Annotated in this window: 52 protein-coding genes (2 of these 52 cut by a window edge); 18 read left to right on the top strand and 34 right to left on the bottom strand. The window is 68.0% G+C overall.

The genetic code is table 11. The annotated features are described in order from the left end of the window. The 14 genes from IT359_04920 to mnmG all read right to left on the bottom strand — a co-directional run. Nucleotides 1-548: the 5' portion of a metallophosphoesterase family protein gene (locus IT359_04920; GenBank protein ID MCC6928320.1), read on the bottom strand. Its footprint begins 352 nt before the window's first position; only the first 548 of its 900 coding nucleotides appear in the window; its start codon is at nucleotides 546-548; its stop codon lies beyond the left edge, outside the window. 5 nt (nucleotides 549-553) lie between these two features. After that, complete coding sequence (locus IT359_04915; protein ID MCC6928319.1) at nucleotides 554-1474, bottom strand: ABC transporter permease; 921 nt, start codon at nucleotides 1472-1474, stop codon at nucleotides 554-556. Next, nucleotides 1471-2541 (bottom strand): ABC transporter permease, encoded by a 1071-nt coding sequence (locus IT359_04910; GenBank protein ID MCC6928318.1) that lies wholly within the window; start codon nucleotides 2539-2541, stop codon nucleotides 1471-1473. Before IT359_04910 ends, IT359_04915 begins: the two co-directional genes overlap by 4 nt. Before the next feature lies 1 nt (nucleotide 2542). Continuing rightward, on the bottom strand, nucleotides 2543-2887 hold the full coding sequence (locus tag IT359_04905) for a hypothetical protein (protein MCC6928317.1): 345 nt from the start codon (nucleotides 2885-2887) through the stop codon (nucleotides 2543-2545). A 129-nt stretch (nucleotides 2888-3016) separates the two neighbouring features. After that, on the bottom strand, nucleotides 3017-4282 hold the full coding sequence (locus tag IT359_04900) for a hypothetical protein (protein MCC6928316.1): 1266 nt from the start codon (nucleotides 4280-4282) through the stop codon (nucleotides 3017-3019). Nucleotides 4283-4325: 43 nt separating this feature from the next. Beyond that, a complete protein-coding gene (locus IT359_04895; GenBank protein MCC6928315.1) occupies nucleotides 4326-5777 on the bottom strand; it encodes an ATP-binding cassette domain-containing protein in 1452 nt (483 codons plus the stop codon). Next, complete coding sequence (locus IT359_04890) at nucleotides 5774-6556, bottom strand: Nif3-like dinuclear metal center hexameric protein (GenBank protein MCC6928314.1); 783 nt, start codon at nucleotides 6554-6556, stop codon at nucleotides 5774-5776. The genes IT359_04895 and IT359_04890 overlap by 4 nt, the downstream gene beginning before the upstream one ends. Continuing rightward, nucleotides 6553-7533, bottom strand: a complete 981-nt coding sequence (locus IT359_04885; GenBank protein MCC6928313.1) for a BMP family protein — start codon at nucleotides 7531-7533, stop codon at nucleotides 6553-6555. Before IT359_04885 ends, IT359_04890 begins: the two co-directional genes overlap by 4 nt. Nucleotides 7534-7667: 134 nt before the next feature. Then, on the bottom strand, nucleotides 7668-8111 hold the full coding sequence (locus IT359_04880) for a polymer-forming cytoskeletal protein (protein MCC6928312.1): 444 nt from the start codon (nucleotides 8109-8111) through the stop codon (nucleotides 7668-7670). A gap of 27 nt (nucleotides 8112-8138) precedes the next feature. Then, nucleotides 8139-9092, bottom strand: a complete 954-nt coding sequence (locus tag IT359_04875) for a ParB/RepB/Spo0J family partition protein (protein ID MCC6928311.1) — start codon at nucleotides 9090-9092, stop codon at nucleotides 8139-8141. Between the two features lie 71 nt (nucleotides 9093-9163). Then, a complete protein-coding gene (locus IT359_04870; protein ID MCC6928310.1) occupies nucleotides 9164-9958 on the bottom strand; it encodes a ParA family protein in 795 nt (264 codons plus the stop codon). 558 nt (nucleotides 9959-10516) lie between these two features. Beyond that, nucleotides 10517-11212 carry an SIMPL domain-containing protein gene (locus tag IT359_04865; protein MCC6928309.1) on the bottom strand — a complete coding sequence of 232 codons (696 nt, stop codon included), beginning with the start codon at nucleotides 11210-11212 and terminating at the stop codon, nucleotides 10517-10519. Between the two features lie 289 nt (nucleotides 11213-11501). Then, nucleotides 11502-13535: a glycosyltransferase family 39 protein gene (locus IT359_04860; protein ID MCC6928308.1), complete on the bottom strand. Its 2034-nt coding sequence runs from the start codon at nucleotides 13533-13535 to the stop codon at nucleotides 11502-11504. A 144-nt stretch (nucleotides 13536-13679) separates the two neighbouring features. Continuing rightward, on the bottom strand, nucleotides 13680-15614 hold the full coding sequence (gene mnmG, locus IT359_04855) for a tRNA uridine-5-carboxymethylaminomethyl(34) synthesis enzyme MnmG (GenBank protein ID MCC6928307.1): 1935 nt from the start codon (nucleotides 15612-15614) through the stop codon (nucleotides 13680-13682). 203 nt (nucleotides 15615-15817) lie between these two features. On the opposite strand from mnmG, the gene IT359_04850 reads away from it, so the two are divergent. Then, nucleotides 15818-16111, top strand: a complete 294-nt coding sequence (locus IT359_04850; protein MCC6928306.1) for a hypothetical protein — start codon at nucleotides 15818-15820, stop codon at nucleotides 16109-16111. Between the two features lie 104 nt (nucleotides 16112-16215). Here the strand turns inward: IT359_04850 and IT359_04845 are convergent, their stop codons facing one another. Together IT359_04845 and IT359_04840 are read right to left on the bottom strand one after the other, a co-directional pair. After that, entirely contained in the window at nucleotides 16216-16488 is a 273-nt protein-coding gene (locus tag IT359_04845) for a hypothetical protein (GenBank protein MCC6928305.1), read from the bottom strand. A 54-nt stretch (nucleotides 16489-16542) separates the two neighbouring features. Continuing rightward, the gene (locus tag IT359_04840) at nucleotides 16543-17598 is read right to left on the bottom strand and encodes a hydrolase (protein MCC6928304.1); all 1056 of its coding nucleotides are present in this window, start codon (nucleotides 17596-17598) and stop codon (nucleotides 16543-16545) included. A 183-nt stretch (nucleotides 17599-17781) separates the two neighbouring features. On the opposite strand from IT359_04840, the gene IT359_04835 reads away from it, so the two are divergent. The 3 genes from IT359_04835 to IT359_04825 are packed head-to-tail and all read left to right on the top strand — an operon-like array spanning nucleotide 17782 to nucleotide 21154. Then, nucleotides 17782-18129 carry a hypothetical protein gene (locus tag IT359_04835; GenBank protein MCC6928303.1) on the top strand — a complete coding sequence of 116 codons (348 nt, stop codon included), beginning with the start codon at nucleotides 17782-17784 and terminating at the stop codon, nucleotides 18127-18129. Between the two features lie 4 nt (nucleotides 18130-18133). Beyond that, a complete protein-coding gene (locus tag IT359_04830; GenBank protein ID MCC6928302.1) occupies nucleotides 18134-20083 on the top strand; it encodes an ABC-F family ATP-binding cassette domain-containing protein in 1950 nt (649 codons plus the stop codon). A gap of 57 nt (nucleotides 20084-20140) precedes the next feature. Continuing rightward, entirely contained in the window at nucleotides 20141-21154 is a 1014-nt protein-coding gene (locus tag IT359_04825; GenBank protein MCC6928301.1) for a TerC family protein, read from the top strand. Between the two features lie 5 nt (nucleotides 21155-21159). On the opposite strand, the gene IT359_04820 is transcribed toward IT359_04825, so the two are convergent. Both IT359_04820 and IT359_04815 read right to left on the bottom strand, forming a co-directional pair. After that, nucleotides 21160-22524: an amidohydrolase gene (locus tag IT359_04820; protein ID MCC6928300.1), complete on the bottom strand. Its 1365-nt coding sequence runs from the start codon at nucleotides 22522-22524 to the stop codon at nucleotides 21160-21162. A 277-nt stretch (nucleotides 22525-22801) separates the two neighbouring features. Further along, entirely contained in the window at nucleotides 22802-24709 is a 1908-nt protein-coding gene (locus IT359_04815) for an ATP-binding cassette domain-containing protein (protein ID MCC6928299.1), read from the bottom strand. A 331-nt stretch (nucleotides 24710-25040) separates the two neighbouring features. On the opposite strand from IT359_04815, the gene IT359_04810 reads away from it, so the two are divergent. Next, the gene (locus tag IT359_04810; protein ID MCC6928298.1) at nucleotides 25041-26237 is read left to right on the top strand and encodes an aminotransferase class I/II-fold pyridoxal phosphate-dependent enzyme; all 1197 of its coding nucleotides are present in this window, start codon (nucleotides 25041-25043) and stop codon (nucleotides 26235-26237) included. Here the strand turns inward: IT359_04810 and murB are convergent. After that, nucleotides 26234-27211 (bottom strand): UDP-N-acetylmuramate dehydrogenase, encoded by a 978-nt coding sequence (murB, locus tag IT359_04805; protein MCC6928297.1) that lies wholly within the window; start codon nucleotides 27209-27211, stop codon nucleotides 26234-26236. The genes IT359_04810 and murB overlap by 4 nt on opposite strands. 43 nt (nucleotides 27212-27254) lie before the next feature. Between murB and IT359_04800 the strand changes: the two genes are divergently transcribed. Continuing rightward, entirely contained in the window at nucleotides 27255-28646 is a 1392-nt protein-coding gene (locus IT359_04800) for an insulinase family protein (GenBank protein ID MCC6928296.1), read from the top strand. A 113-nt stretch (nucleotides 28647-28759) separates the two neighbouring features. After that, nucleotides 28760-30088, top strand: coding sequence for an insulinase family protein (locus tag IT359_04795; protein MCC6928295.1), 1329 nt, complete (start codon nucleotides 28760-28762; stop codon nucleotides 30086-30088). An 80-nt stretch (nucleotides 30089-30168) separates the two neighbouring features. Here IT359_04795 and IT359_04790 read toward each other — a convergent pair whose 3' ends face one another. After that, the gene (locus IT359_04790) at nucleotides 30169-30723 is read right to left on the bottom strand and encodes a polyisoprenoid-binding protein (protein MCC6928294.1); all 555 of its coding nucleotides are present in this window, start codon (nucleotides 30721-30723) and stop codon (nucleotides 30169-30171) included. A 175-nt stretch (nucleotides 30724-30898) separates the two neighbouring features. Between IT359_04790 and IT359_04785 the strand changes: the two genes are divergently transcribed. After that, nucleotides 30899-31237 (top strand): helix-turn-helix transcriptional regulator, encoded by a 339-nt coding sequence (locus tag IT359_04785; GenBank protein ID MCC6928293.1) that lies wholly within the window; start codon nucleotides 30899-30901, stop codon nucleotides 31235-31237. A gap of 113 nt (nucleotides 31238-31350) precedes the next feature. On the opposite strand, the gene IT359_04780 is transcribed toward IT359_04785, so the two are convergent. From IT359_04780 to IT359_04770, 3 genes are all read right to left on the bottom strand, one after another. After that, on the bottom strand, nucleotides 31351-32721 hold the full coding sequence (locus IT359_04780) for a serine hydrolase (GenBank protein ID MCC6928292.1): 1371 nt from the start codon (nucleotides 32719-32721) through the stop codon (nucleotides 31351-31353). A 355-nt stretch (nucleotides 32722-33076) separates the two neighbouring features. Continuing rightward, the gene (locus IT359_04775) at nucleotides 33077-34480 is read right to left on the bottom strand and encodes an MATE family efflux transporter (protein ID MCC6928291.1); all 1404 of its coding nucleotides are present in this window, start codon (nucleotides 34478-34480) and stop codon (nucleotides 33077-33079) included. A gap of 7 nt (nucleotides 34481-34487) precedes the next feature. Then, a complete protein-coding gene (locus tag IT359_04770; GenBank protein MCC6928290.1) occupies nucleotides 34488-35186 on the bottom strand; it encodes a DUF2239 family protein in 699 nt (232 codons plus the stop codon). Between the two features lie 337 nt (nucleotides 35187-35523). Between IT359_04770 and IT359_04765 the strand changes: the two genes are divergently transcribed. Genes IT359_04765 through sseA form a run of 3 tightly spaced genes read left to right on the top strand, consistent with a single transcriptional unit; the run spans nucleotide 35524 to nucleotide 38732 of the window. Beyond that, on the top strand, nucleotides 35524-36330 hold the full coding sequence (locus IT359_04765) for a Cof-type HAD-IIB family hydrolase (GenBank protein ID MCC6928289.1): 807 nt from the start codon (nucleotides 35524-35526) through the stop codon (nucleotides 36328-36330). Nucleotides 36331-36332: 2 nt separating this feature from the next. Beyond that, nucleotides 36333-37823: a hypothetical protein gene (locus tag IT359_04760; protein MCC6928288.1), complete on the top strand. Its 1491-nt coding sequence runs from the start codon at nucleotides 36333-36335 to the stop codon at nucleotides 37821-37823. Between the two features lie 45 nt (nucleotides 37824-37868). Next, entirely contained in the window at nucleotides 37869-38732 is an 864-nt protein-coding gene (gene sseA, locus IT359_04755) for a 3-mercaptopyruvate sulfurtransferase (GenBank protein ID MCC6928287.1), read from the top strand. 85 nt (nucleotides 38733-38817) lie between these two features. On the opposite strand, the gene IT359_04750 is transcribed toward sseA, so the two are convergent. From IT359_04750 to IT359_04710, 9 genes are read right to left on the bottom strand one after another with little or no spacing between them, the layout of a single operon-like run. Beyond that, nucleotides 38818-39462, bottom strand: coding sequence for a bifunctional phosphoribosyl-AMP cyclohydrolase/phosphoribosyl-ATP diphosphatase HisIE (locus IT359_04750; protein ID MCC6928286.1), 645 nt, complete (start codon nucleotides 39460-39462; stop codon nucleotides 38818-38820). Next, entirely contained in the window at nucleotides 39455-40261 is an 807-nt protein-coding gene (hisN, locus tag IT359_04745; protein MCC6928285.1) for a histidinol-phosphatase, read from the bottom strand. The genes IT359_04750 and hisN overlap by 8 nt, the downstream gene beginning before the upstream one ends. Then, nucleotides 40258-41067: an imidazole glycerol phosphate synthase subunit HisF gene (gene hisF / locus IT359_04740; protein ID MCC6928284.1), complete on the bottom strand. Its 810-nt coding sequence runs from the start codon at nucleotides 41065-41067 to the stop codon at nucleotides 40258-40260. The genes hisN and hisF overlap by 4 nt, the downstream gene beginning before the upstream one ends. Continuing rightward, entirely contained in the window at nucleotides 41067-41678 is a 612-nt protein-coding gene (locus IT359_04735; GenBank protein MCC6928283.1) for an imidazoleglycerol-phosphate dehydratase, read from the bottom strand. The genes hisF and IT359_04735 overlap by 1 nt, the downstream gene beginning before the upstream one ends. A 25-nt stretch (nucleotides 41679-41703) precedes the next feature. Further along, entirely contained in the window at nucleotides 41704-42417 is a 714-nt protein-coding gene (locus IT359_04730; GenBank protein MCC6928282.1) for a 1-(5-phosphoribosyl)-5-[(5-phosphoribosylamino)methylideneamino] imidazole-4-carboxamide isomerase, read from the bottom strand. After that, nucleotides 42414-43028, bottom strand: a complete 615-nt coding sequence (gene hisH / locus IT359_04725) for an imidazole glycerol phosphate synthase subunit HisH (protein MCC6928281.1) — start codon at nucleotides 43026-43028, stop codon at nucleotides 42414-42416. Before hisH ends, IT359_04730 begins: the two co-directional genes overlap by 4 nt. Next, nucleotides 43021-44112, bottom strand: coding sequence for a histidinol-phosphate aminotransferase family protein (locus tag IT359_04720; GenBank protein ID MCC6928280.1), 1092 nt, complete (start codon nucleotides 44110-44112; stop codon nucleotides 43021-43023). The genes hisH and IT359_04720 overlap by 8 nt, the downstream gene beginning before the upstream one ends. Continuing rightward, nucleotides 44109-45440, bottom strand: a complete 1332-nt coding sequence (gene hisD, locus IT359_04715; protein ID MCC6928279.1) for a histidinol dehydrogenase — start codon at nucleotides 45438-45440, stop codon at nucleotides 44109-44111. Before hisD ends, IT359_04720 begins: the two co-directional genes overlap by 4 nt. Continuing rightward, nucleotides 45437-46303, bottom strand: a complete 867-nt coding sequence (locus IT359_04710) for an ATP phosphoribosyltransferase (GenBank protein ID MCC6928278.1) — start codon at nucleotides 46301-46303, stop codon at nucleotides 45437-45439. The genes hisD and IT359_04710 overlap by 4 nt, the downstream gene beginning before the upstream one ends. Nucleotides 46304-46646: 343 nt before the next feature. Here IT359_04710 and IT359_04705 point away from each other — a divergent pair, with 343 nt between their 5' ends. From IT359_04705 to IT359_04695, 3 genes are all read left to right on the top strand, one after another. Beyond that, entirely contained in the window at nucleotides 46647-47162 is a 516-nt protein-coding gene (locus IT359_04705) for a hypothetical protein (protein ID MCC6928277.1), read from the top strand. Between the two features lie 75 nt (nucleotides 47163-47237). Further along, a complete protein-coding gene (locus IT359_04700) occupies nucleotides 47238-48980 on the top strand; it encodes a hypothetical protein (protein ID MCC6928276.1) in 1743 nt (580 codons plus the stop codon). Nucleotides 48981-49110: 130 nt separating this feature from the next. Further along, nucleotides 49111-49722 carry a bifunctional (p)ppGpp synthetase/guanosine-3',5'-bis(diphosphate) 3'-pyrophosphohydrolase gene (locus tag IT359_04695; GenBank protein MCC6928275.1) on the top strand — a complete coding sequence of 204 codons (612 nt, stop codon included), beginning with the start codon at nucleotides 49111-49113 and terminating at the stop codon, nucleotides 49720-49722. Nucleotides 49723-49758: 36 nt separating this feature from the next. On the opposite strand, the gene ispG is transcribed toward IT359_04695, so the two are convergent. After that, nucleotides 49759-51015, bottom strand: coding sequence for a flavodoxin-dependent (E)-4-hydroxy-3-methylbut-2-enyl-diphosphate synthase (gene ispG / locus IT359_04690; protein ID MCC6928274.1), 1257 nt, complete (start codon nucleotides 51013-51015; stop codon nucleotides 49759-49761). Nucleotides 51016-51095: 80 nt separating this feature from the next. Between ispG and IT359_04685 the strand changes: the two genes are divergently transcribed. The 3 genes from IT359_04685 to IT359_04675 all read left to right on the top strand — a co-directional run bounded on the left by IT359_04685 (nucleotide 51096) and on the right by IT359_04675 (nucleotide 54858). After that, nucleotides 51096-51629, top strand: a complete 534-nt coding sequence (locus IT359_04685; GenBank protein MCC6928273.1) for a hypothetical protein — start codon at nucleotides 51096-51098, stop codon at nucleotides 51627-51629. Between the two features lie 316 nt (nucleotides 51630-51945). Continuing rightward, nucleotides 51946-52155, top strand: coding sequence for a cold-shock protein (locus IT359_04680; GenBank protein MCC6928272.1), 210 nt, complete (start codon nucleotides 51946-51948; stop codon nucleotides 52153-52155). Nucleotides 52156-52320: 165 nt separating this feature from the next. After that, entirely contained in the window at nucleotides 52321-54858 is a 2538-nt protein-coding gene (locus IT359_04675; GenBank protein MCC6928271.1) for a zinc-dependent metalloprotease, read from the top strand. 108 nt (nucleotides 54859-54966) lie between these two features. Here the strand turns inward: IT359_04675 and IT359_04670 are convergent, their stop codons facing one another. Continuing rightward, a complete protein-coding gene (locus tag IT359_04670; protein MCC6928270.1) occupies nucleotides 54967-55533 on the bottom strand; it encodes a fasciclin domain-containing protein in 567 nt (188 codons plus the stop codon). Between the two features lie 511 nt (nucleotides 55534-56044). Between IT359_04670 and IT359_04665 the strand changes: the two genes are divergently transcribed. Then, nucleotides 56045-57121: the 5' portion of a hypothetical protein gene (locus tag IT359_04665; protein ID MCC6928269.1), read on the top strand. 135 nt of this gene lie beyond the right edge of the window; 1077 of the gene's 1212 nt are visible here — the first part of the coding sequence; its start codon is at nucleotides 56045-56047; its stop codon lies off the right edge, out of view.

Genomic DNA, 57121 nt, shown 5'->3' with positions numbered 1-57121 from the left:
GCGTCGGTGACATCCCCCTCCCAGAAGTCGTGGATCCCCACCAGGTGCAACGCACCGTCGTCGTGGCGCAGCTCGGCGCGCGCGTCACGCAGGACGCGAATGCCGAGCGAGTCGAGCCAGCGCTCCGTCTCATCGGCGCCGCCATAGTGGTCATGGTTGCCGATCACCGCCACGATGCCGTCGCGTGCGCGCAGCCCCGTGAGGACCGGTGACAGCTCGGCATGCATGCGCAGGTACGATCGACGCCACCACGAGCGCAGGAATCCCTCGGACGTGCCGTAGTCGCCAAGCAGTGCCACGAGGTCGGGCGACTGTGAGTTGGCGAATGCGACCGCACGCGCGGCGCGCGCCCGCGGCTGCTGCGGACCGTGGTGGAAGTCGCTGAGTATGGCGATGCGATACCCGTCGAACGATGGCGCGAGAGCGTCGATGGTGAACTCCCTGAATACCAGGCGCAGGTCGCCCGGCGCCACGACGATCGCATGATAGGCAACGCCCGCCACGACGAGCGCGGCGACGACCGAGAGGACGGCAACCAACGCGAACATCGCTGTCAGAATACGCGCAGCTCGCGCCGTCCCAGCGCCGCGGGTGCCCGAGCGCGCGATGTCCCGGCCGCGAGCACCACCAGCGTGAGGACGTACGGGAACGCGAGGAAGAGCTGGTACGGCAGCTGGCTCCCGGTCGACTGGAAGAGAAACTGCAGCGCCGTCGCCGCCCCGAAGAGGAGTGCGGCGAGTGCCACGCCAACCGGGCGCCAGCGACCGAGCGCGACGATCGCAATGGCGATGAAGCCGCGACCGGCCGACATCCCCTCGGTGAACGTCCCGACCTGCGCCAGCACCAGCGATGCGCCGGCCAGTCCGCCTAACGCGCCGGCGGCCAGCACCGCCAGCCCCTGTACGCGGGCCGGTCGAATGCCGGCGGCCTCCGCTGCGTCGGAGTGCTCGCCCACGGCGCGCACCGCCAGTCCAGCGTGCGTGCGATACAGGAACCACCAGACGCCCGCCACCAATGCGTACAGCGCGTACGTGACGGGCGCCTGCTGAAAGAGCGCCTCGCCTACCACGGGGATACGGGAGAGACCGGGAATCGCCAGGGGGCGCATGGTGGGGATGGTCAACGCGGCGCCTGTGGTCCCGAAGACGGCGCGATACAGCGTCCCCGTGAGTCCCAGGGCGCCTAACGTGAGCGCGGTGCCGGTGATGATCTGGTCCGTGCGCAGCCACGCCACGAAGGCAGCGAAGACGAGTGAGACGAGCATGCCGGCGGCGACTCCTCCCGCAACGCCGGCGCTGACACTCCCCGTGCTGGCGCCCAACACGGCACCAAAGCAGCCGGCGATGATGACCCCCTCCAGCCCCACGTTGATCACGCCGGCGCGCTCGGAGATCGCCTCGCCCAGGGCGGCGAGCGCGAGGGGCGTTGCGGTGCGCACGGTCGCCTCGAGGAACGGCGCGAGCGAGTCGCTCATGCGCCTACCTCGGCGGGACGCGTGGCGCGACGCGCGAGCGCGGCGCGTGCCCCAACGATGGCCAGGATGATGAGCGCCTCCACGACGCTGACCAGGACGAGCGGCACCCCGGCCTCGCGCTGCATGGCCGCCGCACCCGCTTCGAGCGCACCAAGGAAGGCGCCGCTTGCCACGACGAGCCCCGGATGCAGCCCGGCGAGCAGGGCCACGGCAATCGCGGTGTAGCCGTATCCCGGCGAAATGTTCTCGTAGAGGGCGTACGTGACCCCGGTCAGCTCCACGCCCCCCGCGAGCCCGGCCAATGCACCGCTCACCAGGAAGGCGCGAAAGCGAACGGACGGAACGTCGACACGCCCGGCGCTGGCGGCCGCGTGCGCGTTGGCCCCAACGACACGAAGCCGGAACCCAGCCGCGGTGTTGGATATGACGTACCAGCTCGCGAGCGCCGCGACGATGGCCAGCGCGAAGCCCACGTGGAGGCGCGTGCCGGGGATGAGCATCGGGAGCTGCGCCCACGCCGGTAAGGACGACGACTGCGGGTAGATGCGCGTCGGCTCCTGCAACGGGCCACGGACGAGATAGCCCACGGTGTTGAGCGCGACGAAGTTCATCATGATCGTGCTGATGACCTCGAGCACGCCGAATCGGCGCCTGAGCCACGCCGGGATGGCCGCCCACGCGGCCCCCGCCACGGCAGCCGCTGCCAGCGCGACGGGCAGCGTGGCAGCGCCGAAAACATGGCTGGTTCCCAGCGCCACCGTGGTTGCTGCGGCGGCTCCTGCCAGTAGCTGCCCCTCGGCGCCGATGTTCAGGATGCCACCGTGGAAGGCGATGGCAACGGCCAGCCCTGTGAGGATGAGTGGAGTGGCGCGCACCAGTGATGCCGAGAAGATCGCGTACGAACTCCCGGCCGCACCGCGTACGAGGGCGGACAACGCCGCCCGTACGTCAAAGCCGCCAGCCGCAATGGCGATGGCAAGCAACGCCACGATGGCGGCGGCGAGCCCGGCGGCAAGGACGATGGTGCCGGCCATTGCCGGCAGGCGCCGCGGGGTCGCGACGGCCATGCTACGGGCGGCGCCGGAAGATGCGGTACTCGACGACGCCGGTGTCACACACCGTGCGTGCCTCGGAGTATGGAATGGCAAAGTACGTGTAGGCACGAACCGTCGCCGCGCCGCCGTTGCATCTGGCGGTACTGTCGACGCGCATCACGCGCAGCGCCTGCACGAGGCCGAGGCGCTCGAGGGGATGGTCCCACAGCGAGAGCGCGGTCACCTTGGCCTGCTGCGCAAAATCGCGCGAGCCGGCAGGGACCAGGTCCAGGCCGTCGCCAATGACCCAGCGTGGCACCGCAGCGCCAAGGGTGAGGACCAGCACCTTCCAGCCGATGCTCACCCCGACGAGGATCATCCATGGCCTGATGCGGCGCGCTCCCCGTTTGCTGGGGTGCGCGACCGATGGTAGTGAATGAGGCGTCGGCACGGACATGGCGCTGGAAATTACTCGTATGACATGTAGACGAGCCAAGGGGACGTCTCACTACACGCCACGCCCGCCCGCCTTCCTCGCCTGCCGCTCGAGAGGGCGCAACCTTGCCATCGCCACGATGCCAAGAATCGGTCCGAGGGCGAGTGGCAGGAACGCACGCTCCCACCCCCACGACTGCGCCCACATGGGGACGAGCCGGATGGTGACCATGGTCAGGAGGAATCCTGTCGCGGTCTGTACTGTCACGGCCGTCCCCACGTAGCGCGCCGGAGAGAACTCGGTGACGGCGGCAGAGAACTGCGCCGAGTCGGCGACAACGGCAGCGCCCCACACGATCGAGATGAGGATCGGGATCAACATGGGCGCGCCGAGCGAAGGGCCGATCACAACCGCGCACGTCGCGCTGATCGCCATGGCGACGATCGTGATGGTGCTTCTGTCCACCGCGTCGGCGAGACGTCCCGCGATGACAGACCCGATGGCGCCGGCACTGATGGACGCAAAGGCAATGACCGGGGGCGCCCACGAGCCGAGGGCGTAGAGCACTGCCGCCGCCTGCCAGAAGGGTCCGATCGCGCTCCACATGGCATAGAGCTCCCACATGTGACCGAGGTAGCCCAACGTCGCCAGGCGAGCGCCTCGGCTCCGGAAAACCTCACCAATGGCGCGAGGATCGAAAGGCGCGGAGGGAGACTGGAACGGTCCTTCGCGAACGAAGAAGAGAAACAGCAATGCGCCGCCAACGGCACAGGCAGACGCCAATACTACCAAGCTACGCCAAGCGCTTGCGGGCACGGCGACCGCCAGCAGGTGCGGCATCGCCGAGCCAAGGGTCGTCCCGCCTACGAGGGCACCGATTGCCGTCCCGCGCCGGGTGTTCGTCCAACCCGCCGCGAGCTTGATCCCGGGCGGGTAGACACCGGATAGTGAAGCGCCGACCACCACCCGGAGGAGTACGGCACCCTCGTATCGCACCCCAGGCAGCGCGAGCGCGGCGGTCGCCACCGCCGCGACAAGCGAGCACCAGCCCGCTAGGCGCGCCGGGCGAAGACGATCGGCCAACAGGGTAGCGGCGCTCAAAACGGATCCGGCGACGAAACCAACTTGAACGCCGAGGGTCAGCCAGATTCCAGCGGCGCCGGCGCCGACACCGGTGGGGCCCGCTGCCGAGGCCGTCCATTCGCCAACCATTGCCCGCGCGACCACCGTGGCGCTGAACCAGGGTGACATTCCGAGGACCACCGCCGCGAGGAGGAGCGCGATCTGAGCGGTAACTCTCGGTGATGAGTGCGCCGGGGAGGGCGAGCGGGCGCTCACGGATTGTCGCGGTCGGGTGCTCAGGCGGATGGGCGGGATGGCGTCACGAGGCGCCGAGCATCGCCCTGGCGACGTCCTCGCGCGTTGGCGCCTCGAGCGTTCGGACGCGACCAGCGTGAATCACGACGATTCGATCGGCGAGTGCGAGCACCTCATCGAGGTCGCTCGAGTACATCACGACGGCACATCCTGTCGCACGAGCGTTCCGTAACTGCTCTTGTACTGCTGCCGTCGCACGGATGTCCAACCCTCTCGTGGGATTCTCGGCGACCACCAGTTGAGGGGCGTCCGAGAGCTCGCGACCCAGAATGAACTTCTGCTGGTTTCCCCCTGAAAGCTCGCGTCCCAGTAGCTCGCCGCTCGTGGCACGCACGTCGTAGTCGCTCAGTAGTCGGTCGCACTCGACACCAAGAGCGGGCCAACCGATCACTCCCCGTCGCTCCGACAAGCCGCGCAACGCCAGGTTCTCTACCAATGTCATGTCCAGCACCATGGCGTCCCGGTGACGGTCCTCGGGGATGAAGGCGAGGCGCTCGGGAAGGGCCACCGTCCCGCTCGATGGAGTCATTCGCCCTGCCAACACTCGCAGGAACTCGTGCTGCCCTGCCCCCTCGACTGCGGCGACGCCGACGATCTCGCCACGTCGCACGTCGAGAGACGCATCGCGAAGTGCCTCCTTTCCGCGCTCGTTCAGCACGCGCACCTGCCGCATCGTGGCAACGACGATTGGCTCCGACGCCGGCACGGCGCGTGACACAATCTCGCCGCCTGGGCTCGGATCGACGCCCTCCGCTCCAACCAGGGCGGCGACAAGCGCCCGTTCGTCGAGCGCCGCCGCGGCACCAGTCAGCACCGTGGCGCCCCGGCGGAGAACGGTGACGTCGTCGGCGATGGCCAGCGCTTCGCGCAGCTTGTGGGTGATGAGAACGACCGTCTTTCCCTCGTCGCGAAAGCGTCGCACCCAGCGCATGAGGGCCTCGGCCTCCGCTGGGGCGAGGACGGCGGTTGGTTCGTCGAGAACGAGGAGCCGCGCCTCGCGCGCCAGCGCCTTCACGATCTCGAGGCGTTGCTGCGCGCTCACCGGGAGTTCGGCCACCTTGGCGGCAGGATCCAGGACGAGTCCCGTGCGCTGCCCAAGGACGCGAACGCGTTGGGCGGCCTGCCCCGGGTCGAATCGCCCGCGCATGCCTAACGCGACGTTCTCCGCAACCGTCATGGCGGGGACGAGCGTGAAGTGCTGGTGCACCATGCCCACGCCGCGGGCAATCGCATCGGCGCTGGAGCGCAGTGGCGTTGCATCCCCAAAGATGCGCAGCATCCCGGCATCGGGGCGCAGCATCCCGTACGCGGCGCGCATCAGCGTGGTCTTGCCGGCACCGTTCTCGCCCAGGAGCGCGTGCACCGTTCCTTCCCGCACGCGAAGCGTCGCGCCCGCCAGTGCCTCGACCGCGCCGAAACGCTTGTGGATCGCCTCCAGCTCGAGCGCCGGCCTCACGAGCCGGTGGGGAGGTACAGGAAGGTGCCGGGAATGTCGAACCGGGCACACACCGTGTCGGCGAGCGACCTGACGCCTAACGTCTCGGTGGCATAGTGGCCGGCGTAGATGATCACGAGCCCCGCTTCGGGGGCGTCGACCGTGGTGTGGTGTGGCCCCTCGCCAACGATGAGTGTATCGATGCCGCGCTGTTGCGCCTCACGAATCTCTCGCGATCCCGCGCCGGCGCCCGTCAACACCGCCCACCGCACAGTGCGCCGGTCTTCGTTGCTCCAGGCGGATGCGCGCGCCGCACCGCCTAACGAGCGCGCAAAGACTTCCACCCGCGCGTGCAGCGCCTGCGTCGCCACGTCACTCTCCCCCGCGACCCCGATGGGGACCCCCTCGTAGGCACCGAATCGATCGGTGGGTTCGAGACCAAGCGCCCGGGCAAGCGCGGCGTTGTTGCCATGCACGAGGTGTGCGTCCAGTGGGAGGTGCGACGCGTACACGGCGATGTCGTGCGACATCAGAAGCTGGAGCCGCTCGTAGTGCGTGCCGACCAGGCGTTGGGCGCCGCCCCAGAACATCCCATGGTGCAGGATGAGGAAGTTGGCGTCGGCCGCGATCGCCGCGTCGATCGTACGACGCGAAAAATCCACCGCCGAGGCAATCCGTCGTACCGGACCGGCATGGTCGAGTTGAAGTCCGTTGAGCGCCCCGGGATAGTCGGGAAAGCCGTGCGACGACAACTCGTCATCGAGCCAGCTGGCGAGTTGGCCGGCGGTGGGCATCGTCACGACCCCTTCGGGAACGGGCGTCCCAATTCGATCCTGATCGTCCCCGCGGCGATTCCTGCCTTCACCGAATCGACGGCCTTGAGCGCCGACGCTGGAATCCTTGCCTTCAGCGCCTCGTTGATTTCGAGCCGAACCGCATCGGCTGTCGAACCCATGGCGACGACGCGTGGCTTGAACGTCCCCGCCTTGACGTCGCGGGCGACTGTGAGGAAGGCATGCGGAACGTCGACCACGACGCTGGCGACGGTCACATCGGGCGCCACCGCGTTCTGGTTGGAGTTGGAACCGAAGACGAGCGCCTTCCCCGACTCGCGTGCCGCCTGGAAGACGCCGAGTCCCGCCGCATCGGCGTTCTGAAAGAGGACGTCAGCCTTTCGGGCAATCTGGGCCAGTGCCTGCTCCTTTCCCGCGCTCGCATCCTCCCACGAGCCTATATACGAGATCAGCAACGTCACGCTCGGGTTCACGACCTTGGCGCCCTCTTCGAAAGCCTTGAAGGAGTCACGCACTGGTGGGAGTTCGGTCCCGCCAATCGCTCCGATGACGTTGGTCTTCGTCAGCGCTCCCGCGAGCATCCCGGCCATGAACGACGGTTCCTCGAAAGCGAAGCGAATGCCGGCGAGGTTGGGGCCGCTGGTGTTGCCCGACGTGGTCACGAAGATGGTTCGGGGGAACTCCGGCGCGACGCGAGCGGCCGCGTCCTGAAACTCGAAGCCGTGTCCGAAGACGAGCGTGTAGCCCTGCGCACCGTACTGCCGGAAGTTCTCCTCGAACTCGGCAGGTGTCTTGGTCTGGATGTGAGACACCGACGCGCCGAGCGAGTCGCGAATGCGCATCAACCCGGTGTATGCGGAGCCATTCCACGATTGATCGGAAATGGGGCCGGGTGTGAGGAGGGCGACCTTCATCGCGGATGCAGACTGCGCCGTGTCGAGACCGCCCTTGTCCCTGGCGCCACCGCACGCAGTGGGCGCCATGCCAACCACCACGCCAACCGCGATGTTGAAGACGATGTGGAAGAGTGTGGAGAACCGAGTCGCCTTCACTGCCATCTCCTCTCGTGGGTATTCGGTAGCCGCCACGCGTTGCCCGCGGATACGGTGACCCAGCCTCAGGCTCCGGCCACCAAACCCATGGTTGGTGTTCCGGTCGAGGTACCTCGGGTACTTACGGCGTGCTCGCCCATGCGGACGCTGCCGTTGATGACCCCGCCTTCGTAGACGACCATGCTCTTCGTCAGGATGTCGCCCTCGACGGACGATGATCCTTGGATCTCAACCCGTTCGGTGGCGAGAACGTTGCCGACGACCGAGCCGCCAAGGACGGCCTCGACGGCATGCACGTCGCCATTGATGGTGCCGCCCTTGCCGAGGAGGAGCTGTCGTGCGCCGCGCACCGAGCCCTCCACGACACCTTCGACCTTGATGGTCCCGTTGCTCTCGATGTCACCGATGACGCGCATCCCGGAGCCGATGACGGAGATGGACGGTTCGGCGCTGCTGGATTCGAGTCGTGTCGCCGGGCGATCGCCGGCGGGTTTGTTGAAGATGGCCATGGGACAGGGCAGGCGTAGGGTGAATCGTTAGGCTTCGTCGAGCGATCGGCCGAGAATGGTCTCCATGAGTCGATGGAGGTCGTCGGCGGAGTAGAATCGAATGGAGATGTCACCCTTGGCGTCGCCCTCCACCGAGATGCGCACGTCGGTCTGGAGGTGACGGCGCAGGAGCTCGGTGAGACGGCGCAGTTCTGCCGTGTGGCTGTCGCGTCCTCGTTCGGCCGCGTGGTGCCCGGCCTTGGGACGTGTGTCGGCGGGACGCGCCTCCTGGGCGATGCGTTCGGCTTCCCGGACGGAGAGGCCGCGCTCGACGATCTGCCTGGCTGTGTCGAGCATGAGGCGCTCGTTAGGCATGGCGAGCAAGGCGCGGGCATGTCCCAACGAGATCTGGCCGTCACGCAGGAGGCGCTTGATGCCATCCGGCAGCTGCAACACGCGCAGGAGGTTGGCGACGGTCGAGCGATCCTTGCCCACCGCGTCGGCGACCTGCTGCTGCGTGAGCGCGAACTCGTCGAGGAGCCGTTGGAAGCCGAGGGCCTCGTCGAGGGGATTGAGGTCCGAGCGCTGGAGGTTTTCGATGAGGGCGAGGGTGAGCATCTCGCGGTCATCGAGTGTCTTGACCATCGCCGGGATCTCGGACCAACCGAGTCGGGTGGCGGCGCGGAGTCGACGCTCTCCAGCGACGAGTTCGAAGCCCCCGTCGGGACGCTCCCGCACGGTGACGGGTTGGAGAAGCCCACTGGCGCGGATGGAGTTCTCCAGGTCGGTCAGCTCTTCCGGCTTGAAATCGCGGCGGGGCTGGAACGGATTGGGACGAATCTGCGCAACGGGAAGCGAGCGAAACGGAAGCTCGCTCGCCGTTGCGGCGTCGGATGCGGCGGACGACCCCGGCGCGGCGTGCGAGACAGATGCGGGCAGAGAGCCGGCGGCGGCGATCAGGGCTTCGAGCCCTCGACCAAGGCGACGAGGTTTGTCCGTCATGGAGGCATCGAGGGCCATGTGGAAAACGCGAGGCGTGAAAAGGAGGAGCGAGCGTGATGTTGGTGCCGCGACTACTGAGCTGGGGCCGGAGAAACGAATGTTCCCAAACGCTGTATAACTTCCTTCGCAGCACTGAGATAGGCTACTGCGCCTACCGATCCAACGTCGTACACGATAATGGGCTTGCCGAACGAGGGCGCCTCCGCGAGCCGGACGTTGCGTGGAATGACTGCGTCAAAGACCTTCGCGCCGAAGTATGCTCTCGCGTCGGTTGCAACCTGGCGTGAGAGGTTGAGGCGGGCATCGTACATCGTCAACAGGACGCCATCCACCACGAGCTGCTCGTTGAGCGCGCGCTGAACCAGCTGGATGGTGTTGAGGAGCTGGGTGAGCCCCTCGAGGGCGTAGTACTCGCACTGGAGGGGGATGAGCACACCGTCGGCGGCGGCGAGCATGTTGACGGTGATGAGGCCGAGCGACGGGGGGCAGTCGATGAGGATGAAATCGTAGTAGTCGCGCACTTGGAGCAACGCTCGGCGCATGGCGTGCTCGCGCTGTTCGACCTCGACGAGTTCGATCTCGGCGGCGGCGAGATCGGCAGTCGCGGGCATGAGGTCGAGCTTCTTGAACTGGATGCCCGGCAGAACGCACTCGTGTGTGGGCGCCATGCCGAGCAGCGCGTCATATGTGGTTCGGCGAATGTCGGCGCGGTCGATGCCCAGGCCGCTCGTGGCATTGCCCTGAGGATCGGCGTCGATGACGAGCGTTCGCTGCTCAGCGGCTGCGAGCGCGGCCGCCAGGTTCACGGCGGAGGTTGTCTTGCCGACGCCTCCCTTCTGGTTGGCGACGGCGATGATTCTTGCCACGAGAGCGAAATGCCGAGGGTTGGTGTCAGCAGGGGGTGGGGCGGGCAATATCGCCTCCCCCTTGCCAAGGTGCCAGCTGTTTCACGTGAAACGTCCGCCTCACCGTGTGCGACACGACGCCGCTACCAGAGGACGGACCTGAGGGACGGCGACCCCGTATCTCTTGTCGCGGAACAAGCACTGAAACCATACCGCACGGTTGACTTACCGCGGCTCGCGAGTAACGACTGGCGACTCTTCGCTGCGACTCCGCAGCGGCAAGACAAGCGGGAGGTTCTCGCCTCGCGGAGAGTGGAATCGGACCATCGACCTGGCGAGCGAGACGGCCGCGCGTCGCGAGGAGACGGAAGCCAGCAAGCGAATTGTTCCACGTGAAACTATCGGACATTCATTGGCGTGCGTCTTCAGCGCGCGACGTGACATGCACTTAGCGAGACTGTCCACGACACCAGATTCTACCGCATGAGGGTGACAGACTGGCTCGCACTTGGGAGCAAGAGAACGGGCTCGCGCCAAGGCACGAGCCCGTTGCTCAAGAATGACCGCAGCGCGGCTTCCCTACCGTCCGGAGACGAAGAGCCAGCGCGTGGACACCACAACGGTGACCTTCTGCTCCCCCACCACGACCGGGGTCTCGGCTGCAGCGGCCATGGTCCGGTAGCCGCCCGTTGCAACAACCTCCTGGAGACCGGAGCGCGGGAAGCCGGCGTCGTTCGCTGAAATCTCGATTGGGGCACCGATCGAACCACCTGCTGCGCGCGCCATCACTTCGGCGTCGGCCTTGGCGCGAGCGACGGCGTTCTCCAGTGCAGTACGACGAATGCTCTCGTACCTCGTGGAGTAGTAGCGAAGCCCTCCGACGGAGTTCGCGCCAGCGCCAAGGGCGACGTCGATGAGCGTTCCGACCTGCTCGAGCTTCCGCACGTCCACGACCACAGTATTACGTGCGATGTAGCCTAGAATCTTGCGCTGCCCATTGCTCTCGAACTTCTCGTTCGGCGACACCGAGTAGCCGACTGTGGTGACCTGCTCTGCAAGCACGCCCTGCGCTCGAATAGCGGCGATGACGGCCGTCTGCGTGCGGGCATTCTCGACTCCTGCAGTCGCGGCGTTCGGCGATCGCGTCTCGACCGCGAAGTAGATCACCCCACGGTCCGGAACGAGTGTCGCTTCACCAATCCCAGCGGCTACAATCTGCGATGGCGCGGGCGCGCCACCCTGCGACGCAGCGACGCCAGGTGTCAGCGCGAGCATTCCCGCCAGGAACGGAGCGACGAGTGCGCCAACCGCAGAGGACGATCCTTCGGGCATTTTAGTCTCCTTGTGATACTATATAGCATCGACCGCGCACACCCAAGTGCCGGCCGACGATGGATGAGCCGGGCACGTACCGCACGATGCCGTCGTGGCGCAGCGCGCGCTCGCTGAGGTATTGTGCCCACGTGCACTCCATGGTACGCCGGCACGGGATATTTGGTCCTGACGCCGCGCGATCGCCGGCGCGCTGCCCCATCTCCCCGAAGGCCGCATCCCGCCCGCGGTGCTATCGCGTGAGCCCGATTGCAGGTCGCGGGAGTTGCAGCGGCAAGGGCGATCGCCAGTCGTTGGCGAGCGAGTCGGGCGAGAGCAGCTCCAGGCGCAACGGAGCACCGGCCTCACTCGACTCGGGGCGGAGGAGGTAGAGCGGGCGGCCAGGATGCTCACGCAGCAGCACCGTATCGCGTGCGTGCAGGTCTCGCACGAAGATGTTGCTCCCCTTTGGTTGTGCCAGCGTGGCCGTGGCGAGGGTAAAGCCGGCGCGGTCCTCGAGGACGCGCGTCACACATCGCTGAGCGTACGGGCGTCCCGGAAGCGAACGGAGCGTTCGGTCTGGTGTCAGCGTCCCCTTTTCGAGCTGCGCCGAGTCGCCGGTGAGCGATTGCAGCTGCCGGAGCGCCGCTGTGTCGCGTGTCCCGGAGCGCTCCAGTTGCTCGAGAGCACCATCGAGCACGCAGGCATCGACGGCGCGGTAGATCGACTCGGTCTCGGTGCGAGGAACCCCAAGCGCCCACATGCGCGCGATGAGTTGTGAACCCCACCCTTCGCGCACGACGACGATGGAGTTTCGCACGCCGCGCGCCTGTGCGAGCGAGTCGTAGTCGATGCGCATGGGGAGATAGCCCGTGCGATACTCGAGGGCGCGATACGGAATGCTCATGAACATCGCGACGGCGATCGCGACGATGAGGGCAAACCCGACGGCGCGGTGCAGCAGCTCGCGATGGGGAAAGCGCGCGCGCAACACCACAGGGAGACGGGCGCTCCACAAGACCAACGCGGGGACGAGCACCAGGAAGTAGCGCGGGCCGAGGTAGATACCATCTCCCCAGTAGGCGAAGTACAGGACGACGACGGTGGCGAAGGTCGCGAGGAAGTATCGATCGAAGCGCTCCAGTCGAGGCGCCGCGAGCATTGCCACGATGGGGACGACCAGCGACGGAACCGGAAGCTCAAAGAGCGCGGACTGCAGCCGGAGGAAGTAGAGGTTGATGAGTTCGAAACCGCGGACGGGCGTGTGCGCGGCGCCCCACGGTGATGCGTGGAAGCCGACACCGTGGTTCTTTCCCCAGAGCAGTTCCATGGGAAAGGTGAGTGCGTTCCCGGTGACCTGTGTGTTGTACCAGAGCACTGCGCCGAGGGGGACGGCCATCGCGATGCCGGCGGCAATGAGTTCGGGAAGACGCGACGGTTGACGCACCGCACGCCAGAGCATCCAGACGCCGGCCGGTACGGCGAAGGCGATCGCGTCCATGGGTCGGATCGCGGCGGGGACGCCGAGCATGAAGCCGGCGAGCGCCGCCCATCCAGGGTGCGGGCGGTCGTCCTCCGTCTGCCTGGCGAGTGCATACATCGCCACGATCAGCGCCGTCATCACGGGGACGTGATTCATGAACGAGCCGGAGAGGAAGGCGACGAACGGCGAGAATGCGAAGAGCAACGTTGCGGCGAGGGCAACGCCGGCGCTCGGCGCGATGCGCCGAGTCAATCCCCAGAAGGTGACGGTGGAGATGGCGGCGAGGATGGGATGGACCGCCCAGGGGATCCCGGCGGCGACGCCGGGGGCGAGCAGGAGCGGGCCTCCAGGGGGAAAGTGCGTGAGGTACTTGCCGCCGAAGTCGATGACGTGGAGCGCGCTGGTGAACTCCGGGAAGCGTGGCGGCTCGAGCCAGAGCTTGCGCTGGAGAAAGATCCCCGCGTTGAAGACGGCGTCGATCTCGTCGATGAGCAGTGGGCGACCGGCAAGGACCCAGCGCGCAACGAAGAGGTACACGGCGAGCGAGGCGATGAAGAGAAGTGTCCCTGTGCGCCGCGGGTGGTTGTGGGCGGCGCGCACCAGTGCGTCGGGGAGCCGAGGGCGCCAGAGCGCCGTTCGCCGCGAGAGAATGGCGAGGACCGTGGCGCAGCCCACCACGATGAGCGAGCCGTTCAGCCACTCGATCGCGACCTGATGGTAGTTCTCGAACTGGTGGCCCCCCGCGATCCAGTTGGCAAACGGGAAGAAGCCGAACAGCGCCATGAGCACGGCCGCGCCCCGCATGCCTGCAATTCCTAGTTTGTGCGACGTGGTATCGTCCCGGTTTGGGGGGCGGTTGACCGTGGGCATCGCGGGCGCGTATGGCGTTGCGGGAGAGTAGACCGGCCGTGGTATCACATGGTGTCCGTCGAGCGACACCGCGCCCCTTCAGGACGCCGCGTTCCCCTTGCTCGCAACGCGGCGATGGCGCTCGACTTCCAGGACGAGATTCTGCAGGTCGTTGGGGGAGACGCCGGGAATGCTCGCCGCTTGAGCGAGGGAGCGCGGACGCTGGTGGGCGAACTTCTGCCGCGCCTCGAAGGAGACGGATTGCATCGACGCGTACGGCAAGTCGGCCTCGAGGGCGAAATGTCCCATGCGCCGGAGCTTGTCGGCCTGCACGCGTTCCCGCTCGAAGTAGCCCGCATACTTGATCTCGAGCTCGGCGGTGACGAGAGCGTCGAGTGCAAGGTTGTCGCCAACACCGGTGAGCGCGAAGAGTTCGCGGAGCTGTACCTCCTGACGGCGTGCGAGCTCGAGCACCTTGAGCGAATGCGGAATGGGGGCGCTGCCGAGCACGGCCAGGCGCGCGTTGACCTGTTCCGGCCGAATGCTCGTCTCGGCCGCCAGGCGCAATGCGCGATCTTCGTCCTCGAGGCGCTGGGCGACGATGGCCGCTTCGCGCGCGCCATAGAGATTCCGCTCGAGGGCCACCGGGGCGAGGCGCCGCAACGCGTTGTCCTGTCGCACCGTCAGGCGAAACTCCGAACGCGAGGTGAAGAGTCGGTACGGTTCGTCGACGCCGCGGTGGACGAGGTCGTCGACGAGCACACCGATGTAGGACGTTTCGCGCCCCAAGTAGAGCGGTGCGCTCCCCATCGCGGCGCACGCCGCATTGATGCCGGCGACGACCCCCTGCCCCGCCGCCTCCTCGTACCCGGTTGTACCGTTGACCTGGCCGGCGAAGTAGAGACCAGCGATCGCCTTGACCTGCAGCGACTGGTCGAGCTGCGTCGGCGGGAAGTAGTCGTACTCGATGGCGTATCCGGCACGGGTCATCCGAACATCGTCGAGCCCCGGAATGGTGCGCAGCACGTCGAGCTGTACGGGGGCAGGGAGCGAGGTCGACATGCCGTTAACGTACAGTTCGGAGGTGTCGTGACCCTCGGGCTCAAGGAAGACCTGATGTCGTTCGGCGGCGGGAAACTTGACGATCTTGTCCTCGACGGAAGGGCAATATCGGGGGCCGCGCGAGGCGATAGCGCCACCATACATCGCCGACCGGGCGATATTCTCCTGGATGATGCGCTTGCCAGGCTCACCGAGGTACGTAACCCAGCACTCCATCTGCTCAGGATGTCTGGTGCCGTTATGATGTCGCCGAGGCGTCGCCCAGAAGTGAGACCAGGAATAGTCGAACTGATCGACTTCGCTGGATTGGCGCTCCAGTGAGTCGAAGCGGACACTGCGTCCGTCGATGCGCGGAGGAGTTCCCGTCTTGAAGCGCGCCACCTCGAGCCCCGCCTCCTCGAGCTGCTCCGCGAGGTGAAGGGCCGCACCCTCACCCGCGCGCCCGCCAGCGATGCGCGTTTCAGTCCCGATGTGAATGCGGCCCCGCAGGAAGGTGCCGGCGGTGATGACCACCGCCTTGGCGCCGAACCGTCGTCCCTCGAGCGTCTCGACGCCGTGGACTGTCCGCCCGGCGTGGTCGAGCAGTAGTCGGGCGACCGTCCCCTGAATGGTGTGGAGCAGCGGCTGCTGTTCCAGGAGAGAGCGCACGGCTCGACGGTACAACCCGCGATCGCATTGCGCGCGCGGTGCCCAGACGGCGGCCCCCTTGCCGCGATTGAGCATCCGGAACTGGAGCATGGCCAGATCGGTGGCGCGCGCCATGATGCCGCCCAGCGCATCGACTTCGCGTACGACCGTACCCTTGGCGACCCCACCGATGGCGGGATTGCACGACATCTGTCCAATGGTCTCGAGCGCGCTCGTGACGAGGGCAACGGTGGCCCCCGACCGCGCCGCGGCAACGGCCGCCTCGGTGCCGGCGTGACCAGCCCCGATGACGATGACATCGAAGTCGTGTTCGGTGGCGGACATGATCCTGACGAAGCTACTGGACTCCTCGCGAACGGTCGACTGCACGGGCGCGACGGAATGCGTCCGCGAGCCTGTGACCGGAGGAGCTCGGCGGGAGTGTAGGGAGAGGCGTCGGCAGGCGCGTGGCACTCCGTAGTGTGTCGCGCTTTCTTCGGTGGCGGCGGCGCGTTAGTGTGCGCGCCTTACCTCGACGAGACACGCCCATGCCGCTGCATCTTCCCGCCGGCCATCCGGCCCTGGTGATTCGCAAGGAAGCGTTCGAGCGCACCGGTCTCACGCGCTCGGCGATCGATGAACGGCTGGGGCTCACCGCCGACGAGTTCCGTGTCGAGGGGGAGCTGGTGTGTGTGGGTCCCATCCCGGAGGACGACGCGATGCAGGACCTGATCGCTGATCTCGAGGGGGCGGGACTCACCTACTTCGAGGACTTCTTCGAACTCACCGGCAACTGGCCCGACTGGCTGGGCGTGCACGTGATGGCGCGTCGTCCGGCGTAGTCGCTGGGCCGCCGTGCTCGGCGCGCGGCTATTGCGGCGAGCAGCATTTGCGGCGCGCGGCGTTTGCGGCGATGGCGGGCCGCCGTGCTCGACGCGAGGACTGCCTAACGCTGCCGGGAGTAGTGACGCTCGGCGGTGGGCTCGGTGAGCGGGGAGCGCCGCAGGAGTCCCTGCCACCCGCACTCGATGCACCAGCTCTCGCGGAACCAGGGGAGGATCCGGCCGTAAAGGCGTGACTCCACGCGGAGCGTGGGGGAATCGCAATTGGGGCACCGTTCGCCCGGCGGCAGGATGACGAGGAAAGCGATCGTCGCCACGATGAAGCGGAGGAGCATGAGTCCTCCGAAGAAGGCGATGAAGAGGGCGGCGTCGCTCATAGGGGCAGAAGACGAGAAGACGAGAAGACGAGAAGACGAGAAGACGAGGGGGGGCTATCCTAACGTTCGGGTGATGGGGGCTCCATGGTGGAGCGATCCGCCGAGCTGGGTGTTGGCGAAGTGTGTGATGCGGCGCTCCATGTAGTATGTGGTGCGCGCGGGGTGGAGTCCCTCGACGAAACCGACGTGTCCGCCGCGGGCGGGGAACTCGAGGTGGAGCGACGGGTTGTGCCGCGCGATGTCTTCGACGTCGTGCAGGACTTCCGGGGGGTGAAAAGGGTCGTCGCGTGCGCTGAGCAGGAGCGTCGGGACGCGGATGGCGTGGAGGTACCGGATGGACGACGACTGGTAGTAATAGTCGGCGGCGTCGACGAAGCCGTGGACGACCGAGGTGAAGGCGTCGTCGAAGGCCCACAGGGAATTGGCCGCCGCGACGCGCGCAGGGTCGGCGATGCCCGGGTGTTGCCGGATCTTCTCGAGGGCCTTGGCCTTGAGTGTTCTGAGGAAGTTCCAGGCGTAGAGGCGGGCGAAGCCGCTGTCGATATGAGCGCAGGAGCGCGCGAGGTCGAAGGGGGTGGAGACGGCGACCGCGGCAGCGACATGCGGCGAGAGCGAGTCCCCGCGCTCGCCGAGCCACTTGAGGAGGACATTGCCGCCTAACGACACACCGGCCAGCACCAACGGGGCACGGGGTCGCTCCTCGAGGAGTCGCTCGACCGTGAACTGCAGGTCGGTTGTCTCGCCGGAGTGATATGAGCGAGCGGCGCGATTGGGCTCGCCGTTGCAGGAGCGGAACAGGAGGAGGTTTGCCTGCCACCCGTGCCGTTGCGCTTCGCGGAGCATCCCGGCGGCGTAGTGGGACCGCAACGTTCCCTCGAGGCCGTGGAGCAGGAGGAAGGTGGGGGCCTCCTCGGGTGCCTGCGCAGGGGCCTTGGTGCGCACGACATCGAGGATGTCGCCGTCGGGGGTACACAAACGCTCGACGCTGGCATCGAGCGCGGGAGGGGAGCGGAAGAACTTCCCCCACATGGTGGAGACATGCGGGTTGGAGAGCCACCACGCCGGCTGATAGGCGCTGGGCGCTGCGGATGGGAGCGGGTGATCAATCACGCGAGTCGCTGCGGGGAGTCGCGGCAGCAGGTGAGGAAGATGAAGGGCGGGACGGGGAGGGGAGGGGCGACGTCCGTGTGTGGCGGGTGCGTGGCGGGTGCGTGGCGGGTGCGTGGTGGGTGCGCGCAGGCTGGAGGAGCGCTGGCTGGAGGAGCGCCACTCGGCCCTGTTAGACTCCATTGCATGATCGAGGTCCAAATCTTCGGCACCAGGAAGAGCGCTGATACCCGAAAGGCGCTGCGATTCTTCGCCGAGCGCCGGGTCAAGACGCACTTCGTGGACCTGAACGAACGTGCGGCGTCGCCAGGCGAGCTGAAGCGATTCGCCCAGAAGTTCGGCGTGGAGGCGCTCATCGACCGCGAGTCGAAGCGCTTTCAGGAACTGGGTCTGGGGGTAGCGCGATACTCGGACGATCGCTGGCTGGAGAAGCTGGTGGACGAACCGCTCATACTGCGCATCCCGCTCGCACGCTGTCAGCACAAGCTGACGATCGGTCTTGCCGAGTCGACGTGGAAAGAGTGGGGAGGATAGAAGGGTGACGCAGTTCTCCTTCAACGGTGTCGGCGTCTCGTTCGGCGCGACCACGATTCTCCGCGACCTCACCTTCACCGTGGGTGAAGGGGAGAAGTGGGGGGTGATCGGGCGCAACGGCTCGGGAAAGACGACGTTGTTCCGGATGCTCACCGGGGAGCAGCGCCCGACGACGGGGACGATCGCCAAGACGCCGGGGCTGCGCATCGCGGTGCTCGATCAGCATCGTGAGTTCCCGGGCGCGACCACCGTGTGGGGGGCGGTGGCCGACGCCTTCCGCGAGCTGATCGACCTCGAGGCTGACCTGGCCCGGCAGGCCGCGGAGCTCGCACATGCGGGAGAGCGAGTCAGCGAGCAGCAACTCAATCGCTACGCGCGTGACCTGGAGCGGTTCGAGCACGAAGGGGGCTATACCTACGTTTCGCGAGTCGACGCGGTACTGGCGGGACTTGGCTTCGACCCCGCGCAGGCGCGTCACGAGGCGCTGTCGCACCTGAGCGGCGGCGAACGCGGGCGTGTCGCGCTGGCGCGCCAGCTGGTGCTCCCGGCCGATGTCATGTTGCTGGACGAGCCCACGAATCACCTTGACCTGGAGACGACGCGCTGGCTGGAGGAGTACCTGCGCGAGACGCGCGAGACGGTGCTGGTGATCTCGCACGATCGCGCCTTCCTGGACCGGATCGTCGACCACGTGTTGCACCTGGAGGACCTGACCGCCGCGGCGTACGACGGCGGCTATGCGCACTTCGTGACGCAGCGCGCCGAGCGGCGGCTGTCGCAACAGCGGGCGTTCGACAAACAATCGAGAGCGATTGCGAAGGAGGAGGACTACATCCGGCGCAACATCGCGGGGACCAACACGAAGCAGGCAAAGGGGCGGCGCAAGCGCCTCGCCTGGCTTCCGCGCCTGAGTCCCCCGCCCGACGACGAGTCGGCCATGGCGGTGCGGTTTCCTCCGGGCGAGCGTGGTGGTGACCAGGTCGCGGTGTTCGATCGCGCGACGGTGGCGATTGGCGATCGCGTCCTGTTGCGCGGCTTCACCGAGTGGATTCGCCGGGGGGATGTCGTGGGATTGATCGGGGCGAACGGCACGGGGAAATCCACGCTGCTCAAGGCGCTGTTCGGCGAGCGCGCGCTGTCGTCCGGCGAGATCAGGATGAGTGGTGGGACCACGGCCGCGATGTATCGACAGGACTTCGCCAACGTGCCGCGCCACAAGTCGCTGTATGACATCATCGGCGACATGCGCCCGATGTGGGAGCGCGGGACAATCCAGGGACACCTGGGGATGGTGAAGTTCTCGGGTGATGAGGTGATGCGTACGGCGTCGTCGCTCTCGGGGGGCGAGCTGGCGCGCGTGGCGCTGGCGATGCTCATGCTCGAGGAGGCCAACCTCCTGGTCTTCGATGAGCCGACCAACCACCTGGACGTGGAATCGATCGAGCAGCTCGAGGACGCGATCGAGCGCTATGCGGGGACGGTGGTCCTGGTGAGCCACGACCGGGAGTTGCTTCGCAAGCTGGTGACGCGCGTGTGGGAGCTCCGCGACGAGACGATTCGCGTCTTCGACGGAGATTTCGCCGAGTTCGAGGAGCAGCGCGATCGCGAGGCGACGGAGCGCGCGACGCGCGAGTCGGCGGCTGCAGCGGAGCGCAAGGCGCAGGAGAAGGTCGAGGCAAGGAAGCGCGCCGAGGGCGAGTCGAAGCGGCGCGGCACGGCGCGCGACATCCGACGGGCGGCGGAACGTTCGGAGGAGCGGGTAACGTTACTGGAGCAGAAGGTGTCCGAACTTGACGCCGCGCTGGCCGATGCGGCGCTGTACACTCGTCCGGATGGCCATGCGCAGGCCACGCGCTTGTCACGCGAACTGGACGAGACCAGGCTCGCGCTGGCGGATGCGATGCACGCGTGGGAAGCGGCGCTGTCGGCGGCGGAAGCGCTGGACGCGACGTAGCCCGATGATGCCGCTCGCCCTCACCCGTTGACCCAGGGTATTCCCATCAATCCCGAACTGTGGGCATGGGGCGGATTCCTCGCCTTTGTGCTGCTCGTCCTCGCCATCGACCTAGGCGTCCTGAACAAGGAAGCGCATGTGGTCTCCATCAAGGAGGCGCTGCGTTTCACGCTGGTCGTCGCCTTCCTTGCCGTCTGCTTCGGGGTGCTCGTGTACTTCCTCTACGAGCACCACTGGCTGGGGTTGGGCACGCACGTCGACAAGCTGGACGGGATGGTGAATGACGGGCGGCTGGCGGCGGTGAAGTTCTTCACGGGGTATGTGATCGAACTCTCGCTCTCGGCCGACAATGTCTTCGTCATTGCGATGATCTTCCAGTACATGCGCGTGCCGGCGCTGTACCAGCATCGCGTGCTGTTCTGGGGGATTCTCGGCGCGCTGGCGATGCGCGGGGGCATGATCCTGTTAGGCGCCTCGCTCATCGCGCGCTATCACTGGATCCTGTACCTGTTCGGGGCGTTCCTGGTGTTCACGGCGGCGAGGATGCTGCTGGCGAGGGAGGAGGAGCACAGCGAGACGCCGGGCGACGGCGTCGTGTTGCGTCTGCTGCGTCGCGCCTTCCCCATCACGCCGACCTATCACGAGCAGCACTTCGCCGTGTGGCAGGAGGGGAAGTGGGTGCTGACGCCGCTTGCCGTGGCGCTCGTGCTGGTGGAAACGACCGACCTGATCTTCGCCGTCGATTCCATTCCGGCGATCTTCGCCATCACCACCGATCCGTTCCTCGTCTTCACGAGCAACGTCTTCGCGATCCTCGGGCTGCGCTCGTTGTACTTCGCGCTGGCGGGGGCAATCGAGAAGTTCCGGTACCTGAAGGTGTCGCTGGCGGCGATCCTGGGGCTGGTAGGGGTGAAGATGCTGGTGGCGGACCTGCTCAAGGACCATCTGGGGCCGAACTTCAACTTCTGGCTGCTGGGGATGGTGGCGGCGATTCTCGCGGCGGGCGTGGTTGCCTCGTGGTGGCGGGCGAAGCGGGACGGCGAGGGGCGCGGGGAGATGCCGTCGGACTAGGGGTGTTACGGTTGTACCTGGGCGCCTTGGGCGAGGAAGTCGACGGCGACGCTGGACATGAGGCGGACGCCGACGGGAAGGGCCTTCTCGTCGGCGAAGAAGAGTGGGGAGTGATTGGCGGCGACCGTTCGCGGGTCCTTGTCGGCCGGCGTGACGCCGAGGGAGAAGAAGAAGCCGGGGACCTTTTCGAGATAGCGCGAGAAGTCCTCGCCGGCGGTGCCAGGGCGCGTCTCGGTGGTCTTGTCGGCGCCAACGACGCGCTGCAGGGAGGGGAGCATGCGCCGCGCGAGTGCGGTCGTGTTCATGGTCACCGGGTAGCCGAGTTCGATCTTCACATCGGCCGTGGCGCCAGCGCTCTCCGCAATGAGTTCGGCGGTACGCTTCAGCCGCTGGTGGATCTCGGTGCGCATCCCGGGGTCGAGGGTGCGGATTGTCCCGATCATCCACGCACTGTCGGGGATGATGTTCTCGCGCAAGCCGGCGTGGAAGGCGCCGACGGTGAGGATGGCGGGGGCGGTGGTGAGGTCGGACTGCCGGCTAATGATCGTTTGCAGCGCGAGGACCACCTGCGAGCCGACGACGATGGGATCGACGCCGGCGGCGGGATAGGCGCCGTGCGTCTGTCGTCCACGCACGACGATGCGGAACTGGTCGGCGGCTGCGGCGGTGGCGCCACCACGCCATGACACGCCGCCTAACGGTCCGGGGCCGACGTGCAAGCCGAAGATCGCGTCGACCTTCGGTTTCTCGAGCACTCCCGCCTCGATCATCGGGCCTGCGCCGCCCACGGGGGGCCCTTCCTCCGCGGGCTGGAAGATGAACTTGACCGTACCCGGGAGCTGCGCCTTCATCCCCGTGAGCACTTCGGCGGTTCCCATCAGGATCGCGACGTGGTTGTCGTGACCGCAGGCGTGCATGACGCCCGTCTCCTGACCGTTGTACACCGCGCGAACGGTGCTCTTGAAGGGGAGGTCGACCAGCTCGGTGACGGGGAGCGCATCCATGTCCGCGCGCAGCGCGACCACCGGGCCTGGCTTCCCGCCGCGCAGGATGCCGACCACGCCGTTCCCGCCCACCCCCGTCTGGACCTCGAGCCCCAGCGACTTGAGGTGATCGGCGACGAGCTTGGCGGTTCGCGTTTCCTGGAAGGAGAGTTCGGGGTGTTGGTGTATGTCGCGGCGCCACGCGACCACCTTTGCCTCGATGTCGATCGCCTGCTTGTCGATCGCGGCGTGCAGCGCGGACAGGTTGGCGCCCTGCGCGTGCGCAAGCGCCGACCACGCGGAGAGCGCGACCGAGAGCGCGGCGACTGCGGCGAGGCGCCGTTGCGGGACGAGGTGGGAGGGGCGGAGAGAATTGGAAAGGCGCATGACGCAGGGCTCAGGAATGGGAATCGGGACGGGCGAGCGCGGGCAAAGAATGTCGTGGTGCGGCGGGTGGCGCGAGACACCACGGCATGGGGTGTTGCGCTGGTGGAAGGGCTGGCGAGGGGTGGTGAGGGGTCGAGGGGGGTGAAGTCTCGGCGCCGAAACACCTTGCCGCGCGCGACGTGCCTCACGAGCAAACCACGCGATGCCCGGCGGGCGATTGCACCCCGCGCTTCGCACTCGACACGCCGCACGCCGCATCCAACTGCGCGCGGCTCGCTTACCCCGCGCCAGGCGACGCGATCGCCTCCAACTCCTCCCAGCGCATCATTGCAGCTGAGGATTCGTCGTCGATCGATGCCAGACGCGCCTTGGCCGCGCTCACGGCGACGCCATCACGCAGGAAGGCCGGATCGGCGAGCGATGTAAAGAGCGACGCCCTTTCCCGCTCGAGCGCGTCGATGCGGTCGGGGAGCTCGTCCAGTTCCTTCTGCTCTCGAAAGGAAAGCTTGCGAGGCTTGTCCTTGCGGCGGGGTGCGGGCGCTGGCGGTGCGATGGCAGGCGCCGCCTTGGCGGCGGTGACGAGAGGGGGGGCCGGACGCTGTCGCACCCAGTCGCTGTAGCCGCCGGCATACTCGCCCACCCTCCCCCGCCCTTCCATCACCAGCGTGCTGGTGACCACGTGGTCGAGGAACTCGCGGTCGTGGCTCACCAGGAGCAGGGTCCCGCTGTAGTCGAGCAGGAGTTCCTCGAGGAGGTCGAGTGTCTCGATGTCGAGGTCGTTGGTTGGCTCGTCCATCGCCAGCACGTTGAACGACCGCGTGAAGAGACGCGCCAGCAGGAGCCGATTGCGCTCGCCCCCCGACAAGGCGCGCACGGGGGTCCGCGCCCGGTCGGGCGTGAAGAGGAAGTCCTGCAGGTAGCCGTGCACATGCTTGCGTCCACCCGCCAGCTGCACCCAGTCGGCGCCGTCGGCGATCGAGTCGAAGACCGAGCGCTCGGGGTCGAGCGTGTCACGCAGCTGGTCGAAGTAAGCAACCTCGAGCCCGGTGCCGTGCCTAACGCTTCCCGCCTGCGGCTCGAGTTCGCCCAGCAGGAGGCGGAGGAGCGTGGTCTTCCCCGAGCCGTTCGGGCCGATGAAGCCCACGCGGTCGCCGCGCATGATCGTGGACGAGAAGGCGCGCACGATCTCGCGATCGGCGTGAGCGAACGACACGTCGCGCGCCTCGATCACCAGGCGCCCGGAGCGTTCGCTCTCCAGCGCCGACAGCTTCACCGACCCGACGCGCTCGCGCCGCGCCGTGCGCTCGACACGCATCGCCTCGAGGGCGCGCACGCGCCCCTCGTTGCGCGTTCGCCGAGCCTGGATGCCGGTGCGGATCCACGTCTCCTCGATCGCCAGCTTGCGGTCGAACTCGTCCCACGCCTTCTGCTCGGCGGCCAACACTTCGTCCTTGCGGAGAAGGTACGTGTCGTAGTCGCCTCCCCAATCAACGAGCTTCCCGCGGTCGAGCTCGAGTATGCGCGTCGCCAGGCGCCGCAGGAAGGCGCGATCGTGCGTCACGAAGAGGAGGGTGATCCCGGCCTCCATCAGGTAGCCTTCCATCCACTCGATCGCGTCGATGTCGAGATGATTCGTCGGCTCGTCGAGCAGGAGGACGTCGGGCTGCCTGACGAGCGCACGCGCGAGGAGCGCCTGGCGCTTGCGGCCGCCGGATGCGCGGTCGAAGGCGACGTCGGGGTCGAGGCCGAGATGGGCGAGGACAGTCTCGACGTGCGTGTGCAGTCGCCAGCCATTGGCGGCGTCGATGGCGTGGTGCAGCCGGTCGAGCGCCCTGAGGTTCGAGTCCGAGGGGTCGACGCCGACCCGCAGCGAAGCCTCGTGATAGTGCGACAGGAGCTTCCCGTCCTCACCCAGCCCCTCCGCCACCACCTCGTAGATCGTTCCCTGCACGTCGTCCGGGATGTCCTGCTCCAGTCGCGCCACCGTGACTCCACCCTGCCGCACGATCTCACCCGAATCGGCGACGACCGAGCCATCCAGCAGCTTCATCAGTGTGCTCTTCCCCGCCCCATTGCGCCCCACCAGCGAGACGCGCTCGCCGCGCTCGATGGAGAAGGAGGCCCCGTCGAGCACTGGCGGGCCACCAAAGGCGATCGTGACCTGCTGAATGGAGAGGAGCGACACTGCGGCGCCGGAGGGAATGTCCGAAGGGGCGGCGCGGCGCCCCTTCGCAATGGGAGCTCCGCTGCCGGTGGGGCACGAAGGATAACGACACCGCTCGCGCGTTGGCCCGTTCGCCCGAAGGCCCGCCTGCTCGCCCGTTGCCACGCGCGTCAGGGGGACGTTGCTTTAGCGCTCGGGCGGAAGCGCGCGTGCGACGCACCACCACTCGCGCGCACTGCCCTGCTCGCACTGTTTGCGCGCACGGCTTTGCACGCATACCGCGCGCAACTCGCCCCACGTCCGTCGCTTCACTTCTGGCGCTTTCCTTCTCGCACCTCCGATCAGGTCCATCGTGCATTCCACCATCCAGCTCCCGCCCATCCCGCGCATCACGACGCGCGCACAGGAGACCGAGCCCTTCTACGCCGTTGCGATCTATGGCGAGGCGATGGAGATGATCCGCACGGGGAAAGACGTGCGGTTGATGTGCGTGGGCGAGCCGGACTTCCCCACCCCGCCGCGTGTGGTGCATGCCGCCGCCGAGGCGATGCGACGCGGCGAGACGCGGTACACCATTCCGGCCGGCATACCCGAGCTGCGCGCGGCGATCTCGCGGCACTACACGACGCGGTACGGCGTCTCGGTACCGGCGGAGCGGGTTCTCGTCACCACCGGGGCATCGGGGGCGCTGACGATGGCGTTTGGCGTGCTGGCCAATCCCGGTGACGAGTTCCTGATGGCCGACCCGGGCTATCCGTCCAACCGGGCGCTCCTCACCTTCTGCGGCGCCCGGGCGCGCCACATTCCGGTCGGGGCCGCGGAGCGTTTTCAGCTGACGGCGGAGCTCGTCGACCGCCACTGGGGCGAGGCGACGCGTGGCGTGCTGGCCGCCTCGCCGGCCAACCCGACCGGGACCATCATCCCCGACGGCGAGCTGCGCGCCATCCACGACGTGGTGCGCGCGCGCGGCGGGGCGCTCATCGTCGACGAGATCTACCATGGCCTCACGTACGACACGCACCCGCAAACGGCCGCCGCGTTAGGCGATGACGTCTTCGTGGTGAACTCGTTCTCCAAGTACTACAACATGACGGGATGGCGCCTCGGGTGGATGGTCATTCCCGAGCCGTACTTCGAGTCGACGCTGCGGATGTCGCAGCACATGTTCATCTCGGCGGCGGCGCCGTCGCAGTGGGCCGGCGTGGCGGCCATGGAGCCGGAGAGCACGGCGATCTACGAGGCGCAACGCGCCGAGCTCAAGGCGCGGCGCGACTACGTGGTGCCGGCGCTCGACGATGTGGGGCTCACCGTCGCCTGCAAGCCCGATGGGGCATTCTACGTGTACGTCGACTGCAGCGCCTTCACCCACGATGCCTGGAACTTCACCCGCGAGCTGCTGCACGAGACGGGGGTCGCGCTCACGCCGGGGCGCGATTTCGGGTCGCACCGGGCCAACGACTTCCTGCGTTTCGCCTACACGGCGCCGGTCCCGCAGCTCAAGGCGGCGCTGGCGCACATGGGGCCCTTCCTGGAGCGGAAGCGCCGCTAGAACTCCCCGATGAAGCCGATTTCGGGTTGCAGCTGCTCGCCGAAGCGCTCGGCCACGGCCTGCTGCGCGTGTGTGATGAGTGCGCGCACGTCGTCGGCGGTGGCGTGGCCGAGGTTCACCATGATGTTGGCGTGGATGTGGGAGATCTGCGCCCCGCCGATGCGGAACCCCTTGAGCCCGCACTGGTCGATCAGCCGTCCGGCGCCGACCCCCTCGATCTTCCGGAAGATCGAGCCGGCGCTGGGGTGAATCTCGAGCCAGGGATGGCGCGCCCCGCGCCAGCTGAGGTTCTCCTGCAGGATCCGGTGCATCACGAACGGGTCGCCAGGCGTTAGGCGGAAGGTGACGGCGAGTGCGACGTCGGGCGAGTGGTGCAGCCGCGAGGTGTCGTAGCCGAAGGCCATCGCGTCGCGATCGACCGTCACGCGCTCCCCCGCCTCGGTGAGGAGGTCGACCGACTCCACCACCTCGGCGATGTACATGGTGCGTGCGCGCTCGGGGGCCGGCGACAGGAAGTGCAGGTTCTGCCACACCGCACCGCCCACCGTGCTGGGAATCCCGATGTAGTGCTCGAGCCCCGACAGCCCGTGCTCGATTGCCACGAAGATGAGGTCGCGGATCGTCGTCCCGCTCTCCGCATACAACGTCGTGTCGTCCAGGAAGCGGTGACTGCGCGCGCCGTTGCGGATGACCACGCCGCGAAAGCCGCGGTCACCGACCAGGATGTTGGCCCCGAGCCCGAGGACGAAATACGGCGTACCGGTCCGGCGCGCGAGCGTCACCGCCTCTGCCAGATCGTCGGCTGAGGTGGCATCGTACAACAGGTCGGCGGGACCGCCGATCCTGAACGTGGTGTATGGAGCCAGCGGCTCGTTGGCGCGCAAGCGCACGGCCGCGAGCCGTCCACGCGCCGCGTCGGCGAACGCAGCGATGGCCGCAGGCGTTTGAGTCATAGTGATGGGAAAGAAAGCCATGGCGGGATTCCCCCGCCAGCGGCGCCCGTTTGCCGAGGACGTAATGCCAGTACCGATTCTGCGCGCCGCATGCCTGACTGTCCTCGCCCTCGTGACGTGGGCGCCGCCTGCCCACGCCCAGCGCGCGAGCCTCGAGAAGTGGATCCACCAGCGAGTGTTGTCCAACGGCATGGAGATCATCGTGGCCGAAAACCACGGCGTCCCGCTGGCCACCGTGGAGATCAACGTGCGCAACGGTTCGTTCACGCAGCCGCCGGGCTACGAGGGGCTCGCGCACATGTACGAGCACATGTTCTTCAAGGCCAACGCACAATTGCCGCTCCCCGACCAGTTCATCGACCGCGCCTCGGAGCTGGGCGCCGTCTTCAACGGGACGACACAGGAGGAGCGCGTCAACTACTACATGACGCTTCCCAGGGATTCGCTCGAGGGAGCCATGCGCCTCATTGCCGCGGCGCTGCGGGAGCCGAAGTTCCTGCGCGAGGAGCTCGAGCGCGAGCGGCAGGTCGTGCTGGGCGAGTACGATCGCAACGAGGCGTCGCCCTTCTTCACGTTGCAGGAGGCCATCGGGAAGCGCACGTATCCCGGACAGTGGAGCCGCAAGAACATCATCGGGGAGCGCCCCGTACTGCAGAGCGTGGGGCCGGAGAAGATGCGCGAGATCCAGAAGAAGTACTACGTCCCCAACAACTCGGCGCTCGTGGTCGCGGGTGACGTGGAGCCGGCGCGCGTCTTTCAGCTGGCGGAGGAGGTCTTTGGCGACTGGAAGAAGGGGGACGATCCCTTCGTGAAGGATCCCATCCCGCCGATCCCCGCGCTCACGGCGAGCGAGGCCGTCATCGTCGAGCAGCCCGTCAATGCCGTCACGCTGATGATCCAGTGGCAGGGGCCCAGCGTGCGGCAGGATCCCGCGGCGACGTACGCGGCCGACGTGTTCAGCGATGCGCTCAACCAGCCGGTGTCGCCGCTGCAGCAACGCCTGGTCGACACGGGGCTCTTCCAGTCGGTGGGGGTGAACTACTACACGCTGGACCAGAAGGGGCCCATCTCCATCATGGGGCAGACGACGCCGGAGCAACTCAAGGAGGCGCTTGCGGCGCTCGACCGCGAGATCGGCAAGTTCGGCGATGCCGGCTACATCACGCCGGAGCAGTTGGCCAACGTGAAGGCCGAGCGGGCGGTGAGCACCGCATATGGGGAGGATCGGGCCAGCGGCTTCGCCCACACGTTAGGCTTCTGGTGGGCCGTGTCAGGGCTGGACTACTACATGGGGTATATCGATGGGATGGCGAAGCAGTCGCTCACCGACTTGCAGGGGTACGCCCGGAAGTACATCGTCGGCAAGTCGAGGATCGTGGGGGTCCTGATCGATCCCGAGGCGCGCAAGCGCATCAACCTCAAGGAGAGCGACTTGCTGCCGAAGGTGGTGCAATGAGAGAGGGGCAGAAGACGAGCGGACGGGAAGACGAGAAGACGCGAGGGAGCGGTCCGGGGTTCGCGATCGCTCTCGCGCGTCGATGCCCGCGCCGTCGCAGCCCCGCCTACCCGGTGCTCGTCGCGCTCCTGGCGGCAGTCTGGTTTCCCGTCGCCGCTGTGGCGCAGGCGACGTCACGCGTTGCTGCTGACGGTGGCGCCGCGGCGGCCGATACGGGGACCGTCACCTACGAAACGGGCGGCATTCGCGTCATCCAGCGACAAACGGCGGGCGATATCGCCGTCGCGAACCTGTATCTGCTGGGCGGAACGCGGCAGGTCACATGGGCCAACGCGGGGATCGAGCCGTTCTTCCTGGAGGCGACCGAGCGCGGCACGCGCAGTTACCCTAAAGACCGACTGCGGCGAGTAATGTCGCGACTGGGGACGGGGATCGTCACCGATGCCGATCCCGACTGGACCGTGCTCGGCGTCCGGGCCACGCGGACCACCTTCGACAGTACGTGGGCGATTTTCGCATCGCGCCTCACGCAGCCAACGCTCGATAGCGCGGAGGTCGAACTCGTCAGGCGCCAATTCCTGCTGGGCGTCAGCCAGCGGCAGGACTCCCCCGACGCGCTGTTGGAGTACCTCGCCGACTCGGTGGCGTTCGCGGGGCATCCGTACGCCATCCCTCCCGCCGGGACCGAGGGCTCGCTGTCGCGCATCACGGTCGCCGACCTTCGCGCCTTCCAGCGCGAGCAGGTCGTGAAGTCGCGCATGCTGCTCGTCGTCGTTGGGGACATTCCACGCTCGAAGGTCGAGCGGTTGGTCGGGCTCACGCTGGCGAAGCTCCCGGCGGGGTCGTACAGCTGGACGCTCCCGGATACGCTGCCGCGGACCCGGGCCACGTCATACGCGGTGGACCGGGTGCTCCCGACCAACTACATCATGGGGCGCTACGCCGGGCCGCGCGGGGGGAGCAAGGAGTACTATGCGCTGCGCATCACGGCGGCCGTCCTCGCCGGGCAGCTCTTTGGCGAGATTCGCTCGCGGCGCAACCTGACCTATGCCGTCGATGCGCCGTTCCTGGAGCGTGCCGTTGCGGCTGGCGGGTTCTACGTCACCACCGTCCAGCCGGAACTCACCGTCGACCTCATGCGGCAGCAACTCGCCGCCGTGCGCACCGGGACGATCAACGAGGAGGCACTGGGCCGCCTCGTGCAGCAGTTCCTGACGCAATTCTACCTCGACAACGAGTCCAATACGCAGCAAGCCGACTTCCTGGCCCGCTCCTACCTGTTCGAGGGTGACATCCGCGCGGTGGCGCGCTTCGAGCAACAGCTGCGCAGCGTGACACCGCTCGACATCCAGCGCGCGGCCCAGCGCTACATCCGCGACGTGCGGTGGGTGTACGTGGGAGACGCGAAGAAGGCGCCGACGCGATCGTTCGAGAAGTTCTGAAGGGCGGGACGGGGGACGGGAGTGCAAACGGCGCCTTGCGGCGCCGTTTGCGGTTCCTGCCGACCGTTCCGTGCGTCTGCTTAGGCGGCGGGCTTCACGATCTCGAGTTCGATGGCGATCTTCACGTCCTGCGCGACCACGAGGCCGCCGGTTTCCAGGGCGGCGTTCCAGTGCAGCCCAAAGTCGAAGCGATTGATCTTCCCCGTGGCGCTGAAGCCGGCGCGATCCATTCCCCACGGGTCACGCAACACGCCATTCGACTCGCCGGCGAGCACGACTTCCTTGGTCGTGCCGCGAATGGTCAGCTGACCCACGAGGTCGAACTCGCTGCCACCCTTTGGCACGATGCGCGTGCTCTTGAAGGTCATCGTGGGGTGGTTGGCCACGTCGAAGAAGTCCGCGGACTTGAGGTGGTTGTCGCGGTCCGTCTGCTTGGTGTCGATCGAGTTCACCGCGATCTCCACGTCGACCGAGGCGGTGGCCAGGTTCTGGCCGTCAAACTCGACCGTCCCCTTCACATCGGAGAAGTGCCCCTTGGCGGTGGCGACCATCATGTGACGGACCGCGAACTCGACGTGGGTGTGTGTCGCGTCGATCGACCAGGTCGAGAGCTGCGTGGCGGCGGGAGCGGTCATGGCAGGAATCCTCAAGAAATGATAAAGTGGTATTGGAGTGACGGCTTCAGGCTTTGTGGGCTCGCTGGGTCGAATGACCCATTGCCCTTTCGGGTGAGCAGCTTACTTTCTGTGAGTAAGAGTAAGCGCGGTTAGTTCTTCTGTCAAGTAACTTCTTTTCCGTAAGCGAGGCGCCATGTCGGAATCACACCCGATTGCGCTCTGTCCACGCTTTCACCACGCCGTCGAACTCATCGGCAAGCGATGGACGGGCGCGATCCTTCGTATCCTCCTCGGCGGGCGCACGCGCTTCAACGCCATTGCCGCCGCCATTCCCGACATGAGCGATCGCATGCTCGCCGAGCGACTTCGCGAACTCGAGCATGAGGGGCTCATCGAACGCATCGTCGTACCGGAGACTCCGGTTCGCGTCGAGTACGAGCTGACCGACAAGGGACGCGGCCTGGACGAGGCCTTTTGCGCGCTGGCGCGCTGGGCGGAGAAGTATCCCGAGGCAGCGGAGAGCGTGGCGTAGCTGCGGACGGGAGACGGGGGACGGGGGACGGGAGTGAAGAACGGCGCCAACTGGCGCCGTTTTTCGTTTGCTCCCTTCCCTTGTCCGATGTCCTTATCGCCTAACGCGCCCTGTCAACTCAGGCGGGGCGATACCTGGTAGTTCAGGGTGAGCGCGGTGGCGCGTCCCTCGGGTGATACCGTGAACGTCCAGGGCTCCGCGAGCTTGCCGTCGGTTCGCACGCGACGAAAGGTGTGCTCGCCAACCTTCCGCAGCTTGGTGATGCTACGCAGCGGGGCATCGCTCGGCAGGCTCACCACGGCCAGGGCGCCTTCCCATGCGATGACCTCCGTCTCGCCGCGCCACGCGTTGGCGTATGTTCCCAGGTAGCGCTCGAGCGCCGGGTCGAGTGCCTGGAGCTTGCGCGCGGAATCGCCTAACGCGGCCTTGAGGGCGGGAGAGATGATGTCGTAGATCCCGCGCGCCAGGGCGCCGGCGTTCACATCCATCCCGTTCGACATCGCGATGCTTGCCACCTTCTCGTCGAGCTGCATTTGCAGCTGCGTCTGGAAGCCGGGGCAGCTCCCGCCGTGGCCCACGAAGGTCTTGTTGTCCGGCGCACTGCGCGAGACCGAGAAGCCCAGCCCCCAGGTGGTTTCCCATGATGGGTCGACGAAGTGGACGCGTTGCATCTCGCGGAGCGTGTTGGCATGCAGGACTTCCGTCCCTCCCTTGGCCAGCAGGCGGAAGTTCCACGAGGCAAAGCGCGCGAGGTCGAGCGCACTCGAGGCATAGCCGGCGGCGGGGGCGATTCCTTTCGCGGTGAAGAGCGGGAGCAGCGCGCGCGTCCCCTCGCGGGTGAGCGGGCCGTAGCCGGCCGCCATTCGACGCCCCTTCTCCTCGACCGGGATCTCGGGGTAGGTGCTGGTCATGCCTAACGGCGACAGGACGTTGGCGCGAACGTAGTCGCCGTACGGCTGTCCCGAGACCTTGCTCACGATCTCGCCGGCGAGGGTGAGGCCGAGGTTGGAATACTGGAAGAACGTCTCCGCGGGGTAGAGCGTCTCCTCGCTGGCGAGCGCGTCGACGATCTGCTGGCGCGACGGAAAGTCGAAGTCCGGGGCCGACCAGTACGGAAAGGCAGCCTCGCGTGGCAGGCCGGAGGCGTGCGTGAGCAATCCCTCGACGGTGATTGGCCCGGACTCGGGGTGCGTTCGCCGGATGTTGAACCACGACAGGTGCCGCTCCACCGGATCGTCGAGCCGAACGGTGCCCCGGTCGCGCAGCTGCATGACGCTGATCGAGGTGAACAGCTTGGAGATCGAACAGATGCTGTAGAGCGACGCGGGAGAGGCTGGAATCCTCCGCTCGACATCGGCCATCCCCGATGCGCCCTGCCAGACGACTTCCTGATCGTGGACTGCAGCAGCTGCAAGACCCGGTATCCGCTGGTACGCCCGCTGGGCGTCGAGCCACTTGTCGAGGAGCGCGGTGGCCTCGCGCATGCGCGGGTGCGCGGCGAGCACGGGTGCAGGCGGCTGGGCGACCGACTCACCTGCCGTGACGAGCCCGATGGCGCACAGTACGACGCGAAGGACGCGAACTAGGCGAACTACACGAACGACTCGAACTACGCGACGGGGAAGGGAAGAGGGGCGAGTGGGCGTTCCGCGAGCACGCGGCGATGGACTCAACATGATCGCCTTTGGAGTGAGCGTGGGTTTGCAAACGCGAATCCGGCGGCGCCTAGGACTCACGGGCGACGCCGGAACGTACAACCACCTTTCTCGAAGGCCAGAGCGCGTCCAGGTCGTCCCATGAGAAGCGCGGGCGCGCCGGCGACCATCCGTGCGATGGTGTCTAGCCTGCTGCCTCGGGGGCCACTTCGGGCGCCACCTCGACGGCCAACGCGGCACTCCGCGCGCTCCCGAATGAGAGGCGCCTTGCTGCCTCGCGTCGCAGCAGCCAGACGGCAAAGAGCGCATGGGCGCTGCTGGCGATCACCGAGACGTACCATAACTGCGTGAGCGAGAATCCCGGGCGCTGCGACACCCAGAGCGCGGGAACGACGAACAGGACGAGGCGCACGGCACTGCTGATCACCGTGGGGACGGTGTTGCCCATGGCCTGGAACATCCCCGAGCAGGTGAAGACGATCCCCGAGGCGATGAAGTTGAATGAGATGACGGACAGGAACTCGGCGGCGGTCGCGACCACGACCGGGTCGGAGGAGAACCAGTGCACGAGCCAGTCCGGACGCCACCGGCAGATGATGGTGAGCGTGAGCATGATCGCGCTCCCGATCTTGACCGCATCCACAAAGGTGTGACGCGCACGATCGGTGAGGCCGGCCCCGAGGTTCTGTCCGGCAATGGGTGCCGCGGCGAAGGCGACCGCCATGCCGGGGAGGAAGACGGCCTGCAGCACCCGCGAGCCGACGCCGTACCCTGCCTGCGCCGCGGAGCCAAAGCTCCGGATGATCCAGTAGTTCACCGCCATCGAGAGGAACATGAGCAGGAACTCGGCGCCCGCTGGCACGCCGATGCGCAGCATGCGCCACCAGACCGCAAAGCGCGGCCGGAAGAGTGCGGCATCGAAGTGGACAAACTTCTCGATGCGACGGAAGTACACGGTGAGGAGGACCACGCCGACCGCCACCGAGACGGTGCTGGCCAGGCCCGCGCCGGCCACGCCTAACGGGTATCCCGTGCCCCACCCCGCAATGAGGATCGGGGCCAGCGCCGCGTTGAGGACGACGGTGAGCATCTGCAGCACCATGGTCGGCTTGGCGATTCCGCTTCCTCGCAGTGCGGACCCCATCGAGATGAGCGCGAACTGCAGGGCCAGGGCCGGGAGGAATCCGTACAGGTACGCCTTGCCCGCCGCGACGGTCGCCGCATCGGCGGCGACGGTGCGGAGGTAGGCGCCGGAGAACGGAAAGCCGATCCCGAGCGTGATCGCCGCGGCGAGTGCCGCCATGACGAGGCTCTGATTGAAGATGAGCGTGGCGTCGTCGCGATCCCTCCGTCCGGCGGCGTGCGAGATGAGCACCATTGTCCCCACGCCCAGGACCTGCGTGAGTGCCACGACGATGAACTGGATGTTGCCGGCAGCCGCAACGCCGGCAATCGCGGCATCGCCGAGCCGGCCGACGAAATACAGGTCGACGAAATAGTAGGCGGTCTGGAAGAGCATCCCGATCGCCAGCGGCGCCGCCATGCGCACGATGTGTCGCGGGATCGAGCCCTGCGTGAGATCCTGCATGGGATGTCTAGGGCGACGAGGAGGAGGGCGGGGAAGGGAAGGCCGCGGCGGCAACCTGCCGGGCGTGGTCGCGCAGGTCACGTGGCCAGGCATCGGTCAGGTCGTGGAAACGCACGCCTTCGCCCGCGAAGAGCGCACGCAACGCTTCCTCGAAACGCGGCTGGTTGCCAAGCGTGGCCGACATGAAGCGGTACGCCGACTCCTGGGCCTCGCGTACGCGATCACGCTCGACGCCCGCACTGCGCCCCTGTTCGACGAGTCGGCGCAGCGCGGCCGACGCACCACCTGGCTGCGTGGCGAGCCATTCCCAGTGTCGCGGGAGAAGGGTGACCTCGCGCGCGACCACGCCCAGCCGTGGACGCCCGGGCCCTCGATGTGGCTCGACCTCGCTGGCCGTCAGCTTTGATGCGGTGGGGTCGAGTGCGGCTGCGGCGCCCGTCGGGGTGCGCGGATCGACCTCGAGCTGCTCGCTGCTGCGGGCGTCGAAGACGAGAATGGCGCCGTGCCCCCCGCGCGCCTGTGCGGCTCGGACCGATTCGGAGACGCGATCGAACGGGCCCGCCGCGACGAGTCGGTCCCCCTCGAAGGCAACGGCGAACCGAGGCGGCGATTCCCGGGATTCAGGGGATTCGGGTGAGCCCGAATGGTGCGAGGAGGTGACAGCAGGGGGCGACATCAGGAGCGCCTGGGCTATGGGAGGGAGCATTCTACCCGGGCCAATATCGGCAGGTCAATATCACCCGGATGTAATGATCTCACAAACTCCGCGGATCGAGCGTCGTTGCCGAGGCCCGCACCGTCGCCTGAGTGGTGAGGCCACCAGCACTGCGCCCGCTCGCCTTGAACCGCCTCTGAACGAGGAGGGTCGGGGGTCGACCGTTGACCGACGACCTGACCACGCACTCCAGGAAGTGATGTGCCCCGCGTGGTCGTCGGGCGCCGAACGTCCCGTCAGGTGCAATTGCTGGCCCGTTCGCGGGCGTCGCGTCATGGCGCAAGCCCTGCGCGACGCATGCCCTTCGTGCGCCATTACTTTTCAGGTCATGATCCAACTCCTCTGCGCGGACGTGGACGGCACGCTCGTGGGCGCGAATGGCGCCGTGCATCCCGACGTCTGGCGCGCCGCTGCCAGGGCGCGCGATGCAGGGATCCGGCTCGCCCTCTGCTCGGGGCGGCCAGCCTTTGGCATCACGCGAGAGTATGCCGAGCGCTTTGCGCCAGAGGGGTGGCACATCTTCCAGAACGGGGCGAGCGTCGTGCACTTCCCGGACGGTCGCACGCACTCCGTGCGCGTCACGGCGGAGCAGTCGGCTTTCCTCCGCCAGCGGGCCAAGGTCACGGGCTTTACCCTGGAGTTCTACGGTGACACGGACTACGCCGTCGAGGACGACGACATCTACACGCGCCGACACGCCGAGCTCCTCGGCGTCCCGTTCCGACGCCGGGAGTTTGACAGCTTCGACCAGCCGGTAGTCCGGGCGCAGTGGATGGTTCGAAAGACGCAGCACGAGGCGGTGCTGGCCGAATCGTGTGACGGGCTCGAGCTGTGGCCGTCCACTTCGCCACTGATGCCGGATACCCTGTTCGTCGGCATTCTCCCGCGCGGGACCAACAAGGGGACGGGCGTGCAGGCGCTGGCCGACGAGTACGGCATTCCGCCCAGCGACATCATGTTCGTGGGCGACGCCTGGAACGACCTGCCGGCATTGCAGCTGGTGGGATACCCGGTGGCCATGGCGAACGCCGAACCCGAAGCGATCGCGATCGCGCGCCACGTCGTGGGGCACGTGGACGACGGCGGTCTGGCCGAGGCGCTCGACCTGGCCCTGCGGATTCGCGAGGCAGCGTGAGCATGCGAGGGCGATGCCGCACGGCCCTCGCACCGCGCCACGGCGCGAGTGCCTGGCACCGGCTCCCGACCCTCGCGTTGCTGCTGGCGGCTGCCTGCTCGCGCGAGTCATCGCGCGACGTGGCGTCCAGCGTTCCGGCGGGAGTCGCGCAGAGCTGGGTCACGACGCCCGATCGGGCGCAGCTGCTGGCGCGGCAGCCGGATGTGTCGTGGTCGGCGGTCGATGACGACGCGGCGACGCCGGATATGGTTCGCATCACCGTCGACACCGCGCAGCGCTTCCAGGAGATTGCCGGCTTTGGTGCGGCGTTGACCGATGCGTCGGCGTGGTTGCTCGTGCAAAGGCTCGCGCCGGCGCCGCGCACCGCGCTGTTGCGGGAGCTCTTCTCCGAGCGCGACGGCATCGGGTTGGGGATGGTGCGCATCACGATCGGCGCGTCGGACTTCTCACGCTCGCACTACACCTTTGATGACGTGGAGCCGGGGGCGCGCGACGACTCGCTGACGCGCTTCTCGATGGCGCCGCACCATGCCGAGGTGCTCCCGCTCCTGCGCGCCATTCGCGACATACAGCCGGCGGTGCAGGTGATGGCCACGCCATGGAGCGCGCCGGCCTGGATGAAGACCACGCAGTCGCTGTACAAGGGAACGCTGCGCGACGACGCGTACCCGGCGTTTGCCGAGTACCTGGCGCGCGCGCTCGACGGCTACGCACGCGAGGGTGTCCCGGTGGACTTCCTGAGTGTGCAAAACGAGCCGCAGCATGAACCGGAGGACTATCCCGGGATGCGCTTCGATGCGCCGCAGCGTGCGCGATTCATCGGGCAGCACCTGGGTCCGCTCCTGCAACGCCGTGGAAGCGCGACGCGCCTGCTCGACTGGGATCACAACTGGGATGCTCCCGATTCGCCGTCAGGCGTGCTGGCCGACACGGTGGCGCGCCGCTTCGTGTCCGGGGTGGCGTGGCATTGCTATGCGGGAGACGTGTCGGCGCAATCGCGCGTACACGAGGCGCATCCCGACAAGGACACCTGGTTCACCGAATGCTCGGGCGGGGCGTGGGCTCCCAACTTCGGTGACAACCTGCGCTGGAATGTGCGCACGCTGATCATCGGGACCACGCGGCACTGGGCGCGCGGGGTGATGCTGTGGAACCTCGTGCTCGATGAGCGACACGGGCCGCATGCCGGCGGCTGCAATGACTGCCGCGGAGTGGTCACCATCGATTCCGTCACTGGGGGCGTGACGCGCAACGAGGAGTACTACGCGCTGGCACACGCGTCGCGCTTCGTACGCCGCGGGGCACGACGCGTTGCCTCGACCACCGGCGCGCGCGACGTCGAGACGGTGGCGTTCCAGAACCCCGATGGCTCGAAGATCCTCATCGCCGTCAACGCGTCGGGCACCGCGCGACGTATCGCCCTCGTTGCGGGGGCGCGGCGCGCCATCCTCCCGCTCCCCGCGGGAGCGGTCTCGACCACCGTGTGGCGCTGAATTTCAGGCGCCCTTCCCACCGACCGACTCCCACTCTCCCGTCGCATGACCATCACGCTTCCGACGCCGCTCGTCTCGACCGCATGGCTCGCCACGCACCTGGGCTCGCCGGGGCTACGGGTCGTCGACGCCAGCGCCTACCTCGCGGCCGCCGGGCGCAACGCGCGCGCGGAGTACGAGCAGCGGCACATCGAAGGCACCGTCTTCGCGGACATCGACTGGTTGAGCGACGAGACGTCGTCGCTCCCTCACACCTGGCCCACGGCCGCGCACTTCGCGGCGCGCATCGGCAGCCTGGGTATCGGGAACGACGACGCAGTGGTGGTCTACGACACCTCAGGGCAGAACTTCAGCGCGCCACGACTCTGGTTCATGCTGCGCGCCTTTGGGCACGAGCGCGTGGCGGTGCTGGACGGGGGGCTCAAGCGGTGGCTGCTCGATGGGCGCCCGGTGACGGCGTCGCCAACGCCGGTGGTCCCCGCCGTGTACACCGCGCGGCTCGACCCGTCGCGCGTGCGAGATGCGGCGTGGGTGCTGGGGAACATCGCGAGCGGCGCGGAGCAGGTGGTGGACGCGCGCTCCGCCGGTCGCTTCCAGGCAATCGAGCCCGAGCCGCGCGCCGGCATTCGCGGCGGGCACATTCCCGGCAGCCGCAACATCCACTACGCCACGCTGGTGAACGATGACGGGACGTTGCGCTCGCACGAGGAACTGCGGGGCATCGTGCACGATGCCGGCGTTGATCCCGCGCGGGCGGTGGTGTGCAGCTGCGGCTCGGGGCTCACGGCGTGCGCGGTAATCCTGGCGATGGACGTGCTGGGGGCGCGACAGCTCGCACTCTACGACGGGAGCTGGACGGAGTGGGGCGCTCGCGCCGACCTGCCGGTGGAGACGGGGCCGGCGCGGTAGAAGTGGTTTCGGAACCGGTCGCCGCAGCGCCAGCGCACTGCGCCGGCGACGGCGCGGCCACCGGTTCTGAAACCTGTAGGACGTCCTATCGCCCCCGCGCCTCGAGCACCCGCGCGACGTCGTCGACGGTGACGCCCATGGCGGCCAGCGCGACGAGCGTGTGATAGATGAGGTCTCCCGCTTCCTCGGCGGCACGCGGGCGATCCTCGTCGGTGCAGGCGACGGCGAGTTCCACCGCTTCCTCGCCCAGCTTCTTGAGCCTCAGGTTGCGGTCGGTCAGGAGACGCTGCGTATACGACGCCCTGGCCCCGTCGGGGAGGGGGAGTGCGGAGCGACGCGCAGCGATGGTGGCGGCGAGGCGGGAGAAGGTGCCATGGGGAGTCGTGAGCCCCGCAACCTCGCCTCCGGCAACCTGCCCCCCCGTACCAAAGCAGTCATACGCTCCCGTGTGACACGCGGGCCCCGCCGGCTGCACGAGGGCGAGCACGGCATCCGCGTCGCAATCGACATGGAGCGACACCACCCGCTGCACGTTCCCGCTCGTCGCGCCCTTGTGCCACAGCCCGCGCGAGCGTGAGTGGTAGTGCATCTCGCCCGTCGCCAGCGTGCGCGCCATCGCCTCGCGGTCGGCGCGCGCGACCATGAGCACCGTGCGCGTCGCCGCGTCCTGGCAGACGACGGTCACGAAGCCGCCCCCTTTCGCGAAGTCGAGCGCGTCCACATCAAGCATGGGTGGATTCGAAGGAGCCATGGGTAACCTCGGGAATGCCTAACGCCTCGCGAAAGGTGCGCGCCAACTCGGCGTTGCTCGCCACACCGTCACCGCCGTCCACCGAACGCCCGCCGCCCCAGTCGGTATACACGCCCCCCGCCTCGGTGATGATCGGGATGAGCGACGCCGCGTCCCAGGGACTCAACTTGTCGTCCAGCATCAACTCGGCGCGACCGGTGGCCACCTGCACGTAGCCGTAGCAGTCGCCCCACGTGCGCGCGACGGCGACCTGCGCGGCCAGCGCCTGCCAGCGTGCGTGACGGTGCGCGTTGTACGGAAAGCGCGCATCGGTGACGAGGATCGTCGCGTCGGCGAGCGACGCCACCGTCGACACCGAGCAGCGCACGCCGTTGTACCAGCACCCCGCCCCCACCGCAGCCGCGACCATCTCATCGACCGCCGGACAGTAGATCGACCCGGCGAGCACCGTGTCGCCCTCCGCGACCGCGATCATCGTCCCCCACAAGGGAACGCCGCGCACGAAGGTCTTGGTCCCGTCGATTGGGTCGATGAGCCAGCGCCGCCTCCCCTCCTTGCCACTCGAGCCGAACTCCTCGCCGAGTACGGCGTCTTGGGGGAAGCGCTCCGCGATCCAGGCGCGCGCTGCTTCCTCGGCCGTGCGGTCCGCAAGGGTAACGGGGCTGCCGTCACCCTTGGCCTCCACCGAGAGCGACGTCTTGAAGTACCGCATGGCGACCGCACCAGCCACGCGCGCCACGTCGGTGACCGCTTCGAGGAGCAACGCCTGCGCCGTCATGCCGATCTCCCTCTCGTCTTCTCGTCTTCTCGTCCTCTCGTCTTCTCCACTACACCACGCGTCGCGATCCCCGCCTTTACCATCGCCGCCTTCAAGGCCGCGACGGTCGTCACGCCATCGTGCAGGATCCCTGCGACGAGCGCGGCGTCGCCCCCGCCCGTCGTCAGCGCCTCGCATACGTGTTCTGCATTTCCCGCCCCGCCAGATGCAATCACGGGCACCGAGACGGCATCGCTGATGGCGCGTGTGAGCGCCAGGTCGTAGCCACTGCGCACGCCGTCGCGATCGATGCTCGTCAGGAGGATCTCACCGGCGCCCCGGCGCTCGCATTCCTGCGCCCAGCCAATCGCCTCCAGCTCGGTTGGCATCCTGCCACCCTTCACGAAGACGCGGTATGTGCCATCGATCATTGCCGCATCGATGCTTGCCACCACGCACTGCGCGCCAAACCGGTCCGACGCTGCGGTGAGCACTTCCGGGCGTTCGACCGCCGCGGTGTTGAGCGAGACCTTGTCGGCGCCGGCGCGCAGCGCACGCGCCACGTCGTCGGCCGATCGAATGCCGCCACCAATGGTGAGCGGGATGAACAATCGTTCCGCGGTTCGGCGCGCGACGTCCAGCAGCGTCGCGCGCTCCTCGGCGCTCGCCGAGATGTCGAGGAAGACGATCTCGTCGCCCCCTTCCTGCTCATAGCGCTCGGCCAGCGCCACCGGGTCGCCCACGTCGCGCAACGACTCGAAGTTGACTCCCTTCACCACGCGTCCGCCCTTCACGTCCAGGCAGACGATGAGGCGCCGCGTGAGCATCAGCGCGCCTCCCGCGAGCCGCGGCGTGGTTCGTCAGGCACGTCGCTTCGCGTGTCGCTTCGTGCGTCGCTTCGTGCGTCGCGATGCAGCGAGACGCTTCCCTTGGTGGAGAAGACGCCGCCGCTGTCGACGAGCGCATCGCGCGTCGCGAGTCCCAGCGCCTTGAACGCCCCCTCCACGATGTGGTGCCGGTCGCGCCCGCGGATTACCTGCAGGTGCAACGTGCAGCCGGCGTGCTCGGCGAACGAGCGCATGAAGTGATCGTACAGGGTGCTCGGGAGTGGTCCTTCGTAGTAGAAGCGCCCCCCCACGTCGATGGCGCAGGCGACGAGTGCCTCGTCCATCGGGATCACGCGGTCGCCGTAGCGCGCGGCCGTTTCGGGGACGGCTCCCTTGAAGGCGGCGCCCACGGCGATCGCCACGTCCTCGATGATGTGGTGTCGCAAGTCGCCGCGCGCGTGCACTGACAGCCCGAGCCCCGCGTAACGCGCCCACGTCAGCAGCATGTGATCGAGGAACGGGACGCTGGTGTCCACCGTCACCTCGCCACCGCCACGCGTGACGGTCACGCGGATCGTCGTCTCGCGCGTCTCGCGCTCAACCGTGCTCATCTCGTCGTCTCCTGTTCGGCGATGCTCACGCCGCGAACTCATCTACAATGGCGCGTGGGTCGATCGCGCCGGTGTACAGTGCCATTCCGATCACGGCGCCCGCCACGCCGCGGTCCTGCAGCGCGTGGAGGTCGCCGACGCTCCCCACGCCGCCAGCGGCATAGACGGGGAACTCCGCCGCGTCCACGACATCCTCCATGAGCGGAAGGTCGGTCCCTTGCAGCTGCCCTTCGCGGTGCACGGCGGTCACCAGCAGCGCCGCCAGCGGGAGCGCGCGCATCTCCTCCACCATGTCGATCACGTCGCGCGCCAGGGTGTGCTGCCACCCGCGCGTCACGACCTTTCGGTCGCGCACATCGGCGGCGACGATGATCTCGCCCGGGTTGTCCTGGGCCAGCTCGGCGAGCCAGTCGAGGTCCTCCAGCGCGCGTGTCCCGACGATCGCGTAGCGCGCCCCCTCGTCGAGGATCTCGTCCACCGCCTCGGAGGTGCGCAGCCCGCCGCCCACCTGCACGTCGGCGCCCCCCTCGCGCACGATGTCGCGAACGATGGCGAGGTTGCTCCCCTTGCCTAACGCCGCGTCGAGGTCCACCACGTGCAGCCGCGCGAAGCCGTGGCGAATCCATTCGCGCGCCACCGCCACCGGGTCGTCGAGGCGCACGCGCTCCTGCGCATACTCGCCGCCCACCAGTTGCACGCACTTTCCCTCACGCAAGTCCACGGCGGGAATGGCGATCATCCGAGCATCTCCTTGAGGAAGGCATGAATGAACGCCACCCCGGCGCTCGAGGACTTCTCCGGATGGAACTGCACGCCCACGGTGCGTCCCACGCGCACGGAGGCGGCGAAGCGATCGCCCTCGTGCGTGCTCCACGACGTGACACAGGTGACGTCGTGCGGGCGGCAGATGAACGAGTTCGCGTAGTACACGTCGTGCAGTCCCGACGCGTCCAGCAAGGCCTCGGTTGGTGCCTCCAGCGAGTTCCACCCGATCTGCGGAAGGCGCGCCGCGTTGATCCGTTCGACGCGCCCGGGAATCACGCCGAGTCCGGCCCCCGGCCCCTCATCGCTCCCGTCGAACAGCAACTGCATGCCGAGGCAGATGCCAAGGCAGGGGAGACCGCCGCGCAGGGCATTGCGCATCACGTCCGCTCCCGCGGACAAACGTTCGGCAGCCGGCGTGAACGCCCCCACGCCCGGCAGGAGCAAGAGGTCGGTCTCGACCGCCCGCACGGGATCCACCTCGATCACCGGCGCGATGCCGAACGACGCCACCGCCTTGGCCAGCGAGTGCAGGTTGCCGGCGCCGTAGTCGAAGACGGTGATCCGCGGTCGCCGCGACTCAGGCATCGGCGCGCTCCCCCGCGCCCAGCGGACGGGGCACGTGCGGGAGGCTATCGAGCAACGCGTCGAGCACGCGCTCCATCAGGGGCCAGTCGGCGATGCTGATGCGCAACGCGTCGCCAATGCCGGGAAGTTGCGTGAAGTGACGCACCAGGATCCCGCGCGCACGCAGCGCGCCATGCGCCGCGCGCGCGTCGTCGACCGGAAGAAGGACGAAGTTCGCGGCGCTGGGGAGCGGTGCGAACCCGTGCCCCCGCAGCGCCGAGGAGAAGCGCGCGCGCGCCTCCACGACTCGCGCCACGTTCGCCCTCACCCACGCCACGTCCTCCGTCACCGCGGCCAACGCCGCCCGTTCGCCTAACGCGGTGACGGTGAAAGGGCCGCGCGCCTTTTCCAGTTCGGCGATGAGCGCACGCGCCCCGACGGCGAAGCCGATCCGCATCCCCGCCAGCCCGAACGCCTTGGAGAAGGTGCGGAACACCAGCGAACGACCGTGCGCCGGCGCTTCGCGCGCCAGGTTGCTCCCCGCGAACTCGGCATACGCCTCGTCGATGAGGACGAGTCCGCGCGCGTGGCCGAGCACGTGGTCCAGCGACGAGCTGGCGATGGGGAGTCCCGTGGGGTTGTTCGGCGTGCAGACGTAGGTGAGGCGGGCCTGCGCGGCGACGAGTGCCTCGGCGTCGGCGTCCAGTCGCGGGGTGAGCGGGACAGGGACCGGGATGAGCGAGTTGGTGGCCGCGAAGACGCGCGCCATCACGAACGTGGGATCCATATAGGCCACACGGTCGCCGGGCTCTCCCAGCGCGCGAAAGGCGCATCCCATGATCTCGTCCGACCCGCACCCCACCATCACCTCGTCAGGCGCAACGCCGATATATGCGGCAATGCCTTCGCGCAGGGGGCGCGAATACGTGCTCGGGTACTGCGCCAGCCCATTCCCCACGCCCGCCGCAATCGCGCGCAACGCCGCCGGCGGCGCGCCAAAGGGCGACGTGTTGTCGGCCAGCGCGATGTCGCATGGCGTCGGGTCCACGTCGTACGCGCGCAGCTCCCGGTAGGCGCTGCGCGGCGACCAGGCGTTGGCGCTCACGTCGCCCCCCCGGGGCGTCCCCAGGCGCGAGCGGCGCGGGCGTGTCCGTCGAGACCCTCGGCCTCGGCGAAGGCGCCAACATCCGCGGCAAGGCGAGCCGCCGCCTCGGGCGTCACCCGCTGGTACGTCGTCCACCGGATGAAGTCGAGCGTCGACAGTCCCGAGTACGACCGCGCCAGCCCGTTGGTGGGCAGCGTGTGGTTGGCGCCGGTCATGTAGTCGCCGAACGACACCGATGCCGACGTCCCCATGAAGATCGTCCCCTGGTTGCGCAGCGCCGGGAGCACGAGTCCCGGGTCGGCCACCGCCAGCAGCAAATGCTCGGCGGCGTACGCATTGGCCAGGCGCACCGCCTCCTCGAGCGAGTCGACCGAAAGCACGCCACCGTTTGCCTCCAGCGCCTGGCGGATGATTGCCGACCGGCCATAGCCGCCTACCATCGTCTCCAGCGCCGTCTCGATCCGCGCCGCAACGTCGTCGCCTATCGCGACCGCCACCACGCACGCCATCGGGTCGTGTTCAGCCTGTGCCAGGATCTCGCGCGCCACCTGGGCGGTGTCGGCAGAGCCGTCGGCGATCACGAGCAGTTCGCTCGGCCCCGCCGGCGAGTCGATCGCGCACGCCTTGGCCACTTGCACCTTGGCCTCCGTGACCCACGCGTTGCCCGGCCCCACGATGCGGTCGACGCGCGGAACACTCTGCGTCCCGTAGGCCATCGCGGCAATGGCGCCGGCACCGCCTAACGCGAAAACCCTGTCGACCTTCGCGATCGCACAGGCGGCCAGCACGGCAGGCGACGGCAGGCCGTTGCTACCCGGCGGAGAGCAGAGCACGATCTCGCCAACGCCGGCCACGCGCGCCGGAATCGCCCCCATGAGCACCGACGAGGGGTACGCCGCCCGCCCCCCAGGGGCGTAGACCCCCACCGAACCTAACGCGTCCGGCCGGCGCCCGATGATGATCCCCGGTTCCGTCTCCACTTCGGTCACGCCGGGGACAAAGGCCCGGTGCGCCGCCTCGATGTTGCGCGCCGAACGCTCCATTGCCGTGCGTACGGCCGGATCGAGCGCATCGAGCGCCTTCGTCCACTCGCCCTTTGGCACGTCGAGCCGCTTGAGCGTGACGTGGTCGTATTCACGGGCCAGCGACTTGAGCACGGAGTCGCCGTCGTGCCGCACCGCGTCGATGATCGCCGAGACCGTGTCGCGCATGACGTCGTTGTCCGCCGTCCCGCGATCGAACAACGCCTTGGTCAGTTCCGGCGTGAGCGACCTGGCGGCGCCGCGAAATCGCAGCGGGAGCAAACCGTTGCTGGGCCTCGTGCTCACGGCATCAACCTCTCGATTCGGGTCACCAGGATCCCTTCCGCACCCAACGACTTGAGCGAGGCGATGGTCCGGTAGACTGTGGCGGCGGGAACCACGGCGTGCACCGCCACGTGGCTCCCGCCATTCATGAGGTCGATCACCGTCGGGCCGTTGAGCCCGGGAATCACCTCCTTCACCTGCGGCAGCGCCTCTCGCGGGACGTTGGCCATGAGATAGCGCTGCCCGCGAGCCCGCAGCACCGACTCCAGCGCCGACGTCAGTTCGGAGAGCGCCTGTCCCTTCGCGGCGTTCCGCGCGGCGGCCCCTGGGGCGGCGATCAGACGCGCCGTCGAGGTCATCACCGTTTGCACCTCGCGGAGCCCGTTCACCTTCAGCGTCGAGCCGGTCGAGGTGAGGTCGACGACGATGTCGGCGATCCCCAGGTGCGGCGCGATCTCGGCTGCCCCGCTTACCGGGACCACCTCGACGCCGACGGCGTGCCGGTCGAAGAAGGCGCGCGTCACGCGCGGGAAGACGGTCGCCACTCGCGAGCCCGCCGGGAGATCGCCCACCGCCCGCAGCGACGATTCGTCGCGTACCGCCACGACCAGACGGCACTTCCCGAAACCCAGGTCGAGCCGTGAGTCGAGCGGCCGCTCCGACTCGCACACGAGGTCCCATCCGGTGACCCCGGCATCGGCCGCCCCGTCGGCCACGAATTCGGGGATGTCCTGCGCCCGCACGAAGAGCGCTTCGAATTCCCCGCCGAGCGAGGCCGTGAGGGCGCGGTCCCCCTGGGCACGGACCTCGAGTCCGGCGTCATTGAAGAGCTCGCGTGCTTCCTCGGCGAGCCGCCCTTTGTTGGGCAAGGCGATCCTGAGCATGTTGCGAATGTCGCGGTGCAGGAAAACGGGAAGGTCAAAGAAAGAAAAAGGCCCGTCCACTGGGGACGGGCCTCGGCGTCTGGTGCGCCGCTGGCGATGTGTCTGCCAACTACCGCACGCGAATGACGCCCAGACCCGTCAGGGTATGGCCGTGATGCGCATGGTGGTGGCGGGTCGCCGTGCGAAGCATGGGCGGAACGTAGTCCTCGTGACCGGGAGCGTCAACTCGATCGTCTCGTACAGGCGCTTCGTTCGTCCCCTTGGTCGCTGCCCAGGGCGGGGCGAAGTCCGCAACGCTGGTGCGCCCACTCCATATTTCGACGTCACTCAACGGCAGTATCGCATGCGACACACCTTTCTCACCGGTTCCGTTCTCGCACTGCTGGCCGCGTGCGGCGGCGGTGAACCCAAGCTCGGCACCTCCCGAGCCGCGCCGGGCGCCGCCGCCGAGTCCAGTCCCGCGGATTCCACCACCCCGGGACCGGCCGTGACCGGAGCCGCCGCCTCGCCCCAGGCGCCAGTGGCGGGGAGCATCATCGAAGTGAAGATGATCGGCGACTCGAAGGGATACCGGTTCGAACCCGCGCGCATCGAGGCCAAGCCGGGCGATGAAGTTCGCTTCGTGGTCGTTTCGGGCGGGCCGCACGAGGTGGCGTTCGACCTCGACCGGGTACCGGAGGAAACGCGCATGCAACTGGTGGCCAACATGCCCAACGGCGCCAACGGGCACTCGCCGCTCCTTTCGGTCCCGCGCGAGACGTGGATGCTCTCCCTTTCCGGCCTCAAGCCAGGGGTCTATCCCTTCGTCTCGACCCCGCGACTTGCGCAGGGAATGAAGGGAGAGCTCGAGATCAAGTAGTCGCCGCGGCGACCTGGCGCACGCGCTCGACCTGCTCTACCGGCTCCACCCGCCTCACGTTCACCCGGGATCCCGATGCCCAAGTCGGGTACGTACTCGCGCACCGCCTTCGCCACGCGCCGCTTCCGGTTCATTCCGAGAGCGGCGTGGATGGGGGCCCGCGCCCGGAACGTCCTCCAACGGCCGTGGCGCCTGATCGGCGTGGGATTCGGCGTTTTCGTCGGCGTGCTCCTCGCCTATCTCTTTCTCCCCGCCGGGGCGCAGGGGGTTGTGAACCTCGTGGCGCCCGATCGCATCGAACGTCGCGACACGACGATCCTCCTGTCGAGGGAATTGGCGACGAAGATCCTTCTCGTCTCCGCCGACAGCGCCGTGGCGCAGTTGCGGGCGCGGACAGCCGCGCAACTCAACGCGGCGACTCCCATTGCGGCGTCGGCGATGCAATCCGCGGCGCGCGATTCGCTCACCGAACTCGCCGCGTCGCTCGGGGCATTGCTGCAGCGCGCCGAGAACGCGCCACTCCCGGAGACGTTCCGCGCCCTCGCAAACTCCGCTGCACTTCGGGAGGATGCGCGAGTGCGCGCGCTGGTGGACTCGCTCACCGAGGTGCAGCGGGAACGCGACGACCTGGGGGGCGGAGCGACGGTCGATCCGGTCTTCGTGGCGCTGACGACGCAGGTCAACGAGTTCGGCCGTCGCATCGCGAGCATTGGCCAGGCGAGACTGGCCGCGCTCACTCGTCAGGCACTGGCGCTCGACCGGCCAGCGGCCGCATCGCCCGGCGACAGCGCCTCGAACCCGCTCGATTCGCTCAGCGCGGCGCCCGGGCGTGCGCTTCCCGATTCGCAGGCGGTGCTGGCGACGCGACAAGCGGCGTGGAACGCCTACGAAAGTGCCCATCGATCGCTGCAACTGGCGCGCGCCGCCAACGCGCACGCAGACTCGCTCGCCACGCGCGAGCGGGAGCGTACACAACTCGCGCCGCTCACCATCCTGGTCGTGGCGGCGCTCGTGATTGCCACCGTCCTCACCTTCGCGCTGGCGCTGTTCGACGAGATGCAAAGCCCGCGCGTGGCCGACGCCGTGGAAGCGGAGCGTCTCACCGCGCTTCGGGTGCTGGGGGTGGCCCGTCGGCGTGCCGTCGTCCCCGCGGAGCGCACGCGCCGGGCAGCCGATCGCCAGATACCGGTAGTTCTCGATCCAACGCTCGACGCGTATCGCGTGGTGGCGTGGCACCTCGCGTCGCAGTGGCCCAGGGACGGCATCATCACCGTCACGGGTGACGACGCGAATGTGGCGGCGATCGTGGCCGCCAACGTGGCGGCGGTCCTGGCCAACGACGCCCGCGTCACGCTGCTCGTGGATGCCGAGCTGGCCACCGAACCTGTACGCACGCTCCTCGCCCTTCCGCGGTCGCCGGGGTTGTCGGCCGTGGTGGAGAACAGGCGCAAGTGGTCGGAGGCGCTGGTCCCGGTCCCGGTAGGGCGCAGCCGTTCGATGGACGTCCTGCCAGCGGGGGGGCGTGCCTCGCCGCTGGGCCCCGCCGAGTCGCAGGCGTTGGTGGGCGAGGTGCAACGTGCGGCGCGTCGCTACGATGCGACGATCGTCGTCACCACGCTTCCCACAGCCAAACGATTCCGTGCCGGAGACGACGTGGTGGTGTGTGCCGTGCAGACGCGCACGCGCCTGGCGACACTCGCCCGCACCGTTGCCTCGCTCATCGACGAGGGGGCGCGCGTGCGCGGTGTCGTCCTCTGGGATGGCGCGGCGCCGTCGGTGCCCAAGGGAGGTGCGTCGCACACGCCGTCGGCGGCCTGACGAGCACTTTCCGGCATCCACCTCGCATCGGCCACGGACCGCAGGTAGCTTTCCCGTCCGGGCGCGTTGCCCGGGCGTCGTATCCCCGGTGTCCCTCCACCGGAGTCTCCCCCGGTGTCACACGCCTCGCATGATCGTCATCGGCTACTCCGACCGCATCAATCACGCGCTGGCCTTCGCGGCCAAGCACCACGACCAGCAGGTGCGCAAGGGGACGCGTCTTCCCTACCTCACGCATCCCGCCAACGTGGCCATCATCCTGACGCGCTACGGGCAGGATGACGAGACCGTGATCAGCGGGATCCTCCACGACGTCATCGAGGACACGGTGCGCGAGGCGTACTCGCGCGAAATGCTGGAGTCGCGCATCCGCGACAAGTTCGGTGCGGTGGTGCTGGACACGGTGCTCCAGGTGACGCACCGCCACGTCGACGACGATGGGGTGGAGCTCTCGCCCAGCGATCGCAAGGCCGACTACCTCGAGCGTCTCGCCATCGCCTCGGACCGCGCCCGCTGGGTGTGCGCCGCTGACAAACTGCACAATGCCAGCAGCATCCTGGCCGACGTGCGACGCACCGTCGATCCCGACTCGGTGTGGGGGCGCTTCAAGGCGGGACGGGAAGGGACGGTGCGCTGGTACCGCGACGTGCACGACCGGCTCGCATCGTTAGGCTTCGACGCCCCCATCCTCGGCGAACTCGCCACCGTCGTCGCCGAGCTCGAGGCGCTCGCCCGGCAATAGCGCGCAGGACAGGAGATGACGCCCCTCGGCGGCGCCCTACGGCGCCGCCTCTCCCGTCCCCCGTTCCCCGTCCCCCGTCCGCCCTTCATACCGCCGCGCCACGTAGTCCTCCAGGATCCTGAGGAACTCCTCCACGATCCGGTCGCCGCGCAGCGTCGTCATCAGCGTCCCGTCCACGTAGACTGGCGCCTTTGGCTCCTCGAAGGTGCCGGGGAGCGAGATCCCGATGTTGGCGTGCTTCGACTCGCCGGGTCCGTTCACCACGCACCCCATCACCGCCACCTTCATCTCCTCCACCCCCGGGCGCGTGGCGCGCCACACCGGCATCTGCTCGCGCAGGTACGCCTGGATGTCCTCCGCCATGTGCTGGAAGAAGGTCGACGTCGTGCGCCCGCACCCCGGACACGACGTCACCTGCGGCGTGAACGAGCGCAGGCCTAACGACTGCAGGACCTGCTGCGCGACCTGCACCTCCTCGGTGCGGTCGCCGTTCGGCTTGGGAGTGAGCGAGACGCGGATGGTGTCGCCGATTCCCTCCGCCAGCAGGATGGCGAGTCCCGCCGTGCTGGCGATGATCCCCTTGCTCCCCAACCCGGCCTCGGTGAGCCCCAGGTGCAACGGGTAGTCGCACCGCGCGGCCAGGCGGCGGTACGTCTCCACCAGGTCCTGCACCTGCGACACCTTGGCGGAGATCACGATCTGGTCGTGCCGCAGCCCCACCTCCTCGGCCAGCGCCGCCGAGCGCAGTGCACTCTCCAGCATCGCGTCGATGTAGACGTCGCGCGCGTCGCGCGGCTCGGCCGCCGTGGCGTTGGCGTCCATCATCCCCGTCAAGAGCTCCTGGTCCAGCGACCCCCAGTTGACGCCGATGCGCACCGGTCGGTCGTTGGCGACCGCCACCTCGACGATGGCCCGGAAGTGCTCGTCGCGCCGCTTGCTCCCGACGTTGCCCGGGTTGATGCGGTACTTCGCGAGCGCCCGCGCGCAGGCCGGGTACCTGGTGAGCAGGAGGTGGCCGTTGTAGTGGAAGTCGCCGACGACCGGGACGACGACCCCCAGGTCGTGCAGCCGGCGGACGATCTCGGGGACCGCCTGCGCCGCCTCTTCGTTGTTCACGGTCACCCGCACGATCTGCGACCCCGCCCTGGCGAGGGCGGCCACCTGCTCGGCCGTCGAGGCGGCGTCGGCTGTGTCGGTGTTGGTCATCGACTGCACGACGACCGGATGCGGAGCGCCTACGAGCACCCCCCCGATCGACGCCACCGCCGTCTTCCTGCGCGCTGCAAACGTCACTCTGTCTGATCCTCCAAGGACAGGAGTAAGTTAAGGAGCGACGGTTCTCCCGTCTCCCGCCCCCATCTTCCCGAGCGACGATGCCCGATCCCGAGATTCCAGAGCGCGGCTACACCACCAAGGATGTGGCCGAAGTCGCGGCGCCCAAGAAGAAGAGCTTCGTCCGCCGTCACTGGGGAAAGCTCGCCATCACGGCCCTCGTCGGTATCCCGACCGGCGTGCAGCTCGCGCGCTCCTATGCCGCACTGGCGTTCACGTATTCCAGCGGCGATCGCATCGGCTACGTGCAGAAGCTCTCGCGGAAGGGGTGGGTCTGCAAAACGTGGGAAGGAGAGCTGCAGATCTCCAACATCCCGGGGAGCGCCCCAGTCCTGTTCTACTTCACGGTGCGCAGCGACTCGGTGGCGGCGGCCATCCAGGGGGCCGAGGGACGGCAGGTGGCGGTCAGTTTCGAGCAGCATCCGGGGATCCCGCTCTCCTGCTTCGGCGACACCGAGTACTTCGTGACCGGCGTCCGGGTCGTGAACCCGCAACCGGGCTTCCCGAGCGCGCCCGCCGCCCCGCTCGATTCACCGCCGTCGGCCGCAATTCCGGTCACGCCGCCGCAAAAGTAGCAGCCAGGTCGCATCTTTTCCGTGGCGTCGTCGCCGCGGCGCCAGGTGCACCAGCCTCCGGTGCACCAGCCTCCGGTGCACCTGCGTCCGGTGCACCGTGCCCGGGTAACCGTCCTGCTTGTCGGCCAGCATTGTTCAGCTAGCCGGGGGGGCGTATATTCGGCGCGCTCGAACGCCCGCAAGGACCGATTGGTTCCCCGTGCGTTGTCCTTCTTTTGCGGAGGGAAGGCGCTCATCGAGCGGACTGTCCGCTGTATGGCTTTTGCCTGGGTCGGCGTTTCTGCGCTGCTCGGCAAGCTTACCTCAGGAGTGCAGTATGCGTACGACCGGCAAGGTGAAGTGGTTCAACGACGCCAAGGGGTTTGGCTTCATTACCCCGGACAACGGATCCAAGGATTGCTTCGTGCACTACAGTTCCATCCAGGGCACGGGCTTCAAGTCGCTCGCCGAGGGCGACGCCGTTGAGTTCGAGATCACGCAGGGCGAGAAAGGCCCGGCGGCCGAGGGCGTCGTCAAGATCGGCTGAGGTCTCCCGGAACCACCCAGCCTAACGGCAGGGCGAAGGCCAGCAGGGCGTCCCGCAAGGGGCGCCCTGTTTCGCTTTGTCCCGATGGGCAGGCGTCGGTCGCGCGCTGGCGCGTGAGGCACGAGATTGCGGCGTTCGCGATCCGCACCCTTCAGCATCCTTCGCATGCGACACGTCATCCAGCGCGCCCTGCCGGGCCTCGCACTCCTCCTCGCCGCGCCGCTTGCGGCCCAGCAGCAGACACCACCCCCCGGCGCGCCGCCTAACGCGTCGCAGGCGCAACCCGGCCAGGGGCAAGCGCAGCAGCCGCGCCGCGGCCCGCGCCCCTATGCACAGGTCATCACCGACAAGGCAGTGAGCGACGCCGGCGGCATCACCGTCCATCGCGTCGATGATCGCTGGTTCTTCGAGCTTCCCGACTCACTGCTCGGCCGCGACTTCCTCCTCGTCACTCGCGTGGCGGGTGTTCCCTCCAACTTCGGCGGCTTCATTTCCGCGGGAATGTCCACGGGCGAGCGCGTGGTGCGCTGGGAACGCGTGGGCGACCGGCTCATCCTGCGCACCATCGAATTCGGCGCGGTGGCCGACGACTCGCTCCCCATCGCGCGCTCCGTCGCGTTGAACAACCTGGGGCCGATCCTGGCGGCCTTTCCCATCGCCGCCTTCACGCGCGACAGCGCGAGCAAGGTCGTCGACGTCACGGACTTCTTCACCGGCGACACGCCGGCGCTGAGCGGGCTCTCGGCGGCGCAGCGACGCACGTACCAGGTGCGGCGCCTCGATCCCGCGCGTTCGTTCATCGACGCCGTGCGCTCCTACCCGCTCAACGTCGAAGTGCGCCACACGCAGACGTTCGACGCCGCCGAGCCGCCCAGTGAGCGAGACGCGGGCTCCATCTCGCTCGCCATGTCGCAGTCGATCGTCCTGCTCCCCAAGGTGCCCATGCGCCCCCGCTATGCGGATGCGCGCGTCGGCTTCTTCACCGTCGAGCGCGTGAACTACGGACTCGAGGAGCAGAAGGCCGCGTCGCAGGAGTTCATTCGTCGCTGGCGCCTGGAGCCAAAGGACCCGGCGGCCTATGCGCGGGGAGAACTCGTCGAGCCGGTGCAGCCCATCACGTACTACATCGATCCTGCAACGCCGGCGCGCTGGCGCCGCTACGTGAAGGAAGGCGTGGAGGCATGGCAGAAGCCGTTCGAGAAGGCCGGTTTCCGCAACGCCATCGTCGCCAAGGACCCACCAAGCAAGGCCGAGGATCCGGAGTGGGATCCGGAGGACATCCGCTACTCCGTCGTGCGGTGGACCGCCTCGCTCGTTCGCAACGCCATGGGGCCCAGCACCAGCGATCCGCGCACGGGCGAGATCATCGAGAGCGACATCGTCTGGTACCACAACCACATGCGGTCGTATCGCAATCGCCTGATGATCGAGACCGGGGTGGCCAACCCGGCGGCGCGCACGCTGGAGATTCCGGAAGAGTTGATGGGCGAGACCATGCGGCAGGTGGTCACCCACGAGGTGGGACACGCCATCGGCCTCCCGCACAACATGATCGCGTCGTCATCCTTCCCGGTGGATTCGTTGCGCAAGCCGTCGTTTGCCAGCGTCTACGGCGTGTCGGCGACCATCATGGACTACGCCCGGCAGAACTACGTTGCCCAACCGGGCGACGGATTGCAGCCCAAGGACTTCGTGCGTCGCCTTGGCCCCTTCGACGACTTCGTCATCAACTGGGGGTACCGCGTCCTGCCGCAGGCGCCCACGCCGGAAGCCGAACGGCCGACCTTGAACGGGTGGGTGATCAACCAGCGCGGGCCGTTCCCGTATCGCTACTCGGCGCAGTTCCTCACCGGCATCGATCCGCGGTCGCAGACGGAAGACGTGGGCAACGACCCGGTGAAGGCGGGCTCTTACGCGATTGCCAACATGAAGAAGCTCGTCCCGCAACTGGTGAGCTGGACCACTCGCCCCGGCGAGGACTACGCCGACCTGGCGGAGCTGTACGGCGAAACGCTGGGCATGTGGTCGCTGTACATGGGCCATGTGACGTCGGTGATTGGCGGCGTGGAGGTCGACAGCAAGGTGAGCGAGCAGCCGGGTGCGGTGTACCGCCCGCTATCCAAAGCGCGGCAGCAGGAAGCGCTGGCCTTCCTGGGCGAGCAGGTGCTGCGCACGCCGGCGTGGCTGGAACCGGCGGACATCGTCTCGCGCATCGGCCCGCAGGCGGGGAATGCCTCGCTCGCCACGCGGCAGGGGGCGGTGGTGGCGCAGCTGCTGGACGCGCGACGGCTCGACCGCCTGGCGTTAGGCGAGTCGATGCTCGGGGCGACCAGCGCCTGGCCGGCCGCCGACTACCTGGGCGAGGTGCGCCGCGTCCTGCTGGGCGGCAGCGCCCCGCTCGACGGCAACCGCCGACAGCTGCAACGCATCTACGTCGAGCGCCTCGAGGCACTCCTCTCGCCGCCGCCGGCCCCCGCGGCCAATCCGTTCGGCGGGGGCGGCTTTGGCGGCCCGCTCCCGCCACTGCTGGCGGCGCCGAACGTGCGCCGCAGCGACATCGCGGCGCTCGCCCGTGCCGAGCTGCGTGCCGTGCGCGCGAAGGCGCGCGGGAGCGCGTCAGCCTCGGCGGGAGTCGCGCGGGCGCACTGGCTCGACCTCGCCGACCGCGTCGACGAGATCTTGGAACGACAGAAGGGAAAGTAGCGCGCCGTGACACGTGTGCCCCGGTGGCGTTGAACGCCACCGGGGCACACGTGCATCAGGTCCTGCCGTCGCGGCGGTCCTTGCCGTCGCGACGTTTCCTGCCGCGAGCTACTTGGCCGCCGGGACGATCACGGCATCCACGACGTGCACCATGCCGTTCGAGCCGCGCACCGAGGCGATGACCTTGGCGCCTTCGATCGTGATATCGTTCCCGGACTTCTTCACCGTCACCGAGCCGCCGTCGGCCATGCCGAGCGTCATCCCGTCCGTGAGGTCGGCGGCCTCGAAGACCGAGGTGGTCACGTGGTGCTGCAGGATGCCGCGCAGCTTGTCGACGTTCTCCGGCTTGAGCAGCTCCTCGACCGTCCCCTTCGGGAGTTTGTCAAAGGCTGCGTTGGTCGGGGCAAAGACGGTGAACGGCCCAGCGTTGGCGAGGGCGTTGACCAGGTCCGCTGCCTTGAGGGCAGCGACGAGCGTCGTGTGGTCCGCCGATCCGACGGCGATCTTGACCACATCCTTCTGGGACTCGTTGTCCTCGACGTTGGCCTGCCCGACCGCGGGTCCGGCATCGGGGGTAGCGGCCGCAGCGGGGGCGCCGCCTTCCTCCGAACCGGAGGAGCACGCGAGGGGGAGGAAAGCCGCGAGGACGAGCGGGAGGAGAGAACGGGGGCGCATAAGACCGAGCCTGTGGGCAGGAATGCCGCGCAACACCGCGGCTTTAGGGCGGTTGATTGATGCAGCGATAGTGCGGGATTGGGCGTCAGGGGGCGTCCGTGCCTTCTGTGAGTGAAATCAGGAAGGCCGAGGGTGGGGATTCCCGCACTTGCCGGGTCCGCCATTCGTGCGGATCCCGGCTGACGGAGTGCCCCCACACGCCGCCACGACGTGACGCGCGTCGCCGTCGGCTCAGCTGCTACGCATTGGCCAGCGTGCTGCGCGCCGTGAGCTGCCACCAGGCTCGACTAGCGCAATCCGTGTGTTGGTACGCTTCAGGACGGCATGGACGTGCCCGCATGCGCGCGGCGGATCCTCGGAATCGTTCGCATGTGCGATGATGCGGCTGGCGATCGCTTCCGCGGCCAGAGCCACTCGCGTGTTGGCCCTGACGCGGTATCTTCACCCCGGGCAGGCGCACAACGCGCCGCGCCGAGGCCGGACGATGGGAGGTCGGGTGATGCGAGTACTCATGAGGTGTGTAGCCGGGGCAGTCCTGGTGGGCAGCATGGCGGGAGCGCTCCCGCTCGACGCCCAACAGTCGGGGGCGGAGCCCAAGCTGCGGCGTGCCGCGTTCGCCGCCGACAGCAACGATGCGATCGCGATCTACAACGCCGGATTGCAGCTGATCGATCGCGACCCGCAAAAGGCCGCCGACGCCTTCTACTGGGCGGCGCGCCTCAACCCGACGTATGCCGATCCGCTCTACGGACGCTACGCCGCCCTGCTGCTGAAGGATCAATCGCTGCTGCGACGATGGCTCCAGCGGAGTGATCGCGCCCCGGCCAAGGACATGCGGCAGCTCGACTCCCTCGTCCTCCGCGCCCTCACGATCAATCCGTTCCTCTTCCGCCGGTTCGACAAGGCGATCTTCAACGCGGCGATCCGGGCCGAGATCTCGCGCACGTCCAACGCGACGCAAGTGGATGGCGCGGAGCTCGAGTATGCCATCCAGAGCTACCTCAACAGCGGTGGCCCGGCGGTGCAGGGGTGGATGGCGTACAACGAAGGGCGCCTGACCAGCGCGTTGAACCTCCTCGCCCAGGCGGAGAAGGGGACCAAGCGCAAGACGAGCCTGCGCATCGATCGAGGGCGCATTTTCGGCCAGCGCGGTGAGGCCGATAGCGCCATCGCCCAGTTCCAGGCCGCGCTCACGGAAATGCGTACGCGCGACGAGAAGGAGTTCGTCATCTTCTACAACTCGAAAGCGATGCTGGAGTACTCCATTGGCACGCTGCTCGAGGGACGCGACGACGCGGCGGGCGCCCGCGATGCGTACGGGCGCGCGCTCCAGGAAGACCTCGCCTTCCATCCGGCGCACGTGCGCACCGGACTCATGTCCCTGGGGCGCGGCGACACCACGACCGCGCTCAGCGAGCTCGAACTGGCGGCGCAGGTCGCGGCGAACGATCCCTACGTGCACTACACGTACGGCTATGCCCTCGCGTACTCGCAACGCTTCGATCAGGCGCTGGACGAGCTGAATCGTGCCACGACGCTCGAGCCGCTCTACGCAATGCCGCATGCCATGATCGCCCGCATCTGGGAG

It is taken from the genome of Gemmatimonadaceae bacterium (assembly GCA_020852815.1).
Taxonomy (GTDB): domain Bacteria; phylum Gemmatimonadota; class Gemmatimonadetes; order Gemmatimonadales; family Gemmatimonadaceae; genus SCN-70-22.
Note: the sequence above shows the minus strand (reverse complement) of the source record. Positions and strands in the feature narration are given on the sequence as shown.

Bases quoted from the DNA above. Each gene is read 5' to 3' on its own strand.
- IT359_04915 (MCC6928319.1), bottom strand. From the start codon at position 1,474: ATGAGCGACTCGCTCGCGCCGTTCCTCGAGGCGACCGTGCGCACCGCA.
- IT359_04910 (MCC6928318.1), bottom strand. From the start codon at position 2,541: ATGGCCGTCGCGACCCCGCGGCGCCTGCCGGCAATGGCCGGCACCATC.
- IT359_04905 (MCC6928317.1), bottom strand. From the start codon at position 2,887: ATGATCCTCGTCGGGGTGAGCATCGGCTGGAAGGTGCTGGTCCTCACC.
- IT359_04885 (MCC6928313.1), bottom strand. From the start codon at position 7,533: ATGGCGCCCACTGCGTGCGGTGGCGCCAGGGACAAGGGCGGTCTCGAC.
- IT359_04880 (MCC6928312.1), bottom strand. From the start codon at position 8,111: ATGGCCATCTTCAACAAACCCGCCGGCGATCGCCCGGCGACACGACTC.
- IT359_04875 (MCC6928311.1), bottom strand. From the start codon at position 9,092: ATGACGGACAAACCTCGTCGCCTTGGTCGAGGGCTCGAAGCCCTGATC.
- IT359_04865 (MCC6928309.1), bottom strand. From the start codon at position 11,212: ATGCTCGCGCTGACACCTGGCGTCGCTGCGTCGCAGGGTGGCGCGCCC.
- IT359_04860 (MCC6928308.1), bottom strand. From the start codon at position 13,535: ATGCGGGGCGCGGCCGTGCTCATGGCGCTGTTCGGCTTCTTCCCGTTT.
- mnmG (MCC6928307.1), bottom strand. From the start codon at position 15,614: ATGTCCGCCACCGAACACGACTTCGATGTCATCGTCATCGGGGCTGGT.
- IT359_04850 (MCC6928306.1), top strand. From the start codon at position 15,818: ATGCCGCTGCATCTTCCCGCCGGCCATCCGGCCCTGGTGATTCGCAAG.
- IT359_04845 (MCC6928305.1), bottom strand. From the start codon at position 16,488: ATGAGCGACGCCGCCCTCTTCATCGCCTTCTTCGGAGGACTCATGCTC.
- IT359_04835 (MCC6928303.1), top strand. From the start codon at position 17,782: ATGATCGAGGTCCAAATCTTCGGCACCAGGAAGAGCGCTGATACCCGA.
- IT359_04820 (MCC6928300.1), bottom strand. From the start codon at position 22,524: ATGCGCCTTTCCAATTCTCTCCGCCCCTCCCACCTCGTCCCGCAACGG.
- murB (MCC6928297.1), bottom strand. From the start codon at position 27,211: ATGGCTTTCTTTCCCATCACTATGACTCAAACGCCTGCGGCCATCGCT.
- IT359_04800 (MCC6928296.1), top strand. From the start codon at position 27,255: ATGCCAGTACCGATTCTGCGCGCCGCATGCCTGACTGTCCTCGCCCTC.
- IT359_04790 (MCC6928294.1), bottom strand. From the start codon at position 30,723: ATGACCGCTCCCGCCGCCACGCAGCTCTCGACCTGGTCGATCGACGCG.
- IT359_04785 (MCC6928293.1), top strand. From the start codon at position 30,899: ATGTCGGAATCACACCCGATTGCGCTCTGTCCACGCTTTCACCACGCC.
- IT359_04780 (MCC6928292.1), bottom strand. From the start codon at position 32,721: ATGCGCGAGGCCACCGCGCTCCTCGACAAGTGGCTCGACGCCCAGCGG.
- IT359_04775 (MCC6928291.1), bottom strand. From the start codon at position 34,480: ATGCAGGATCTCACGCAGGGCTCGATCCCGCGACACATCGTGCGCATG.
- IT359_04770 (MCC6928290.1), bottom strand. From the start codon at position 35,186: ATGCTCCCTCCCATAGCCCAGGCGCTCCTGATGTCGCCCCCTGCTGTC.
- IT359_04765 (MCC6928289.1), top strand. From the start codon at position 35,524: ATGATCCAACTCCTCTGCGCGGACGTGGACGGCACGCTCGTGGGCGCG.
- IT359_04760 (MCC6928288.1), top strand. From the start codon at position 36,333: ATGCGAGGGCGATGCCGCACGGCCCTCGCACCGCGCCACGGCGCGAGT.
- sseA (MCC6928287.1), top strand. From the start codon at position 37,869: ATGACCATCACGCTTCCGACGCCGCTCGTCTCGACCGCATGGCTCGCC.
- IT359_04750 (MCC6928286.1), bottom strand. From the start codon at position 39,462: ATGCTTGATGTGGACGCGCTCGACTTCGCGAAAGGGGGCGGCTTCGTG.
- hisN (MCC6928285.1), bottom strand. From the start codon at position 40,261: ATGACGGCGCAGGCGTTGCTCCTCGAAGCGGTCACCGACGTGGCGCGC.
- hisF (MCC6928284.1), bottom strand. From the start codon at position 41,067: ATGCTCACGCGGCGCCTCATCGTCTGCCTGGACGTGAAGGGCGGACGC.
- IT359_04735 (MCC6928283.1), bottom strand. From the start codon at position 41,678: ATGAGCACGGTTGAGCGCGAGACGCGCGAGACGACGATCCGCGTGACC.
- IT359_04730 (MCC6928282.1), bottom strand. From the start codon at position 42,417: ATGATCGCCATTCCCGCCGTGGACTTGCGTGAGGGAAAGTGCGTGCAA.
- hisH (MCC6928281.1), bottom strand. From the start codon at position 43,028: ATGCCTGAGTCGCGGCGACCGCGGATCACCGTCTTCGACTACGGCGCC.
- IT359_04710 (MCC6928278.1), bottom strand. From the start codon at position 46,303: ATGCTCAGGATCGCCTTGCCCAACAAAGGGCGGCTCGCCGAGGAAGCA.
- IT359_04705 (MCC6928277.1), top strand. From the start codon at position 46,647: ATGCGACACACCTTTCTCACCGGTTCCGTTCTCGCACTGCTGGCCGCG.
- IT359_04700 (MCC6928276.1), top strand. From the start codon at position 47,238: ATGCCCAAGTCGGGTACGTACTCGCGCACCGCCTTCGCCACGCGCCGC.
- IT359_04695 (MCC6928275.1), top strand. From the start codon at position 49,111: ATGATCGTCATCGGCTACTCCGACCGCATCAATCACGCGCTGGCCTTC.
- IT359_04685 (MCC6928273.1), top strand. From the start codon at position 51,096: ATGCCCGATCCCGAGATTCCAGAGCGCGGCTACACCACCAAGGATGTG.
- IT359_04680 (MCC6928272.1), top strand. From the start codon at position 51,946: ATGCGTACGACCGGCAAGGTGAAGTGGTTCAACGACGCCAAGGGGTTT.
- IT359_04675 (MCC6928271.1), top strand. From the start codon at position 52,321: ATGCGACACGTCATCCAGCGCGCCCTGCCGGGCCTCGCACTCCTCCTC.
- IT359_04670 (MCC6928270.1), bottom strand. From the start codon at position 55,533: ATGCGCCCCCGTTCTCTCCTCCCGCTCGTCCTCGCGGCTTTCCTCCCC.